Raw genomic sequence first — 57,310 nt, 5'->3', positions numbered from 1 at the left:
TTGATTCTTTATTAGGTAGGAAAAAAAATCGTTCGTATTCTAGTAGTGATTATCGTCATAGAGGTCGCTCTTATTCAAGTAGCGATTATAAACGACGTTCATCTGGTTATGGGCATCAGCATTATAAAAGAAAACGTAAAAGCCGTAGCTTCTTTTCAAGTAGCTGATGAAATGGCGTCGTATACTAGCTTTATTTGATAGACCACTGCGAAAAAATACAATCGTTGCAGAACGTTATAAAATTGAATCAGTAATTGGAATGGGCAGTTATGGGGTTACATATGTCGTTAATGATTTACAAATAAATAGAAATAAAGTCTTAAAACAATTAAGACAAAGTAAACAAAGGTATGAGTCTGGTAGAAAATCATTTGAACAAGAGAAAATGATTTTACAAACATTAAATCATCATGCAATTCCTAGTTTATATGATCATTTCGTATGGGAGAAAAAAAGCTTTTTCGTGATGGAATATATGCCTGGTAAAAATTTCGAAGATTATATTTTCTTAGATGGGCATGTATATACAGAACGTGAAGTTTTTAAAATTTTATATGAAATATTAGATATTGTATCTGTGTTTCATAGTGAAGGTATTATTCACCGAGATTTACGCATTCCCAATATATTAATTAAAGAAAACGAAATTAGTATTATTGATTTTGGATTGGCTAAATTGAAAGGTGAAGGTGATGAACGAGCTACAACTTATGAAGGTGAACAAGCTTTGATGCGAGAAGTACACTTTCGTAGTGATTTTTATGCACTCGGTCATTTCTCATTATTTTTATTATATGCAGGCTATGAATCTAATGAAAAACATGAAAAACCATGGTATGACGAATTAACTTTGGAAAATTATAACCGTGAAATGCTTATGCGCATGTTACAAATAAAAACGCCGTACTATGAGAATGTACAAGAATTAAAAAAAGATGTAGCTTTTGCTTTAGAAAGGATGGAGGATCCATGTTTCAAAAATTTTTAGCAAGCGTTGGTATTGGTAATGCAAAAGTAGATACAGTTCTTGAAAAAGATGAGTATATTGTTGGAGAAGAGATACTAGGGAAGGTTCATATAACTGGTGGTTCAGTTAGCCAACAAATTGAAAGCATTTACTTAACGTTATCAACTTCGTATGTACGAGAAGTTGATGATAAAAAAGTAACGGCAACGTATGATTTAGAGCGTGTTCGTTTAACAGAACCTTTTTCTGTTGAGCCGAATGAAAAAAAAGAAATTCCATTTTCATTTACAATGCCAGTTGAAACGCCGCTTACACTTGGAATGAAAACAGTTTGGGTACATACAGGCCTTGATATTAAACGCAGTATAGACCCAAGTGATCGTGATTACATTCAAGTGTTGCCAAATGCACTATTAAATAGTGTATTAGAGAGTGTAAATCATTTAGGTTTTAAAGCGCGTCATATAGAGTGTGAAGAATTACCGTATCGATTACGTAAACAAGTTCCATTTGCACAAGAATTTGAGTTTGTTCCTGTTTCCGGAGAGTATTATGGGAAATTAGATGAACTAGAATTGTTAATCTTACCAAGTGCTTATGATCGCCTAGAGATTGTTATGGAAGTAGACAGAAAATCTCGTGGATTAGCAGGTTTATTTGCAGAAGCGCTTGATCTTGACGAGAAAGTGATTCGCTTTACAGTAACGAATGAAGATATTCCAGTAATGAAGGAAAAAATTAACAATTATATTTTTTAATAAACTATGCATAAAAAAGAAATGGAGAGGAAAACTAAAACAACCGCTCCATTTTTTTGCATAGTGAGGTTATGTATGTGAAACGATATCGACATTTATACTTGTTAAGTTTTACGTTACTCATTTGTTTTGTCGTATTATCACTTTCGTATCATACCGCTTGTATTGAGAAATTTGACAATATAGTCGCGCATTTTATTCAAAGTTTTCGGAACGATTACTTGACAGCCTACTTTACTTGGATGTCTTTTATCGGTTCCAAAAGAATATATTTTCCGTTACTCATTATTCTTGTAATGTATTTTCTCGTTAGAAAAAAATTGCTTAGTGCATTACTTCTAACAATTAATTATTATGGATCTCGTTATTTAAACAGTATGCTTAAACTATGGTACGAACGAGCAAGACCTGATGTAACGCAGCTTGTTACTGCAACTGGATATAGTTTTCCGAGCGGTCATACGATGAATGCTACTGCTTTTTTAGGATTTATTGCATACGTCACAATTACAGAAGAACGTATTACATTGCATAAAAAATTGTTGATTATTTTTATAGCGAGCTTTGTTGTATTATCTATTTCAGTTAGCCGAATATATCTTGGCGTTCACTATCCATCTGACATATTAGCAGGATGGGCAGCTGGCGGTAGCTGGCTCGTTTTATGTGTTATATTTCATAAAGCTTTCATTAAAAAAGAACCTATGTCATAATAGGTTCTTTTTTAATTGGCTCAACATGAATGTGTGCATGGTAAATACCAAACTTTTTCCGAAGCATAGCCTCGATGTTGTCAGTAATACAATGACTTTCACCAACATCCATACGAGCATCTACTTCGATTGTAATATCAACGTACGTTTGATTCCCGTACATACGAGCACGAATATCTACGATATTTTCCACGCCACTAATATGTTCAATAGCATCAGCGTACTCTTCCATCTTATCTGGATCGATTCCATCCGTTAACATATGAGAAGCTTCTACGAAAATCTCCCATGCAGTTTTACAAATAATAAGGCCGACAATTAAAGCAGCAATAGGATCTAAAATAGGCATTTGGAACTGTGAACCGACAATACCTACTACTGTACCAATACTTACGAGAGCATCTGATAAATTATCCTTTGCAGCGGCTTCTAATGATTTACTTTTTGTGCGCGCTGCAATCTTTTTCGTATACAAATACACAAAGTACATAACGACAGCAGAAAATAAGGCTACCCATGCAGCAAGTACATTAGGCGCTGCGTGTTTCGGATTAAAAAAAGATTGAATGGCACTAATAACAACTTCTAATCCGACCGTTGCCATAATAAAAGAAGCAACAAGTGATGCAATTTGTTCTGCGCGCGAATGCCCATAAGGATGATCTGGGTCACGAGGTTTACGAGAGATTTTTAGACCAATTAATATCGCTAAAGAAGCACCGATATCCGTTAAGTTATTTAAACCGTCAGCACGTAATGCGCTAGAGAGGGTAATATAACTGATGATGATTTTCATAGAGGATAAAAATATGTAGGCCATAATGCTGACAATCGCACCTTTATCAGCTTCTTTATGAGAAAGAGTATCCATTTTAATCACTCACCTTTCTACAAGGAATTTCTTTCTATAAATAGAGTATCAAACGAAACTCGTGTGGGTCTATACAAACATTGTTGACGTTTTTTAGGTTTTTAAGAAGAGGATAACAAAGTTTCGTGAAGGAAAAATATGTTGTAAAGTGCAAAGTTAGGGTGTGAAATTAATTGGGGTTGATTTACAATTAAAGAATGGGAGGGTAAGAGGATGAAGAAACTAATACTATTCTTGCTATGTATTTTGCTTATAATGACTGGGTGTAATTCATCAAATATTGAAAATGGGAAAGAACATAATATTTCTAAAGTATCCATATCTACTTTTAATGGCTACGGTGGATTAAATGAAAATTATTTTCTAAACATAGAAGACAAACAAATAATCAATGGAATTAATAATATATTTAATGATATGAAAAAACAAAAGAGAAGAGGTGAAATACCACAATACGATATATTAATTACATATGAAAATAGTGATACGAAAGGTATACATTTATACCTCGGAGATGAAGGAGAAAGGAGTGTAATTATGTACATAGGTCATGAAAACACTGCATATTACACTTCTGAAGAAATGACGAAACAACTACGAAAGATAATTGTAAATAAAGATTAAAACCCTCTGAAAAATATTTTTCAGAGGGTTTTAATCTTAGTATGCTTCTAAAAACTCAGTAACTTGCTCTTCAGTTTTTGCGTTAGCACTATGTAAGTGGCCTAGCTTCTCGCCATTTTGATATACAAGTAAACTTGGAATACCCATTACTTGATATTCTTCAGCGATACTTGGAAACTCATCTTTATTAATAGAATACCATTCAAACTTATTGAACTCTTCCATTACATCTCCGATAAAGTTGTCCATACGTACGCAATCTGGGCACCATGTAGTAAAGAACTTAACAACTACTGGCTCCTCACTTGCGATGATGTCTTTGAATTCCTTGTCAGACTTGATTTCTCTCATGTTTTTGTCTCCTCTCAATGTCACACGGATAAGCTAGTATTTTTATGCAAAATCCGTAATTGCAAACATTTTGCAAACATTAGTGTTTTTGAAATAGATTATTTGCAAAATCTTCAACTGCTTTTTCTTGTAGGCCTGGTACAACATGTGAGTAGGTGTCCAATGTGATACCTACTTTTTTATGTCCTAATCGTTCACTTACGATTTTCGGGTGAATACCCTGTTTCAACATTAATGTTGCATTGGTATACCTTAAATCGTGGAACCGAATATCAGGAACCCCACATTTCTTTATAAGCTTTTTTCAGAGCTGTGTCAAACTTCTGAAATTACTTAGGAGAAATGTGGGATACAGCACATGATTATCCAGACAGTAAACTGCAATTAGCAGCTGACGTTGAAATAATTTTTAATTTGTTTATGGAATTAGGAACAAAACACCTCGGCTTTACTCATGAAGATATAGAACAAGCATACCTGGAAAAGAACGAAGTAAATCATCAACGCCAGGATGATGGATATTGATGATTACCTTTACAGTTTTTGGTGAACCAGTAGCACAAGGGAGACCACGAGCGAGCACTATTAATGGTCGAGTTCGTATGTATGATCCGAAAAAATTACGTGATTTTAAGCAATATGTAAAATTAGTTGCTTCAGAACATGCTCCAGCTAATTTGCTTGAGGGAGCACTCGTGATGAAAGTCAAAGTATATAAGCCATCACTTAAAAGTTTTTCGAAAAAGAAAGCACTACAAGCAGAACAAGGACTGTTACGCCCAACAGCAAAACCAGATGTCGATAATTACATAAAGGGCATAAAAGATGCGATGCAAAAAGAGTTACGTGAAGTATCGAAGCTGTATGAGGACCTCAAGAAAGCAAATGAGCTACTTGCAAAAGAACACATCGCAGAAACAAAATTACGCTTGGAAACGGAAGACGCACTAAAGTTATCACAAGATCAACTACAATCTCGTGAAGAAGATTACAGTACATTACTTAATGAATTTAATGCAATTACAGAAAAGAATCATGAACTAGAGCATGACTTACGAAAAATGCATATCAATGTACGTGCTGCGAAAGAACGTGAGCACCGTTTAGAACTACAAGGTAGATCACAAGCGCTTGGTATGGCGCTTAAGGCAGTTGTATAGGTGGATGGTATGAAACTGACAAAAGAAGAACGAAAAGAGCTCACATACCAGATTGGCGACATTATCGAACAGAAATGCAGACGTTGTTATTACAATCGTACATCAAACGAATGCTTTAGTATCAATGAATGTAAGGCATGCCAGACTGGTCAAGTATTACGCCAGTTGGGTAGATATTTTGATACACAATCTAAAAAGAATGGTGGACCTAGAAGGAAAGCGCCAAGTGGTTTAACACCTGAGGTTGTCAGGAATTTAAATATGCAAGGTATACCGGATAGAGATATTGGTATTATGTATGATCTTAGCCCCTCGTATGTCGGGAAAAAGAAAAACCAATGGAAACGAGCAGGTATTTGGAAAGGTCCAACTGATATGAGGGAAATAAAAAAGGCTAGGGTTTCTCCTAGCGTTCAAGCAACTTGTTATAAGAAAGGGGCTAACGCAGAACGCTTGCCACACCTTTAATATATAACTACTTTGGGACAAATAGTGCGAATGACAGCAATCTTTACAAGTGTTTTACGTAAGAGTTATATATTTAAAGTTTTTGATAGATAATCAAATTTGAATTTTGTTCCTAAATAGGTAGTGTATTCAATAGATTTTGATACCTGGGATAACTAAAGGTCCCCATACAAAATAAATTATAAGGAGACTTATTGTTTATGTTATTAGTTATTGATAGTTAAGGTATTTATTAAAATTATAAGTGAGCTAATAATGAAGGAATCATAGTTTATCGTTCTTTTTATTTAAGGATATTACTCTTTATTTTATATTATTATAATTTTACTTTAAATGTTTATTACTGTAGCGGTAAAATTTCTATCATTAATAGTTGGAGAACTTATGTTAGATCCAGTGATGGCTATTACCATATCGTATACGTAACTCCCAGGAAGAGGATTATCTATCCATATTCCTGAAATATTTTGTCTAAGATTAATTGTAACACCTTCTGGCTTAAAGTTTTGTTGGAAGTCACCTTGGCTAGAAAGTGGAACGGCAGTTCTTCTGAAAACAAGAGCTGCAGATACAATATAACTTATACCTGCAGCTGGAACACCAACAGAGGTACTAAAAGCTCCTTCTAACTTTACTATTTGATTAATTCCTACACTAACGGCTGGTAAAGATAAAGTAACGGGAGCACCTATACCACCAGTACTTTGACTGAAATTAAGTGAGTCAATCCCAGTACCAGTTGGTCCCGTTGGTCCAGTCGGTCCGGTGATGCCGGTAGGTCCTGTGTTTCCAGTAGGCCCAGTGATGCCGGTAGGTCCAGTGTTTCCGGTAGGCCCAGTGATGCCGGTAGGTCCTGTGTTTCCAGTAGGTCCCGTAGGTCCAGGTGGCCCATCAGGTGGTCCGGTAGGCCCAGTGTCGCCAGTCGGTCCAGTGACACCAGTAGGCCCAGTGTTGCCAGTCGGTCCAGTGACACCAGTCGGTCCAGTGTCGCCAGTAGGCCCGGTGTCGCCAGTCGGTCCAGTGTTTCCAGTAGGCCCAGTTGGTATTGTAAATGTTGGAGTAGGTGATAATGTAGGTCCAATCGAACTTGGATCTAATGCAGCTCCATGTAAGTATTCATGAGAGTCGAATTGATTCTCCTTTGACATAATTCACCTCCAGTATACTAACTCTTTACTAATAGATGCCCAGTGGAAGTGGAATATGAAAATTATTGGTTAATAAAGGATGGAGCACTGGTGTTAAAAAGAAAAATTAATAAAAGCGTTATTTTATTGCTAAATGTATTTAAAAGTTTTAAACAGGCTTTCTAAAATATAGAAAGGGAATTTTTGTTTATATAATTTATATTATTAAAAATTCCCCTTCATTTATGAGTATGGGTATAGGAACTGGTAAGAACTTAAGGTAATGGGAGTCTTGCTGCAGAAAAACTATACGATGCTGGTTCTGCGAAACTTGTAGTTTTGCCATCTATTGAAGCGACAAATGCTACACGTACGGTATCACCTGGATTTAAATGGTATATAGTGGATAAGCTAAAACCAGCATAACCAGTAGTTCTAATTACATCTTTACAAACGGAATCACTATTCACAAATATATCAAACATCGCAAAATAAGAAATACTGGAGTTTACAGTGTCAAATGCAAAATTTGCATTAATTTGGTATAAACCTTCCTGTTTGGCTGTAAAAGTATTTATACCATCATATTCATTATTAATATCAAAAAGTACATTTGGATAATTCACCGTATGATAATCAAAAGAAGTAAAAAATTGGGGGTCAACTGCTGAATTTGCCCTAAATGCAGATTCTATAGCTCCCGGCCCAGTAGGCCCAGTGATACCAGTAGGCCCGGTGATACCAGTAGGCCCAGTGATACCAGTAGGCCCGGTGATACCAGTAGGCCCGGTGATACCAGTAGGCCCGGTGATACCAGTAGGCCCAGTGATACCAGTAGGCCCGGTGATACCAGTAGGCCCGGTGATACCAGTAGGCCCAGTGATACCAGTAGACCCGGTAGCTCCGGTAGGCCCAGTAGTATAGTGAGATCGTTCTTTGCATGAGCGCCGTTTTTTATGTGAATCCAAAATATCACCTCATTTATATAAAATTTTAATAGCATAAATTATTTTATGAATTTTAAATTTTATCAGCTTGTATGCTTGTCCATTTGTACTGAGTTTTACAACAAAAATTTCATTTTGTCATAAATAAAAGAGCAGTTAGCCCAGTCTAACTGCTCCATAAGATATTAAAGAGAATTGGTTTGAAGATCATGTAGCCGAAATTCAAGGTGAAGAAGGGTTGCAGGTTATTTATTGGGGCAAGCCTTGAACAGGAATCTATCGCACTAAATTTGTCCTTTCTGGATACAACGTGTTTGTTTCTGGTGAAGCGGTGTATAACCTTACATGTCCAGCAACATTAGAAAATATTAAAGGATTCAATTTAGGATATTTCACTGGAAAGTGAACGGCATTTTGTGAGGGGCGTTGGAATTTCGATGAAGAAAAGGCTAAAAAGGAACTTGATGAATATTGGAAAGAATATGATATAAACGAAAGGGAGGACGGACAAGAAATATACGATGGAATTATTTCAGCCATTGGTGAGAGTACATCTATGGAAAGTTACCATTTTTGGTTAAATGATGTTTATCATAATAGCTCATTAGATTCGGAAACACTAGAAGATTTATTGGATTTTGGTAAAAGATTGCCGCGTCGTTTAATTGGCTACTGGTTGGGATTACAAATGGCCATTGAACAATTAGAAAAAAACAAACCTGCAGCAGAAGCAGTGACTTTATAGCAAAATCCTTATTTAAATAAAAGAAACCCCGATTGTCTGCGGGGCTCCTAAGGGTAATCGTCAAGTAATGACGTACTCGACTAATTAACGATATCATGAATTTTTTGGTAAAAGTACTGGTAAATGCGTCCAAATAAATAAGGTCATCATTTTGAACAAAAATGCTATTTTATAAAAAAGAGAAGCACTTGACCAGGGTGCTCCTCTTAATGCCAATACACAATACCTATTCAATTATAATGCATATGCGTTAGATATGTAACAATTACCAATGTGGTAAAAAATTCATTTTTTGTTAGTTTAAAACAAATAAGCACTTAATAAAGTGCTCTTGTGACGGGATTCATTTTGTAATGACTATTTCAATTTATAAAGAAAGGAACACAGAATATTATATGTATCTACTGCGAGTTTGGTACGTTTTCACAAAGTAAAAGAACAGCTAGCAAAAGCTAACTGCTCAAATCATTAGACGCTAGTAATATTAAAAGAAGTACTTAAAATTGGTTATGAATCTGAAAATAGCTTTTGAATATTGTTTGTTGCCACTAGGCTAGTTCATTTACCTATCTATTGAGTATAAATGTGTTATTAAGGATTAATTCCAAAACTATCACTCCGGTGGTGGCTTTTTTTATTTTTTTAGATGAGACCAGACAGTTTGAGTGTTGGATTTTTATCGTGGTATTCTAAATGTAACCTGGGGATATAAAAAAATATTAAGGAGAGATGGAGAAATGTCATACTACGATAATGAGGTTAGAAAAGAATTAGAAGTTGAAAAAGTTTATACGGAAAGAGAATTAGCTATTTTTATGGATAATGCTCGAGATAATATAATGGTTCTTTGTGATCAAAATCGTTCATTCGATATGAACAGTGAAGATAAATATAAAATTTTTAATAGATTAGATACATATTCGCATACACATTATGATTATAGCCATCAGGTTAACCGGAAAGTGGTATACATCGTAAAGAGAGTTTACTAAAAAAAGCATCCAAAACGGGTGCTTTTTTCTTTGTTATATCGAAATTACACATTAAACATGAAGATGGACAAAATGGACATTTGGATAGGAGGGTGAATGGTGGAGTATAGAAAGAAGCCAGTAGTAATAGAAGCATTTAAGTTTTATGTAGACTCTATACCAGATTGGTTTATGGATAAAGTATCATCTAATGCTATTGTTCTTCATAATTGCAATTACAAAAGATACGGAATTGACGAAGCTTATTGTGAAATCCAAACTTTAGAAGGTGTAATGATTGGTAAAGGTGGAGATTACATCATTAAAGGTGTTAATGGTGAGATTTATCCATGTAAAGCAGATATATTCAAAAAGACTTATGAAGCTGCAGATGATGTTGTGAGTATGGTAAGTAAGGAAATGGCTCAGTTAGCAAGAGTTAGATCATATCAAAATGATTAAACCAATAGCAATTATCGTAGGCGATACCGTGATCTTGGTGACGTCTTGTTTGTTGTTAAGGAAAGATAAGGGGAAAATAAAAAAGAGAGCTAATGCTCTCTTTTTTAGCGGTACGGTAATTAATCGCAGATTGGTATCCCGAGCACTCTTAAAGCTAATGCTACTTGAAGAGAAATCTCTAATCTAGCAATTTCAATACCAGCTACTGAAAGAACTAAAAAAGGTTGTCCATTTACAAACAAAACGCAACTATCCATGGTTACGCCTCCTTTCTAGCAATCTACTATAGTATATGGATTAAATTTTAATATGTAATAGTCGGATTAATTGATTTAAAAGAATTAATAGATTAGCCCATTTAAACAAAACAAACGAAAACAACTATTGAAAATAGAGGAGTGGGATAGACTTGCAAATTGAAATATTATTAGTCTAAAACATAAAACATAAAACATAAAACATAGAACATAAAACATAGACTACTAAACAAGCTATTTTCACCTTTTAATCATAGAATATGATGAATTCTATTTTTAGAGGAGGGAATCATATCTATGGGATGGAATAATAATTTTGGGCATTCTCGAGATTGTAATAGTTTTTGGGATGATTTGGTATTTTGTGGATGCGGTCGTAGACACAGAAGAAACGATTTTAACGAATGTCATTGTAGACGTAATCATGACTGCGATTGTGACAAGTGTCGTCGTAGACGTAATCATGACCGTGATCGTGACGAGTGTCGTTGTAGACGTAATCATGATCATGGTGAACATCGAGATTGGTAAAGTCTTTTGAAAGAGTGCTTATCTTAATAGCACTCTTTTTTTATTAGTACTTATTAACTAGAAGGATGCAGTTTCGATTTTATTTGTCATTTAACAAAACAAACGAAAACAATGTCCCGATTAGGTCTACCTTATATGGATATAATAGAGTAATCGGAATTTAATTAAATCAATGAAAGATACTTAGATTGATACGACTAGTGATAACCCATACAGTACTTTTCTGCTCAATGTCATTGCAGGTGCTAACCAGTTAGTTGGAAAGGGATCATAAGAACATCTTACGAATTACTTAGCGGTTAAGAAGTCAGGGGGCTAATGCAGATGTGGTAGAAAAAGATCATTATATTATTCTTTCAGAGGGGGATAATTAGGATGTTGAAATGGATAAAGAAACTGTATTCAAAAAAAGCCCACCCTACATTGTTTGTGAGAAACAAGAAGGTGAGCTTCACTTAAAAGAAACGAATTAGATTTGTGGAAATTGTGCCTTAATTACGCATGAACAAGGTATTGAAATAGATAACTATACTCTTTTACACCCTATTCCATAAATAAGAAAGTTGGTGGGCTTCTGATTCAAGAGCTATTAAATGATCATTATTAATAGAGTTATTCGTATACATTCTGTTCTTTTGGATGTTAAGGACTGTATAATTCACATCTTTATATTCATTTGAAAATGTTGATTCATTTAATAATGTCAGTGTTGAGTTGATGTTATATTTATCAATTCGCTCTTTTTTTCCTTTGAAAAACAGTTTAATAAGATGCGGCTCATCATTAATGAGCAAACCGAGTTCAGGTGACGAGCGGACGATTAAATTATTTGATAACCAATGTGATTTACCTGGATCAAACCAAGAGACGTCTTTGTTTTTAATAAATTTTTTGTACTGCCTTATAACATCAATGTAGTTTTGCTTTTTCTTCTGGTCAACAGTTTGTACTAATGTATCAAAACAGTCAAAAGGTAGTTCGTTTTTATGAAATTTAATAACAGTTTCTCGTAATTGTTTCCAGTAATCAAAAACCGGGTGATATTCAGGTTGAGATTTTATATTCTTTACAAAATTTGTTTTAGCTGCACTACTTTTCAATGTGAAGTCTAAAAATTGTGTAAGCCCCACTTTAATTTCCGCCATGTTACACCCCCTTTCCAAACATTACTAATTCGATATTGGAAAGGGAAATCCTGCATTTTTAAGGCGGTGAGTGAAGCGCGCTATCGTTAAAATGACGAATAACGTGCTTTTTTATTTTATTTATCCCGCATTAACGGGCAGTAAGACCCCCACCTCAAAATTCAGCGGAAGCAAAGAAGTTAGGTGGGGGATCAACTGCCCGTAAAAGCCCGATTGGTTCAACTAATAATCAGTGGGGATGAACAAAACCCCCACTGATTAAAGTTTCACTTTATAAAGCGCATGCATATTCATTGATTTACAGATGTGTGTTACGTGAGCATAGTGTTTTTGATAAATAATAAAATGGTTATAAGGCAGAAATAAAAACATGCAATTATACGAAAAAAGGTCCTGTTGTTTCCAACAGGACCTTTCCTAAAATGGCAAAGAGTAACTCTTACCTTACTCTTCTCGTATATAATACATGAAAAAGATAGATGTGTATACAACAAGAAATTCCAATACAATTATTCGAATATAGTGTTTAAAAATAAAGGGGTGGAATTTTAAATAAGGAATTAAATGGCAAACGCTGATTTATCAGGTGATTGAAATAGATCTCTATCAAATTGTAGTTAATAAAGTGATATTGAGATAATAAGATATGTAATTTTGCATACCGGTTGTAAAAAGTGAACAAGGGTATAAATTATCTAAATAATACGGAAGTTGTGGGAGAGTAATACTAAAATTTCATTTAGCTATTTACTGTATGAAATAAATTCATTTGAATAGAAACGAAAAATAGAGGTTTGCCTTAGTCATTTATGAAAGTCAAGAATATTTATAACAATAGGAGTAAATACACAGGTCCGATTTTTGTAATGATGGAGGAATTGATGTGGATATAACTCAAAGTATGGCACGAATAGTGGTTAATGGGAAAGATCTTCCGTTTAGTTCAGTTAGAACTTCTGTATGGAATCAAGGACCTGTAAATGATTTAATTGTTTCGACAAACCTGAGAGTCGAGGAGCTTTATCAGTTTATGTGGTCGCAAGTGCCAGTAATGCTTGCGATGTATTTTCTTCAAGGGGCGGATTTAATGCGGTTTGCAAGAATAACTGGGATTAATCAAAGTATAGCGGGGGAATATATATATCATTTCTCTTGGAGCTAAAATGAATGTAAAGTAGCATAACAGCTGCTTTTTTATTTTGCAAAGGAATTTAGAAGGTGATGAATAGGAGGTTAATAATGGAGGTGACATTAGAAGAATTAGAAAAGTGTTATAATAAAGCCTTTATTGAAGGAGCAGAGTACTTAGCTGTTCAGATTGAAATGGATGGATTTCATAGCGATGAAGTAATTATTAACGACAAATACAGTATAGATTCTAAATTAAAGTATTATAAGAAAACATACAATGAAAATTTAGAACATAGATGGATTCCAGGGATTCGTATTGTAGGTTTTGCATATGGCTATTCGTTCTCAGAAATTCTATATGAATTAGGGTTGCTAGTGAAGTAATGATTAAATAAATAGCAATTATTTTACGCGATGCCGTGATTTTAGTGGCGTCTTTTTTGTTGTGAAGGAAAGATATAAATAAAAAAGAGAGCCTAAGCTCTCTTTTGAATAGATACTTAACGTTTATGCACAGATTGGAATTCCCAATGCTATTAGGGTCAATGCTACTTGAAGAGAAAGTTCTAATCTAGCAATTTCGATTCCAGCGACTGAGACCACTAAAAGAGGTTGTCCATTAACGAACAAAACACAACTTTCCATACTTACGCCTCCTTTCGAGTAATCTAATTTAGTATACGAATAAAACTTTAATACGTAGTAGTCGGATTTTTGAATTTAATAGAATTGATAATTTAACCTATGGTATAAAAAATTTAAGTAGAGTAACAGCTGATTTATTAACACCATTTATGAATGGCAAGAATATATTAGGAGTATATAAAAACGTAGGAGTGGTAAATATGTTCTTTGCAAAGTTACGCGGTAGGAATGAAGTTCCACCAGTAGAAACAGATGCTCGAGGAGAGGCTTTCTTTAAATTAAGCCTGGACAAGCTTAGCCTAAAATTCAAATTAGATTTATTCGATATAGAGGATGTAGTAGTTGCTCATCTGCATCTTGGATCAACAGGAACGAACGGTCCTGTTGTAGCTTTTTTATTTGGACCTATAACAAATCCAGTTTCAATAGATTGTGCAACCCTCACAGGAATGATTACTCAAGATGATTTGATTGGGCCGTTAGCGGGTCAAACATTAGGTAACCTTGTAAATGAAATCATCTCTGGAAACATATATATTAATGTTCATACAGTACAACATCCTAATGGTGAAATTCGAGGACAATTGAATTATTGTTAATGAATTAAAGTAGTGAAAAATAAAACATCCGTTTAGGGTGTTTTTATTTTGTGGCGGGTGTATAGATAAGTAATCTACTTTTAGTAATCTTGAACATTCATTTCCATAATTTCGAAAGTAGTCGAATTTAAAAAGTAATTATCAGAAACTTGTTAATGAAATGCCCCTCCAAAATTTAAATTAGTATTAGTAGAGGAACCTTGTAAATGAAATATGAAAGTGTAACAGATAATAAAAATCTTTAAACCTAATCAAATCTAATAGATTAACTCTCGGCACCCACTGAAATAAAGAATCATAACATAAATTGTAATTACTTTTACGGAAGTGAGCTGAAAATAATGTTTTATTCATATTTTGCTTCTTCAGCAGGTATACGACCAGCGTATGGTACATCAATAACGTTTAGCGGAGCACAAAGTACAGTTCAAGCTGTTCAACAAGCGTTACAAATGCAACAACAAATGCAGCAACAAGGTATCCAGCCGTATTATTCATCTATGGAGTATTTTTACCCAGTGCATCAAATCACACCGTATGGAAGTTCTTTTCTTACTATCCCATATGGAACTGTATTTAATCTATAAATTGAAAGTTTAATTAGTAGGGGGCAGGTATCCCAAATTGATTATTAGTCCTCATCAATTGGACATATATGGGTAACCCGGCTCCTACCTAACTTTCTCGCATGTGCCGAATTATTTTGGATGGGTCTTATTACTCGTAAATGGCGAGGTGTATATGCAGGCGTCAAATAGTCCCCACCTACTAATTGGAAATAACCGATGTGATAATCTCCGTACATACTATAAGTGGAGTTTTTTGATGAGAAGATACCGATTAAAAAAGAATGTGAATTATTTTATCATGACAAATGATGGTTAATGGCTCTTTATGAAAGGATATATGAACATATACTTATGCGAATCAGGTCGAGACGCAACAACGAAGTATATCATGCAGTACGATTATCCTATGATTATTAAACTACAAGAACAGGCGAACATCAGAACTGTTTTTTTACTGATTTTGAAGGATATATAAAGTCATAACATCACATATTTTGTTTATAATTGTAAATAGTTATTGAAATGTATAAATGATGTTTCTTTTTTATAAATAAAAAGAAAAAAGGAAAAATAATGCAACTTTTTATTTTGCTTATTCGTGTTATATATGAAAGGAGGAGGGGGATGGAGATTGAAGAAATATATAAGGTTTATATAAACGATGTGTATCGGTATTTATTTTCCCTTTCTCGCAGTCATCACGTAGCGGAGGACTTGATGCAAGAGACTTTTTATCGAGCGTATCTTTATTTAGAAGACTATGAAAATCAAAAGGTAAAATCGTGGCTTTTTAAAGTGGCATATCATACGTTTATTGATTTTGTTAGGAAAGAGAAAAAAGTAACTTTTGTAGGAACAGAGGAATTAGAGACAATACAAGCGGGGGAATCTACAGAAGAGTACGTAGTCGCAAAAAATAGTTACGAAAAATTAATTCAGATTATTCATGCTTTTCCGGTGATGGAGGCACAAGCTATTTTATTATGTGACGTACATCAATTAACGTACGAAGAGGGTGCGTCTGTATTAGATTTAAAGTTAAACACGTATAAAAGTCACGTATTTCGTGGGAGAAAGAGATTAAAAGAATTGTTACAAGAAGCTCTTCATCAAAGACCGGCTTCACTTCCTGATGGAAAACAGGAGCAAGTGTCGAAAATAGGTAAAAAAAGAGCACGTATTACGAATGTTTTAATTGTATTTACTTTTTTATTACTTATTCAACCTATTTTATATATATCTACACTCTTATATTATACATTGGCACCTACAAACGCAATGGAGATACGGAATGTAGTAAATCAAACGTTAAGTGTAACAGAACCAAATGTATTTTTGAAAGATAGGGATATGGAGCAAACATTGTTACCTCTTAGTTTGCAATTGCATTTTGATTTGTATAAAAGAGTAGGCAAGAAAGATATTCGAATAGGGGAAGAGAAAACAGATTATGTATTTAGTAGAGCAACAAAAGTAAGTCGTGAATATACAACAGATGAAAAAATTCCAGAAATCCTATATGCAGATAATGAGGTGTTGTCTCACCCTAATAACTATAATACGTCGTACAATAGTAGCGATGAAGCGCAAGTATTAAAAGGCCTTCCGCAAGAATCTGTTGTAGAAGCATTTGTATCTTTTAGGGAATTATTAAGTGTACAAGAGGTAACAGATATGTTTTCTACTATTGATATTGTGTGGTATGCCGTTAATACAGGATTAGAGGAGAAGCAAATGAATAATGAGGGGATGTATGTAGCCCCGATTGGTTTTCCAGCAGATATAATTTCAATGCCAAGTGGTGCTTTTGCAAGTGATTCATCTCATGAGGAACAATTCATTGATGTTTTAAAGTCATTACAGAAGCATGAAAATTTAGCAGTGAAGCTATCTAGAGCGAAAGTATTAGAGTTGTCAAAGCGTATTTCTTTCCTTGAAAAAAATGGGGTAAAAACATACGGGGCAGTTGTAACTGGGCCTAAAGTAGAAATTGAAAAATTGATGAGCCATGAAAAAGTTAGAAACTTGAAAGTAGGTGAAGTGAGGTTATGGAATTGGCATTCTTAAAAAAAGAAAGAATTATATTTATAAACAGGAAACGTGGATGGGGACTATTTCATTAATTATTGCCTTTCTAGCGTTATTGTATTTGAACATTATATTGCTTATCCAAGAAACATTCATAGGTAAAGGTTTTCTGCAAATAGTTGGTATTGGAGTGGTGTGCTCAGTTGTAGGTATGATTACAAAAAGCAAAAGTCGAAAATATGCATTGTGGGCATGTAGTTTATTTGTTTTTATGCTGCTGTTTGCTGTATTTGGATTTATGTTAGGTTGGATGATAAGCTTTGGGCCATAAATATGTGGGGAAGAGCGAATGTAGATTCGCTCTTTTTGTATTGAAAGTAAAATAGATAAGAGAAGAATCCATTAAATTTGAATGGATTGCACTATACATCTAGGTTGTGTTTTTATTAATATGATTTCCTCTCAAGTGTATATAAATAGGCGACTAGTATAATGCTAAAACAATAGCTCGTCCAATCATCACGAATTCCTTTTACATAATATGTAGTAATAAGCATGAAGGGGGAACTAGTATGTATTGCTATTACTACTGTAAGTATTGTAAAGAGTATAAAAAGGAACAGCATGATTGTTGTAAGAACACGAGTAAGTGTAATGACAACAAGGATAAGCTTGTTAGGGCATCAGCATTTAGAGCTAGAAATACGGTTGATCAAACGGTTCCTGCTAATAATTTTGTAAAGGTATTGTTCCAAAATGAACAATTTGATTTGGCAAATGAGTATAATCCCGCAACTTCTATTTTTATTCCGAAGACTAGAGGGGTTTACTCTATTATTGGAACGATTGGTTTTTTTCCAAACGATCCTAGCTTAAATTATAGAGCTCGTGTAGAAATTCGTGTGAATGGAAACGCAGCAATAGCTATAGATAATGACTTTTTCGGTCCAATCAGTTTTGGAAATGTAGTAAGTGTTTCGACAATCATTCAATTGAATGAAGGAGATCAAGTTGAGGTTTATGCGCAAAGTAGCATAGACGGAGTTTTAAGTCCTTTAGAAGACGGTTCACATTTTGAAGCGGCAAGATTCCCTTCTCCAATTAAATAAAGAAGAGAATAAAATAATTTTCAGTAGGTTTAGTGAATCCCCTTTACCAAATGGTAGGGGATTATTATTGTTTTTCTAAAATATATAAGTAAATAGGTTAAATCTAGTTTATTTCAGCAGCATTTCGGATGATAGGAAGTAAGGGTGAAAGAGCTATCTTATTTTGAGTATTATATTTTCTATAGATAATAAAAAGAGTACAACGAAACTAGTAACATGATGGTGAAAGTTCTTTACCATTACATTTGCTAGTTATTTTACGTCTTTTTTCTTTACTATATAGAAATTACATATTTAACGTAGGTTTGTGTAGGTACTGTTATTGTATGGAAAGGAATAACAGTAAGGAAATTACACTATATAAAAATAAAATAAATCCTAAGATGAGTAGTATTGGATGCAACTTGAACATGTTTGACCTCCTTGAGTATATAAAGATTTTAATTCATCTATGGTCAATTTAGAAGGGAAATGTTTTAGATGAATCACGTTTGAATAAATATACTAATGTAACAGAGGAGTATTGCTCGGTACACCTTGATTAAATTGTTTATAAAGAGCAGGTGGATTTATCACACGTGAAATATAAAAGTAAACAGGTTGATATGCACAGGATGAGGGATAAATAAAAAAAGAGCATACATAAACAGTAAGCTCTAAAGAAAGATAGGTTTTATGAGTGGATAATCTCCATACGATAATATATGCTCGGTTAATTAAAATGTGTGAAAATCAATAGATTATCATGAAATGAGTAATTTTAGTCTTTTACTGAAGTCGTTAAGCTAACCAAATTGTGGATAGAATGGATTAACAATTGGATAATGAACGCACTTCAATTTCATATTTTTTGTAGTTTGGATATTGCGTAATAGTTTGACACTTAGGTGTGGAAAGTTGATTAATTATAGAAACATTTGTAATTACCTCGTTACAAGGGCCGAAGAATGTAATTTTTAGTTTGGAATTTGGTGGAACTTTGACCACAATCGGTTTTTTTTTCATGAAATCAGCTCCTAAGATGCAGTATTGTATACTGCATTTTTTTGTTTCAATTATAAAGTCTTATTAATATATAATATGAAATTTTAGTTGAGTTGATAATGATATGGAGCTTTATAGCGTGATCATTATGTAGCAAATTAGTAGAAGTATAACTGGTAAATTGTATATTTTGAAAAAAATATCGATCCCCTGTAATATTTGAACAAAAAGAACATGATACATAGTTTTTTCAAATGAAATGAATTACATGTGGAAAACACATTGTTAACACATGTACACTGTATAGTTATTCTTATATAATAATAAAAGTGAGGTATTTTGAATTGAAAAAGAAAAAGCTATTTTTAGGAACAATTATTTCATGTGTAGTACTGGCATTATCGGCATGTGGTTCCTCAGACAACGTAGTAACATCAAAAGTAGGAAATGTTACAGAGAAAGAGTTAAGTAAGGAATTAAGACAAAAATATGGGGAAAGTACTTTATACCAAATGGTGTTAAGTAAGGCGTTGCTAGATAAATATAAAGTTTCAGATGAGGAAGCAAAAAAACAAGTAGAAGAAGCAAAAGATAAAATGGGTGACAACTTCAAATCGACTTTAGAGCAAGTTGGATTGAAAAATGAAGATGAATTAAAAGAAAAAATGAAGCCAGAAATCGCATTTGAGAAAGCAATTAAAGCGACTGTTACAGAAAAAGATGTAAAAGATAACTATAAACCAGAGATGAAGGTAAGTCACATTTTAGTGAAAGATGAAAAGACTGCTAAAGAAGTGAAAGAAAAAGTAAGTAACGGTGAAGACTTTGCGGCTTTAGCGAAGCAATATTCAGAGGATACTGGTTCAAAAGAACAAGGCGGAGAAATAACTGGTTTTGCTCCAGGGCAAACGGTGAAAGAATTTGAGGAAGCTGCATATAAATTAGATGCAGGACAAGTAAGTGATCCGGTAAAGACAACTTACGGTTATCATATTATTAAAGTGACAGATAAAAAAGAATTGAAGCCATTTGATGAAGTAAAAGATCAAATTCGTAAAGATTTAGAACAGCAAAGACTACAAGATACAACAGGTAAATGGAAACAACAAGTAGTCAATGATTTATTGAAAGATGCTGATATTAAGGTGAATAATAAAGAATTTAAAAATACATTTGAATTTCTAGAAAAGAAATAATGACTGTAATTAGAAAAGGGAACCTTTATAGGTTCCCTTTTCTAATTAGTGTGTGAGTTATAAATAGATAGTAAGACAATACAATATTACATTTAAATATTAAGAATTACAATGGAAATTTATGTAATTCTTATAAAGGTGATTAATCATTACTTCATAGAATATTGATATTATAATGTTTTATTTATTTAATTTCATTAAATATAAAGTTAATTTATTAATTGTATTTCACTATTTGTAAGCAGTATGATTTGCGTGGGCTAATTATTAGCCGGAAATGAACAAAACTTGAATTGAATTAAGTTTTACTTTATTGGTGTTAATAAACATAATTTGCAGAATGAAACATACAATAATATTGATGTTATATGAAGGGGAAAGTAGAGCATTCTAATAAAATGGATGTTCTTTTTAGTATGGAATTTTCAGAGGAAGAATGAACATTTTTACATGGATTATTGAATAGATAAATATATTACGTAGGAGGAGAACATGTGAAAGTAATCTTCCAAAGAGAAGGCGGAGGGAAAATTTTTGAATCGTATGATGAAGATATAAGTAACTTATTAGCGATTTTATATGAAACGAAAGGGATTAAGATCGGGATGGTTGAGTATGAAGTATTAAAATACGAATTAGAGTATTTTCGTAATCCGAAAAAAGCAGTAACAGAGAGAGAGTTACATATAATAGTACAACCAAAATTTATTGAATAATAAGGGCCAATTATTTTTGAGTAGTTTTATACAGTATGTATGAAAAGAGAGTATTTAAATTGCTCTCTTTTCATAGAAATTTTGTGAGTTCGTTCTTTATAATATATGCTTTCGTTTATGGATGGTTAATAAACTTGAAAATTAAAACTTTTTAGTTTAGGCAGGAATTTTATATTTGAGTAGATAAATGTTCATATAAATTGTTTTTTATAAGAATATTGGAGGAGTAAAAATGAGTTTAGCAAGTTATATAGGTTGCAATGTAGAAATTCCGTTAACAGATCCAGATTCTAATGATGTAATTGTTTTTGGATCGTGCTTTTCAGATGAAAGTATGCGTGAAATTGTACAAGAGTTTCAATTTCAAACAAGTTACACGTATGAAGTTTCAACGAGTTGGGGCATTGAGCTCGTTGAGTGTCAAAGTGCAAGGGAGAAGAAAGAAGCTAAAAAAAAGCTATTAGCTTTATGCTCGATTATGGAAAGCTATTTAAATGATGGGGACTATTTTGAATTATTCAGTTGTTGGGTTGGTGATGAAGATAAAGAACGAGCGGGAGAGTTAAAATTAAAAATAAATCATTTCAATGTAGATGAAATTTGTATTCCGGAAAGAACTCTTGTCAGAATAGAAAAATAAATATAGAAATATACGTTATTAGAAAAAGCGACTTCACTTTGTATGAAGTCGCTTTTTTAGTTGATTTGTGAACGTCCTATTAAATAAGAAGTGAAAAGCTCATTTGATGAAGAAAAAATAAATGATTTAAATTATAAAAATATAAATATATCTCTTCTCAAAAGAACGTAGGTTCGTGTATAATTAGAACGAATGTTCTTGTGGTATGTATAATATAAGATTTAGAAAGAATGTGAAACATTATTTACGGACAGTTGATTTTCAATTTACTTTTCTCGCCTGTAGCGAATATTGAGGTATGAGCTTTACTGTCTGTTAATGTGGCATAAATATGAGCCAAGAAATTATGAAAGAATAATCGAAGAACAATATGTATGAAATAAAATGGATAAATGATTAAGGAGATTAAGAAATGAATAATATAAAGGTGCAAAAAGAAGAAAGAGAATGGGTTCCATTTACAGTAATGTCGGAACAGTTGTTAAGTATGCGAAAGGTTATTGGAGAGAAGTTTAAAGTACAAAAAACGCTTTTAACAAACGAAGCGAAAGAGAAAATTTCAGAAAAATTATTAACGTCGTTATTGTCTGAGAAAGAAATATTAGTGACATATTTTGAAGATGGATACATACTAACAAGCTATATGACAGTTGTACATATAAACCCACTAAAGTGCATTGTAATATGTACTGACGCTTTTTATAAAACATATGTATTTAATACTGCGGATATTATTGAAATAACGTAAAGGAAGCTGAAATTTAAATTTTAGCTTCCTTTACGTTATGTTAGATGAGGGATATATATAATGAAACGAAAAAGCAGCTAGCTCCATACTAGCTGCTAAGCCCCAGGGAAAGGGAGAAAAAGATAGGGTACTCCAAAAATCAACAATAGCTGTGTAACAGCCTGATTATAGTATAGACAAATTTAAAATTCTTAAACAGAACGATGAAAAAAATAGGACTAGGCTGTACCCACTTGGTTTTGATCTGCAAGGTCAGAATCAAACGTATTAGTCGCGCTCACGCCATTAAAAGTATTAACAACAAAACCAACGTTTGAAGCACCAGATCCATTATAAGCCTTCGTATTTTCTTTCGGAGAAACGTTGTAGAAATCACCTAAGTTAAATGAACCGTTACTATTTTGTACAACTAAATTCCCTACAACTGAGGGCATAGTTTTCACCCGCTTTACAATCATTTGTTAACAATACTATATGGTCTTATAGTCCAAATGGTTCATGTAACAAAAATTGTGGAATAGTAAAATGTTTGAAGTGTAGCTTAATACCGCAATAAAAGTATGTTAAAATTAATGTAAGGTTGAGTAATTAAAAATAACAATTGTATAATTAATATATACGAAATCAAAGGAGGCAAAATGTAATGAATAATGTTATAAAAAAAGTAGATTTAACAGATGCAAAATCAAGTAATCTTGTTGCGCTTATTTATAGCAATGAAGTTATTTTGGTTGAAGAAGCATTTTGTCCAAATGAAATAAAATTAAAGTTTAATGAAATTGCAATTTTATCGGCTATTAAAACAGCGCATATAATGAAAGTATCCATTAGAAAAGAACTGGAAGCAATTTTTCATGACACAGGTGTTTTATTTGTGAAGCATAGTGTTGATTATGGTAACAGTCAATCTATCACTATGCATTTTGAGCAATTTAAAAAGTTGCAAAATGAGATTGAGAATTTAAATAAAAGTAGGTAATCTAGGTGTAGCTTATATGTATCGGTGTGAGAAATGCGGGAGAGAGAAACTGAAATATAAGAACAATAACGAAATAAATAATGATTTTTTGAGATATAAGCAAGAGTAACTGTTATGGTTACTCTTTTTGTTTACATAAAAACTCCTTCTAAAGTATGAAATGAGTTGATACTTTAGTAAATGGCTGAACGAATAGGAAGGGTGTAAAATGTTGTAAAGGAGGAGAGGTACATGAAGCGAAACGAAATTGGAAAAATTGTAATGATTACAGGAGTGACGCAAGGATTAGGACGTGCAATGGTTGATCGATTTCATGAATTGGGATGGAATATATATGGATGTGGACGTTCAAAAGAAAAAATTGAAGAATTGAAAAAATATTACGGTAATATACATGATTTTCAAATAATTGATGTTTCAGACTCTCAGCAAGTAAGTAGTTGGGCAAATTATATACTTCATAGAAATAGAGCACCAGATTTGTTAATAAATAATGCGTCGATTGTTAATGAAAATGCACCACTGTGGAAAGTAACCGCTCAAGAATTCGAAAAGATAATGAATGTAAACGTAAATGGTGTAGTAAATGTAATTCGGGCATTTGTCCCAGCGATGGTAGCTAGGAAAGAAGGAATGATTATTAATATGAGTTCTAGTTGGGGCCGAGAAGGGGAAGCTGAGCTGGCGCCATATTGTGCCTCAAAGTTTGCAATTGAAGGTATCACGAAATCTATGGCACTTGAATTGCCTTATGGTATGGCTGTTGTTGCTTTAGATCCGGGCGGAAGTATCAGGACCCCAATGCTGTATTCATGTGCACCACAGTATGTAAATGAATCACCCACACCTGAAATGTGGTCACATAATGCGATTCAATATATATTGAGTATAACAATAGATAAAAATGGAGCTTCATTGACATGCCCAGAATGTATGTAAATATGTATTGAATTAGCATATTTTCGGTGATACACACTTTGTATAAAAAAGTACCTTAAAGGTGCTTTTTTTGTATTTTTAACACATTATAGAATGCACAAAATTACATGTGGAAAATAAATATGAGAAAGAGGATGCCATTTATGTATTTCGAAAGCAGTAGAAAATTTCTAAATAGGTGATAAGAATGAATCCAAGCGGTTTAAAAGTGACGGGAGCATGGTTTCAAGTAGGAGGAAATCTTACGGCGGCTATTGGGACGACAAGAGGGTTTATTGGAGAAAAGAAAGTTGAATCAGATCTTGTAATTGTAGGAAGCTCATTACAAGCCCTCGGGTATATATTACAAATTATATCGAGTAATGATACCGAAGATGAAGCTGAAAGAGAAAACCAAAATATGTGTTTGGAAAATAAAAGTGAAATGCTCGATAAAATGGGCATTGAGTTATTAGCATTAGGGAATATATCAAATGTAATAGGAACATATTTTAATATAAATGAACAATTGAAAGAGAATGATTATCTCATAATTGTCGGGAACAGTTTACAATCGATCGGTGCTTTTTTAGGAGTAGAAGCAGCTTTGCTTCAGATGAAAGCAATACAGAGAATTATAATACTAGGTAATTCTTTGCAAAGTTTAGGTGCTGGACTTCAAGCGTATCAAGGTATTATTAATGTATCGAAGAATGGAAAAGAAAAGGGAAACAGTATGATTGATAAAAAGAATGAGAAGATAATAGCACTCATTGGTGTTTGGATACAAGCGATAGGAACTGCTATTTCTGCGATTGGATTAACTATAATAGAAAAAGAAGAAAGTTTAGAAAAAATAAAAATATGAAAATACACATTTGATAAAGGAAGGGGAATTTCAATTTTACATACGTGGTAAGATTGAAGTAGTAGGTTTTTAGGCATTTGAATAGAATATATAAGAGTAGAAAAGTTTTTCATGCTTAATTGGAATGTATGAAATATAAAAATAATTGGTTTTGTTAGCGTATGAAAAGAAGAGAGATAAAAAAATACAAAACAAGGGGTTTTTAAGAGATGATGTATTTATTGGCAATTCTACTACCACCTGTAGCCGTATTAATTTGTGGAAAACCATTTCAAGCAATCATTAACTTCATATTAACATTAATTTTTTGGGTTCCAGGCGTTATACATGCGATATTAGTTGTACATGATAAAAAAGCAGACCGGAGATTAAAAAAACAAATTCAAGCATATGATCAAATGAATAATAGGGATAGAAGATAGCTAAGTCGTGAAATGATTGTAAAAAGAAAGGGGGGACTACCTCCTTTCTTTTTTTCATTCTGTTTAAGTTTAAATTTTAGTATAGCGGTAAGAATTTTTAATATAAGTATTGTGATAATTAGTTTTAGATTGTGCGCTTAATAAACCGGTGTAAATGTTTTCAGGTACGTTAAAGAAATCATACATTCCATTCTTTAATTGAATGCGTAAAATCATAGAAAAAGGATTATAGCCAACAGCAACTATATTTTTTGAAATCACGGGAGATAGCTCCATCATTACGCAACTCCTCACTTTTCATTTTTTAATATTTCTTGTAGATGTTGGGGTTGTGGTGTTGAAATCCATATAATTAAAGAGGTATTATACTTATATGCAATATATTAAATGTTCGTTATACGTAATTATAAGGAAGTTCACACGAAGTACATATCGTTGTGCTATTTTTATTTCACCTTTGATTTATAAATAAGAAAATATTGACCATTTGAAAAAAAGGTATATTATTTATACGAGGTATGAAAAATTCACTTTTTACATCCTATGCTTAAAGGGGCAGCATTATTAGGAAAAATAGAAGTGAAATAGTTTGTATAAGAAGTATTCTAAAATTTATAATCTGTGAATTAGGAAAATATTGAATGCTCCAGGTCAATATACTTTCTTAATTAAATTCAGTTTAGAAAGTGACCTCAATATTTTTAAGTAAATCAACGGGAGAATTGAAAGGCAGGAGAAAGTAACATGTCAGAAAATTATCGTTCTCGAGAGGAGCGACGACAAGTTAAAAAGAAAAAACAGCCAGCTTCTAAAACACAAAAACCAAAAGGGAAAACTTCATTCTTTCGTAAGTTTTTAATTACTTGTTTATTACTTGGTATTGTTGGTTTAGTGGCGGGGGTTGCTACCTTCTTCGTAATGATTAAGGACGCACCTAAACTTGAGAAAGCAAAACTTGTTAATCCGTTATCCTCAAAAATTTATGATAAAAATGGCGATTTGGTATATGAATATGGGAAAGAGAAACGGACGAATGTTACGTATGATCAAATTCCTAAATTAGTAGAAAATGCATTTTTAGCAACAGAAGATGCACGTTTTTATGAGCATAGCGGAGTAGACTTTAAAGGTACTGCCCGTGCAGTTTTGGTGAGTCTTAAAGGAGATTACGGTTCTCAAGGTGGAAGTACAATAACGCAGCAGGTTATTAAAAACTACTTCTTATCGATGGAAAAAACATCAAAACGTAAAGTTCAGGAAATATATTTAGCGTATAAGCTAGAACAACAATATTCTAAACATGAAATTTTAGAAATGTATTTAAATAAAATTAATTTAGGAAACCGTTCATATGGTATCGCAACAGCAGCACAAAACTACTACGGTAAAGAATTAAAAGAGTTAACATTACCAGAAGTTGCGATGCTTGCAGGTTTACCGAAAGCACCGAATAACTATGATCCAACGAAAACGGACAATATTCAAAGAGCAACAGAAAGAAGAGATGTTGTATTAAAATTAATGAATCGACATGGTTATATTACGAAGGCAGAAATGGAAGAAGCTTCGAAAGTTAAAGTAACAGATGGACTTAAGACAGCAACGGAACTTCAAGCAATGCCACATACTGCATTTATGGATGCAGTAGTGAAAGAAGTAGAAAAGGAAATACCAGATGTTAATATTGGGTCAGATGGTTTAGAGATCTATACAACATTAGACCCGAAAGCACAGGAATTTGCGGATAAGATTTTAAATGAAAATATTATTAATTATCCAAATGATAAATTCCAAGGGGCTTTCACATTTATGGATACGAAAACCGGTGAGGTTCGTGCTATAGGTAGTGGGCGCGGTGAAAATAAAGCAGTATTTAAAGGGCATAATATGGCAATTGAACTAGATCGTGCAGCTGGTTCAACGATGAAGCCAATCTTTGATTACGGTCCTGCAATTGAATACTTAAAATGGGCTACGTATCATCAAATTGATGATTCTCCATTTAAATATTCAACTGGACAAGAACTTCGAAATGCGGACAGAAGTCATTTAGGTCCAATTACTATGCGTGAAGCGTTAAAAATGTCGCGTAACGTTCCAGCAGTTAAAACTGCAAAAGAAGTAGGACTTAATAAATCGAAGGAATTCTCTGAGAAATTAGGTATTACATTTAATAAAACACCGATGGAATCTACAGCTATTGGTACAAACGAAGTATCACCAACTGAAATGGCGGGTGCTTATGCGACATTTGGTAATGGTGGAAAGTATGCAAAACCGCATTTTGTTAAGAAAGTAGTTTATCCAGACGGCAAGTCACAAAGTTTTGAGCAAAAACCAAAACAAGTTATAGCTGACTCAACAGCATATATGATTACTGATATGCTCCGTTCAGTAGTAACATCAGGTACTGGTACAGCAGCAAATATAAGTTCTTTAGATGTAGCTGGTAAAACAGGTACAACAAACTATGATTCAAAACAACTAGCGAAATATAACATTCCAGAAAGTGCAACCAGAGATAGCTGGTTTGCAGGTTATACGCCGCAATATACGATGGCGGTATGGACTGGATATATGAAAGATGGTAAAGACGAGTATATTAGTAGTAAAAATACGAAAATTGCACAGTTGATCTTTAAAGAAATGATGAGTCAGTTTGCAACTGACAAATCACGCTTTAAAATACCAAATAGTGTTGTCCAAGAAGGTAGTGAGCTACGTATAAAAGGGGAAAAACGTGATTCTTCTCCAAATACGAGCGTACAGGATACAACAGAACAACCGAAACAAGGTCAACAGCAAAAGACTGAAGAAGAGAAAAAGCAAGAAGAATTAAAGAAACAAGAAGAACTAAAAAAACAAGAAGAACAAAAGAAACAAGAGGAACTTAAGAAGCAAGAAGAACAAAAGAAACTAGAAGAGCAAAAGAAACAAGAAGAAGAAAAGAAACAAAATGAACAAAATAATGGGAATGGCCAAGGAACGACACCTCCAGCAAATAACGGAGGAGGCCAAGGAAATACAACACCTCCAGCAAATAACGGAGGAGGTCAAGGAAATACAACACCTCCAGCAAATAACGGAGGAGGCCAGGGAAATACAACACCTCCAGCGAATAATGGAGGAGGCCAAGGAACAACACCTCCAGCAAATAATGGAGGAGATCAAGGAAATACAACTCCACCAGCGACCACACAACCAGATGCTGGTGGAAATGCAGGAGAGGCCCCTGTTAATAATGGGCAATAAGAAGATTTTATAAAAAATATTATAAAGCACTTAAGGTTTGTAAAAAATTACAATCTTAAGTGCTTTTTTCGTTTAAATGTTGTAGCTAATAGGTGATGTATTTTAAATGTTAAAAGTACCGTAGAAATTTTGGAAGTAAATAGAAGGGAAATGATAAAAAACTTGAGCCTGAGGTAGTGGAGGATAACTTTGGCTATGAAAGGTGGTACTACTTGGATGTGAGCCATGATGCCAAAATGAGGGAGTAACTTGACCGGGAATTTGATATTGTTGCCAAGTTGCAGGGAGTTCAATGCCAACATCCGAACTTGCCGTATGGACCACTGGAACGTGTATGGATGGAACGGATGGAACCGCTGCAGTTATTCTTGGTAATACCCACATAGTAATGATCACTCCTAAGTTTCAATAATAAAATAGTATATTCTATTCACACATATAAAGGTACATATAGATAGGACTTTAGGCTAAAACACAAATATAAAGTCGTAAGACCAATTTAGATTGATGGTGGACCATTTATTATAAAAAGATACGTCTATTTACGGAGGGAAAAGGGGCCGAGAAAATGTAAAATGGAGGTGTTAATTGCAATAACTTACGTGTTTATCCCACTTTAATGGGCAGTAAGAACCCCACCTCAAAATTCAGCGAAAGCAAAGAATTTAGGTGGGGGATCAACTGCCCATAAAAGTCCGATTGGTTCAACTAATAATCAGTGGGGATGAAGAAAACCCCCACTGATTAAAGTTTCACTTTATGGAGGAATTTTAATGGAACGATTATGGACGAAATCATTTATTCAAATGACTTTCGCGATGTTATTTTTATTTACAGGATTTTATTTACTTGTACCAACGCTCCCTCTCTTTATTAAAGAGATAGGTGGTAATGAATCGCAAGTAGGACTCATGATGGGACTGTTTACAATAGCTGCAGTTGTAATACGACCGATTATCGGAGGAATGTTAGATCAATATGGTAGAAGATCCTTTATAATTTTCGGACTCATCTTTTTTGGGATAACGATGTATTCTTATAATTTAGCGTCGACTATTGTCCTTTTAGCTGTTTTGCGTGTTATTCATGGAGTAACATGGGCTGTTTCTACAACAGCCGTTGGAACAGCGATAACTGATATTATTCCAGATTCACGCCGTGGTGAAGGTATGGGATGGTACGGGATGGCTATGACAATTGCAATGGCGATCGGCCCGATGATTGGATTATCGGTTGTACAACATTATTCATTTCACGGCTTATTCTTGTTAGCAACCCTTTTATCCTTTATGGCAGTCTTATTATCGTTCATGACGAAAATGCCATTCACACCACAAAAAGAAAAAGGAAAAATACAACTGTTTGAAAAGTCCGTTCTATCCATTACGATTGTTGTGTTCTTTTTATCATTTGCATATGGAGGAATTACGACGTTTTTACCGCTATTTGCATCGTCAATTGATGTGAATCCTGGGACATTCTTTCTTGTATATGCAGTTGCTTTAACGATTGTAAGGCCAATTTCAGGAAAACTATTAGATAAGTATGGAGAAGTATTTATTATACTCCCGGCACTATGTATTACTATTATAGCGATAGTTGTATTAACGATTTCAAATAGTTTAATGGGTGTGGTTATCGCAGCTGCATTATACGGTGTTGGATTCGGTTCAGCACAACCTGCACTGCAAGCTGCGATGCTTACAATTGTTGATCCGAGTAAAAGAGGGGTTGCCAACGCCTCATTCTTTACCGCATTTGATTTAGGGATTGGGCTTGGTGCGATTTTACTTGGAGTTGTTTCGCAAATGTTTGGTTACCGTATTTTATTTGCAGGTAGTGCAATTTCAGGACTAATCGGTTTAATTATTTTTGTTGTTTTTGTAAAACAGCGATTAGGTAAAAAAGAATTTGCGTAAACGAGAGGAACAAAGATGGAAATTTCAATTGAACTTACCGATTTGCAATGGTTAAAGGATAACATATTAATAGTTCAATTCAGCCGGACTATTCTTTAGGGGTAGTTTTTGAGAAATCAGATTGGGAAATCGTATCGATTGAGAAAGAAGACATTCTATTTTCGGAGATGTTTATAATCTTTGGTACTTTAAAAACTATCATTTAGTTGAATGTTACTATGAGGAAACGGAAGAAATTCAATTGAATTATGTAAAATAATAATTTTTTGAAAATAAATAAGTTTTATATAAGAATTATATTGAAGAGATAGTGAAATATATATCATGTAGAAACGAGTTGTATATGTGTACAGCTCGTTTTTTTTATTCTCTTAAGAAAACTGGAAGAATGATATATTCAGCGGGATTTTATGAGTCATCCTTATATTTTGTTTTAATAAGACATGTAAAGAAGTCTGTCCTTTCTTTATAAAATATGAAAATTATTTTTGAAAAATTGTATTGTTACATCGGTAAAAGTGTAGGAAACTTATCATTATAAAATAAATTGAAATCTTCTAAAAACTCTGATACATTGAAATAGAAATGTAGTTTCACAATGTTGTAAAGGCTTACAGTTATGTGCACGAAGATCTATTAGGATTGGAGGAAATAATGATGAAAGCTGAAGAGAAATTTTCCCCGGGATTAGATGGTATAGTGGCAGCGGAGACGAAGATCTCGTTTCTTGATACAGTGAAAGGTGAAATTGTAATTCAAGGGTATGATTTAATCGAACTCTCAAAAACAAAAGAGTATTTAGACATTGTGCACCTTTTATTGGAAGAACATCTACCAAATGAGGATGAAAAAGAAAAACTAGAAAAGAAATTAAAAGAAGAATACGCGGTACCAGAAGGTGTATTCAACGTATTAAAGGCGTTACCGAAAGAAACGCACCCGATGGATGGATTGCGTACAGGTGTGTCCGCATTAGCTGGTTACGATAATGATATCGAAAACCGCTCGTTAGAAGTAAACAAAAGCCGTGGGTACAAATTATTGAGTAAAGTACCAAACATTGTAGCGAATAGCTATCATATTTTAAATAATGAAGACCCAATCGAACCTCTTAAGGAATTATCATATAGCGCGAATTTCTTTTATATGTTAACAGGTAAAAAACCAACTGAACTTGAGGAGAAGATCTTTGATCGTTCCCTTGTTTTATATAGTGAACATGAAATGCCAAACTCTACATTTACAGCCCGCGTTATTGCATCAACGCAATCCGACTTATTTGGTGCTTTAACAGGTGCAGTTGCATCTTTAAAAGGTAGCTTACACGGCGGTGCAAACGAAGCAGTTATGTACATGCTTTTAGAAGCTGGTAATGTTGAGAAGTTTGAAGAGTTGTTACAGAAGAAACTATATAACAAAGAAAAAATTATGGGCTTTGGACATCGTGTGTACATGAAGAAGATGGATCCAAGAGCACTGATGATGAAGGAAGCTTTAAAGCAGTTATGTGATGTAAAAGGTGATTATACACTATATGAAATGTGTGAAGCTGGAGAAAAAATTATGGAGAAGGAAAAAGGAATTTATCCGAACCTTGATTATTATGCAGCTCCAGTATATTGGATGCTTGGTATTCCAATTCAACTTTACACACCAATCTTCTTTAGCTCTAGAACAGTGGGACTATGTGCGCACGTAATTGAACAACATGCGAACAATCGATTGTTCCGTCCACGTGTAAATTATGTTGGCGAGCGACATGTACTTAGTAAATAAGAACAACTGGGGAGTTGTTAGCGCCGCCCGCCAGATGGGTGTTTGACCGACACCCATCATTAATAATAACGAATTTTCGACAGAAAGGGAAGAATAGTATGATTAAAACAAATGAAATTAAACAAAAAGATGCATTATTAGAAGAGATTGCGGATTATGTATTAAATAAAGAGGTAACTAGCGCAGAAGCATTCAGTACTGCTCGTTACGTATTACTTGATACACTTGGATGCGGAATTTTAGCACTACAATATCCAGAGTGTACGAAATTACTAGGACCAGTTGTACCAGGAACGGTTGTGCCGAATGGTACACGTGTACCAGGTACGTCATATGTGCTTGATCCAGTGAAAGGTGCATTTAATATCGGATGTATGATCCGTTGGTTAGACTATAACGATACTTGGCTTGCAGCAGAGTGGGGACATCCATCTGATAACTTAGGCGGAATTTTAGCGGTTGCTGATTATATTAGCCGTGTTCGTATTTCGGAAGGAAAAGAACCGCTAAAAGTACGTGAAGTATTAGAAATGATGATTAAAGCACATGAAATTCAAGGTGTACTTGCTTTAGAAAACAGCTTAAACCGTGTCGGTCTTGACCACGTATTATACGTAAAAGTAGCAACAACTGCTGTAGTTGCAAAAATGCTTGGCGGAACACGTGAAGAAATCTTTAATGCATTATCACATGCGTGGATTGATAATTCTAGTCTTCGTACATATCGTCATGCTCCAAATACAGGGTCGCGTAAATCATGGGCAGCAGGTGATGCAACAAGCCGCGGTGTTCATCTTGCAATGACTGCTCTAAAAGGTGAAATGGGCTATCCAACAGCTTTATCTGCACCAGGCTGGGGATTCCAAGATGTATTATTCAATAAACAAGAATTAAAATTAGCGAGACCACTTGAGTCTTATGTAATGGAAAATGTATTATTTAAAGTTTCATATCCAGCAGAATTCCATGCACAAACTGCTGCAGAATGTGCTGTGAAATTACATCCGGAAATTAAAGAAAGATTAGATGAAATTGACCGTATTACAATTACAACGCATGAATCAGCAATCCGTATTATTGATAAAGAAGGTCCATTAAATAATCCAGCTGATCGTGATCATTGCTTACAATACATTACGGCAATTGGTTTATTAAAGGGAGATATCGTTGCGGATGACTATGAGGATGCAGTAGCAAATGATCCACGTGTAGATGAATTACGTAATAAGATGGTTGTTGTTGAAAACAAACAGTACAGTTTAGATTACCTTGACCCGAACAAGCGCTCAATCGCCAACGCTGTTCAAGTTCATTTCAAGGATGGTACTGTAACAGAAAGCGTGGAATGTGAATATCCACTTGGTCACCGTTTCCGTAGAGACGAAGCGATTCCAAAAGTTGTTCAAAAATTCACTGCGAATATGGCAGGTCATTATTCTAATAAGCAACAAGAACAAATTCATGAAGTTTGTTTAAATGAAGAAAAATTAGAAAATATGAATGTAAACGAATTTGTAGATCTATTCTTAATTTAATAATAGGGGGAATTTAGAATGGCTTGGGTTGTGGATAAACAGTCAACACAAGAAGAGCTTGCGAATCGCTTCCGAGCTTTAGTAGAAGCGAATGAAATTTTGCAAATTCCAGGTGCTCATGACGCAATGGCAGCTTTAGTTGCCAGAAATACAGGATTCTCAGCTCTTTATTTATCAGGAGCTGCTTATACTGCAAGTAAAGGGCTACCTGATTTAGGAATCGTGACGTCTACTGAAGTAGCAGAGAGAGCAAGGGATCTAGTAAGAGCTACAGATTTACCAGTTCTTGTTGACATTGATACAGGATTTGGCGGTGTTTTAAACGTAGCGAGAACAGCGGTAGAAATGGTGGAAGCAAAAGTAGCAGCTGTTCAAATTGAAGATCAGCAATTACCAAAAAAATGTGGACATTTAAATGGTAAGAAACTCGTTACGACAGAAGAATTAGTTCAAAAGATTAAAGCGATTAAAGAAGTTGCACCAAGCTTATATATTGTGGCACGTACAGATGCTCGTGGTGTAGAAGGCTTAGATGAAGCGATCGAAAGAGCGAACGCTTATGTAAAAGCAGGTGCAGATGCGATATTCCCTGAAGCACTTCAATCAGAAGAAGAGTTCCGTTTATTTAATAGTAAAGTAAATGCACCATTACTTGCGAATATGACTGAGTTTGGGAAAACTCCTTATTATAGTGCAGAGGAATTTGCGAATATGGGCTTCCAAATGGTTATTTATCCTGTAACTTCACTTCGCGTTGCAGCGAAAGCATATGAGAATGTGTTTACTTTAATTAAGGAAACAGGTTCTCAAAAAGATGCACTTTCAAGTATGCAAACGAGAAGTGAGTTATATGAAACAATTTCATATCATGACTTTGAAGAATTAGATACTGGAATTGCAAAAACAGTATTATCAGAGGATCAATAGATAAAGTGAAACTTTAATCAGTGGGGGTTTTCTTCATCCCCCACTGATTATTAGTTGAACCAATCGGACTTTAATGGGCAGCCCGATCCCCACCTAACTTCTTTGCTTTCACTGAATTTTGAGGCGGGGGTCTTACTGCCCATTAAAGCGGGATAAAACAACTAAGGCGATGAGAATACATCTTTGGCAAAACGAACTGCTTGATGTGAAAATTCATCGCCTTCTGTTTTCAAAAGTAAGAAATTCCACTCATCGTAGACGAGCATACGTAGTAGCAAGTAAGGCCGAAATGATAGGGGGATTCAGATGGAGAAAACGAAGTTACCGTGGGATGAATTTTTTTCACTTAATAAAGATGTGAATCATACTTTCTTTACGCCAGAAGATTTTTCTGGTGATGAAGATTTAATCGCAAAAACGACAGAACAATTCGTTAAACAAGAAATTGTTCCACAAATGGAGAATATTGAACAACATAACTATAAAATTTCTCGTCAATTATTTGAGAAAGCTGGAGAACTTGGATTATTAAGTATCGAGGTTCCAGAAGATTACGGTGGATTTGAGTTAGGAAAGGCAGTTTCAGGACTTGTAGCAGAAAAAATGGGATACGCTGGTGCATTTAGCGTTTCATTTAATATACACGCAGGTGTAGGTACATTGCCTTACATATATTACGGAACGAAAGAACAAAAAGAAAAATATTTGCCGAAAATTGCGTCTGGAGAATGGATTGGGGCTTATGCTTTAACTGAGCCAAATGCTGGTTCTGATGCTTTAAGTGCAAAAACGAGTGCAGTATTAAATGAAGATGGTACTGCTTGGAAGTTAAATGGTGAGAAGCAGTGGATTACAAATGCTCATATGGCAGATGTATACGTTGTTTTTGCGAAGACAAATAAAGGAATGACAGCGTTTATTGTCGAAAGAACATGTGAAGGTGTATCTATTGGACTAGAAGAAAAGAAAATGGGGATTAAAGGTTCTTCAACGGCTACCCTTATTTTAGAAGATGTTGTCATCCCTGCTGAAAATATTTTAGGAGAAGTTGGCAAAGGGCATCACGTAGCTCTTAATATTCTAAATTTTGCTAGACTAAAGCTTGCTTTTGGAAATATTGGAACAGCAAAACAAGCAATTGGTTTGTCGGTTCAATATGGAAAAGAGAGAAAACAGTTCCAAACGGAATTAGTAGACTTTACGATGATTCAAGAGAAAATTGCAAATATGACCATTGCTACATATGGAGCAGAAAGTGCAGCCTACCGTACAGCAGGTGTAATTGATGAAGCAATTCATGAGAGTGATGAAGATCTTATGAAGAAAATGTCTCAATTTGCAATTGAATGTGCACTTAATAAAGTAAATGCTTCTGAAACACTTGGTCATATTGTAGATGAAGCTGTGCAAATTCATGGTGGTTACGGTTATATGCAAGAGTACGAGGTAGAACGATTATATCGTGACGCTAGAATTAGTCGTATTTTTGAAGGAACGAACGAAATTAATAGATTAACAGTTGCTAAAATGTTAATGAAGCAAATGGAACAAATTGAAGATACAGAAGTAGAGATCGATGTAGCAAATGTCGAGAGAAACCATCGTTACATTTTATTAGCGAAAAAATTGTTGAAACAATCTTTGAAAACGCTCTCTAAAACTCCAGGGTTAAAAATTGATCAAGAGCAAGAATATTCACGTGTACTATCAAATATGTTAACTGACGTGTACGTCATGGAATCAGCATTTTTACGTACGAGTAAAGCAATTAGTAAAAATGGTGAAGAGAAAGAGCGTACGAAACAAATGATAACTGACGTTATTTGTGAAGAAGGCTACCGCAAAGTAGAAGAAGCAGCGATTTCTATACTTTCAGCGGCTGTCACAGAAGAACAAGATAGACACGTGATTTTAACTGAAATTCGTCAATTATTAGTGCCTTTATACACGAACGTATTTACAAAAAAGAGAGAAATTGCGAAAGTTATTATAAATCGCGGAAAGTATATTGTGTAAATAGGAGGAAAGCGATATGAAAAAGATTGGTTTTATCGGTTTAGGTAACATGGGTCTTCCAATGTCTAAAAATTTAGTTAAATCGAATTACACAGTGTATGGCGTGGATTTAAATAAAGAGGCTGAAGCTTCCTTTGAAAGTGAAGGAGGAATTATTGGCTTATCAATTTCAAAACTAGCAGAAACATGCGATGTGATTTTCACAAGTTTACCTTCACCTCGAGCTGTTGAAGCGGTGTATTTTGGGGAAGAAGGATTATTTGAAAATAGTCACTCGAATGTAGTTTTAATTGATACAAGTACTGTATCTCCACAATTAAACAAACAGTTAGAGGAAGCTGCAAAGGAAAAGATAGTAGACTTTTTAGCAGCACCTGTTAGTGGTGGGGTAATTGGAGCCGAAAACCGTACATTAACGTTTATGGTTGGTGGATCGAAAGAAGTATATGAGAAAACGGAATCTATCATGGGCGTACTAGGCGCGAATGTTTTCCATGTTAGTGAGCAGATTGATAGTGGTACAACAGTTAAATTAATTAATAACCTATTAATTGGTTTTTATACAGCTGGTGTGAGTGAAGCTTTAACATTAGCGAAAAAGAATAATATGGATTTAGATAAAATGTTTGATATTTTAAATGTAAGTTACGGTCAAAGTAGAATTTATGAGCGTAATTATAAAAGTTTCATTGCAACTGAAAACTACGATCCAGGCTTTACTGTGAATTTATTAAAGAAAGATTTAGGATTTGCAGTAGATTTAGCGAAAGAAAGCGAACTTCACTTACCAGTAAGCGAAATGCTATTAAACGTATATGAAGAAGCAAGTGAAGCTGGATATGGTGAAAACGATATGGCTGCTTTATATAAGAAAGTTAGTGAACAATTAATTTCTAATCAAAAATAATAGACTTATATACATCATAAAAAAGGAGAGAATATAATGATTACAACTGAAATTAAACGAGTAAAAAATCATATTAATGGTGAGTGGGTAGAATCTACTGGTACAGAAGTAGAAGCAGTTCCGAATCCGGCGACTGGAAAAATTATCGCTTACGTTCCGCTATCTCCGAAAGAAGATGTTGAAAAAGCTGTTGAAGCGGCAAAAGCAGCATTTGAAACATGGTCTAAAGTACCAGTTCCGAACCGTTCAAGACAATTGTATAAATATTTACAGCTTTTACAAGAAAACAAAGAAGAGCTTGCAAAAATCATTACGCTCGAAAATGGTAAAACATTAACGGATGCAACTGGTGAGGTGCAGCGCGGGATTGAAGCGGTAGAACTTGCAACATCAGCACCAAATTTAATGATGGGACAAGCTCTTCCGAATATTGCTAGCGGCATTGATGGATCGATTTGGCGTTATCCAATTGGAGTTGTTGCTGGTATTACACCGTTTAACTTCCCAATGATGATTCCATTATGGATGTTCCCACTTGCAATTGCTTGCGGTAATACGTTCGTATTAAAAACATCTGAAAGAACGCCACTTTTAGCAGAGCGACTTGTAGAGTTATTCTATGAAGCTGGTTTTCCAAAAGGGGTATTAAATTTAGTTCAAGGTGGAAAAGATGTTGTAAATAGCATTTTAGAAAGTAAAGATATTCAAGCTGTGTCGTTCGTTGGCTCTGAGCCAGTAGCTCGTTACGTGTATGAAACAGGTACGAAACACGGGAAACGTGTACAAGCGTTAGCTGGTGCAAAAAACCATGCGATTGTAATGCCAGATTGTAATCTTGAGAAAACAGTGCAAGGTGTAATTGGATCTGCATTCGCAAGTAGTGGAGAGCGCTGCATGGCATGTTCAGTAGTAGCAGTAGTTGATGACATTGCTGATGAATTCATCGACGTACTAGTAGCAGAGACGAAGAAGTTAAAAGTAGGTGACGGTTTCCACGAAGATAACTATGTTGGACCATTAATTCGTGAATCTCATAAAGAGCGCGTATTAGGCTATATTAATAGCGGTGTAGCAGATGGAGCATCTTTATTAGTAGATGGCCGCAAAATTAAGGAAGAAGTTGGAGAAGGTTACTTTGTAGGTGCGACAATCTTTGATGGTGTAAATCAAGAAATGAAAATTTGGCAAGATGAAATTTTTGCTCCAGTATTAAGTATTGTACGTGTTAAAGATTTAGAAGAAGGTATTAAACTAACAAATCAATCAAAATTTGCAAATGGTGCGGTTATTTATACGTCAAATGGTAAGCATGCACAAACGTTCCGTGATAATATCGATGCTGGTATGATCGGTGTAAACGTAAACGTTCCAGCTCCAATGGCATTCTTCGCATTTGCAGGAAATAAAGCTTCATTCTTTGGTGATTTAGGTACAAATGGTACAGATGGCGTTCAATTCTATACACGCAAAAAAGTTGTAACTGAGCGCTGGTTTTAATAAAGAGTAGACAGCCAAACCAATTATTAAATGAAAACCACCTCTAGGAATAGTGGTGGTTTTTGTCTTGTTAATTATTTTTTTCAAAAGCAAGTTTAATGCCAAAACCAATTAAAACGATTCCTGTTAACCCTTGAATATAACGTTGCGTCTTCGGTTTTTTCATAAAAGCGCTAATTTTATCAATTAAAAATATATAAAAAGCGAACCAAATGACTGTTAAAACGAGGTAAGTAAGACCCATTACGAGAAGTTGGATAAACGTATTATGATTTGGATTTAAAAATTGCGGTAAAAAGGTTAAAAAGAAGACTGCAACCTTAGGGTTTAATAAATTCGTAAGAAACCCTTGGCGAAAGCAAGAAGTATGTTCATCTTCATTATTTAAAGATATATCGTTCGTATCAACGCCTTCTTTGTTTCTTATCGCTAAAAGGGCTTTAATGCCAATATAAATTAAATACAGAGCTCCAACGTACTTGAAAATAGAAAATAAAAGCGCTGACTTTACAATAATTGCGGAAAGTCCAATTACTGCTGCTAAAGTATGAATCAAAAGTGCAACACATGTACCGAACACTGTTTTTACTCCGCCCACCTTACCGGCAACTAATGTATTTTTCGTCGCCATTGCAGTATCAGGACCGGGTAAAATAATAAGACAAATAGACATAATGATGAAAAGAAAAAAATTTTCAATCATAGTCGCTCCTCCTTTTTTATTTTTAGAATATTTGATTAAAAATAGTGTAGCACATATTTTGATTTAATAAAATTAAATTTTATTAAAAATTATTAAATGATAAAGAGGCTATATAGTCGTGACATTACACGACTATATAGCCTCAGGTTTATCCCGTATAAAAGGGCGATTGGAGAGCGGAAACCCACCACTTATGAAAGTTTCACTTTATGCATTAAGTAGGTTAAAGAATCGATTTACATCTTCTTCTGAAACATCACTTAACTGCTTATATTTATAATTCGGATTTTGATCTTTATCAACGACAACAGAACGTACTCCTTCGAAGAAATCTGCATGTCTCATGAAATTTTTAGCAAGTACAAGGTCGGTAGCGAAACATTCTTCAACGGATTTATCTTGTCCATCAATAAATTGTTTTAATGTTACTTTTAATGAAATAGGGGATTTTGATAATAGCGTTTCTTTTGTTTTTAAAGCAAAGGAACTTTGAGCTTTCTCCAATGAATGGGTGATCTCTTCAATTGTATCGAATGCAAAATGTGAATTAATTTCTTCTAATAAAGGAGCAAGCTCGCTTTCTAAGTTTGGAGCAGTTGCAAATGTACGAATGACTTCTTTTAAATTAGTATGTACATCATCTTCTTTATGCCAATTTACATTTTCAAGCTCAGTGAGGAAATTTGGTAATGAATCAGATGTCATAAAGTAATCAGCAGCGTTTATAAATAATACGTCAGAAGCTTTTAAAATAGATGCCGTTAAAGCAACATATCGGCCAGTAAACCCTGGAGCTTTATTTAAGAAATAAGCAGCACCGACGTCTGGGAAGAAGCCAATATTCATCTCTGGCATTGCCCATTTCGTACGCTCAGTTACAATTCGATATTTCGCACCATTTGTAAGACCGACACCACCGCCCATTACAATTCCATCTAAACAAGCGATGAGCGGTTTTTTATATTGATAAATATATGTATCAATTTCATACTCTTCTTCAAAAAAACGTTCCGCATGCTGTAATGCAGTCTCATTTGAACGTGCTTCATAAAGAGTTTTAATGTCGCCACCTGCACAAAAACCTTTTGTGCCAGCGCCTTTTAATACGATAAGCGCAATTCGCTCATCATCTTCCCACTCTTTCAGTTTTTGCCCAATTGGTTGTAACATGTCATAAGATAAAGAATTAAGTGCTTTTGGGCGGTTTAAAGTAATTGATGCAACGCCGTTTTCACTAACAGAAAATAAAACGTGTTCAGTCATAATTCATCCTCCCTTACATATCTTCTTATTCTTAATTCTTGATACGTATTGAAATGTCCTTTATAAATTTTGTCTAAAGTTGACGGTACATGTTAATTTGTACACCGCATATTTTGACGAGATATATTTGCAGGATTTCTGAGGTTGAAAATGAATATTACAACATTACTGTAATTGTAATTATTTGAAATTATCATGGTAAACACGCTATTATATATGTGTAAATTGTGCATAATCACTTCAAAAAGAGTATTTGAAGTGATTATGATGAAAGAAAAATTGCATTTCATTAGAAATAGAGAAAGGAGAAATCGGGATGCCAGGACCTTTACTATTGTCGGTGATTATTTTGTCTTCTTTAATGATAGGGATAACGCAGTATTTTCATCATACAGATACGACAGAGGAAGTGAAGGATAAAGTACGGCTTGTATTTCCGATTTTTATCATATCTATTTCTTTTTGCATTCTATTAAATAAGGATGGGTACATCGTCGCTGTATTTTCATTCTTTGTAGCGATCGTTTTAATTACAGTTTTATATTATGTAATGAAAGACTTTATACAAAAATAAAGATGTCACATGAGACATTTTTATTTTTAAAACAAATAAAATTTCACATACCGTATTATATGTAAAAATAGAAAACATATAGCAATAGAAAAGTAAGCACTTCACCGTGTATTTACTTGTCAATCTTGCATAGCCAATATACTATTAATAATGTAGAGATTAGAAAAAGGGGTTGTATCTGTCATGAAATTTGAGATGCACACAAAAATTATTTCAAATGAAAAAGAAGTAAGATTACATATAGAAGAAAACATATTTCAATTAAAATTGGATGGTTATCACTTATTTACAGTTCAAGAAATATTACCTTTATATAAATCAAATGAAGGAAGAATTGGTAGTGCAATGATACAAAAGTTAGAGTGGGAGAACGGAGAAACTATAATAAACTATCAACTCGTATCACTTAAATCAGTAAATTAAAAGGAGCAGGAAAATATGAAGTTATTTCATACAGCGGATTGGCATTTAGGAAAACTCGTTCATGGCGTGTATATGACTGAAGATCAAAAGATTGTATTAGATCAGTTTGTACAAGCTGTTGAGGAAGAAAAACCAGATGCCGTAATTATTGCAGGGGATTTATACGACCGAGCAATTCCACCTACAGAAGCAGTAGACTTATTAAATGATGTTTTACAAAAAATAGTGATTGATTTACAAACACCAGTTATTGCGGTTGCAGGAAACCATGATAGTCCAGATCGTATTCATTTTGGAAGTAGTTTAATGAAGAAACAAGGATTATTTATTGTGGGACAATTTCAATTTCCATATGAGCCAATTATATTAAATGATGAATATGGCGAGGTTCACTTCCATCTCGTTCCATATGCGGATCCAAACATAGTTAGACATGTATTGAAAAACGAAGATGTACGTTCTCATGATGATGCGATGCGTATTTTTATGAATGAGCTTTCTGAAACGATGGATAAAGAAGCAAGACACGTATTTGTTGGTCATGCATTTGTAACTTCTGCGGGAGAAGCAGAAGAGAATACAAGTGATGCAGAACGACCACTTTCAATTGGTGGTGCTGAATATGTAAATAGTCATTATTTTGATAAGTTTCATTACACAGCGCTCGGACATTTACATCAAGCGCATTTTGTACGTAATGAGACAATTCGATATTCAGGTTCGCCACTTGCATATTCTATTTCTGAAGAAAAACATAAAAAAGGATATTATATTGTGGAACTGGACGAACAAGGTGAAGTAACAATTGAAAAAAGGTTACTTACACCACGTCGTAAAATGCGAACAGTAGAAGCGAAAATAGATGAATTGTTACAACATCCAGTAAGTGAAGATTACGTGTTTGTAAAATTATTAGATGAAAATCCTGTCTTGCAGCCAATGGAAAAAATACGTTCTGTATATCCAAATGCAATGCATGTTGAAAGATCGATTCAAAGACGAGCGCTCACAGAGTCAAATGAAGTAACTGTTTCAAGACATAAAACGGATGATTTATCTCTATTAAAGGCTTTTTATAAAGAAATGAAAGGCTTAGATTTATCAGAAGAGAAAGAACGTCTATTTGTAGAGGTACTACAAACAGTGCAAGAACGGGAAGGTGAACGAGGATGAGACCGATTCAGCTTATTATGACAGCATTTGGACCATATAAACAGAAAGAAGTAATCGATTTTGATGATCTTGGAGATCATCGTATCTTCGCCATTTCTGGGAATACAGGAGCTGGAAAGACAACGATTTTTGATGCGATTTGTTATGTGTTATATGGTGAGGCAAGTGGAGAAGAACGTAGTGATACGAGCATGCTTCGCAGTCAATTTGCTGATGATAATATGTATACAAGTGTAGAACTAACCTTTCAACTAAAAGGGAAGCGTTATGAAATAAAACGCCAACTTGGACATAAAAAACAAGGGAACAAGACGATTACGGGACATGCAGTGGAGTTATATGAAGTGCTGGATGAAGAGAATGTTCCAGCTGTGGATCGTTTCCATGTAACGGATGTAAATAAAAAAGTGGAAGATTTAATTGGTTTAAGTAAACACCAATTTAGCCAAATTGTTATGTTACCACAAGGAGAATTCCGAAAACTATTAACATCTGAGACAGAAAACAAAGAAGAAATTTTGCGTCGTATTTTTAAAACAGATCGTTACAAGTTAATGCGTGAGTTACTTGATCAAAAACGAAAACAATGGAAAGATGTCTTACAAGAAAAACAGAAAGAGCGAGAGTTATACTTCCGTAATGTTTTTAAATTACCAATCCGTGATGGATCATTATTAGAGACATTAGTGGAACAAGAACATGTAAATACGCATCAAGTAGTAGAAGCATTAGAACAAGAAACAGATACCTATAAGGCAGAGGTTGAGCAATTACAAGTAGAACAAGATGTTCAAACGAAGCAATTAAAGGATGCTGAAACACGTTTTCATGCAGCAAAATCTGTAAATGAGAAATTTATAGATTTACAACAAAAGAATGAGAAATATAATGCTTTAGAAGAAAACCGTACAGTTATTGAAATGAAAGAAAAATCTTTTAAACGTGCGGAACAAGCGAAGCGCTTATTACCATTTGAACAATGGTACGAGGAAGCAATGCAAAATGAGCAAAAGGTTGAAAGTTTGTTAAAACAAATAATCGCCAAAAAAGAAAATGTAACGAATAGCTTTGAACTTGCTCAGGAGAAATATGAAGCAGTAAAGAATAAAGAACCTGAGAGAGAAGAGGCAAAAAAACTCGTTCGAAGATTAGAAGAGTTACAACCGATTATTGCATCATTAGCTGAGAAACAGTTGAATTTACAAAATGCAGAAATTCAAGTAGGGAAATTAAAGGAAAGTATGCAAAACTTAGATCGACAATTAGACGAGCATACAAATCAAAAACAGCTAATGTCTGGTGAATTGCAGCAATTAGAACGAGCACTTGAGCAATATGTAGATAAAGTAGAAGAACTAACGAATATGCGAGAAGATGCAAAAGTTTTAAAGCAAGCATTTGATGTTTGGCAAGAAAAGCAAAAATTCGAGAAAGAAAAAGAAGCGGCATATAATAAGATGCAATTGGCAGTTAATGCATATGAAAATATGGAACGCCGCTGGTTAAGTGAACAAGCTGGTATATTAGCTCTTCATTTACATGATGGTGAATCTTGTCCAGTATGTGGTAGTACGGACCATCCGAAAAAAGCTACAGAGCAAAGTGATGCGATTGATGAAAAAGAGTTAAATGATTTAAGAGACAAGAAGAATGCCGCTGAAAAATTACATGTTCAATTAGAGGAGAAATGGAATTTCTATCATCTTCAATATGAGCAAGTAATAGAAGAGGTTAAGAAGCGAGGCTATCGCTCGGAAGAATTAGCTGAAACATATAGTGCGCTTGTTCAAAAAGGAAAACAATTAGCAACTGAAGTAAATACGTTAAAAGCAAGCGAAGAAACGCGTAAGCAAACTGCTGTGAATATAAAAAGCGTAGAAGAAAAAGTAGATGCACTTCAGAAACAAAAGCGTGAGGTAGAAACAGAGCAGCACCGTACAGAAATGGAGTGTATGCAGCTTCGTACGTCATATGAACATGATAAGAAAAATATTCCTGAAAACTTACAAACAGTACAAGCTTGGAAAGTCCAGTTTGACCAAGCTATGCACGAACTCAGATTGATGGAGGACGAATGGAAGAAAGTACAGGAAGCGTATCAACATTGGCAAAATGAAAATATACGTATTCAAGCAGAACAGGAAGGTGCTTCTAATCAATTTGAAAGTGCAAAATTGAAGAAAGAAGAGACTTTCATGCGCTTTATGAAAGAGCTTGAACAGAGCGGATTTACAGATCAAATCACGTATAAAGAAGCTAAATTAAGTGATATCGAGATGGAGCTGTTACAAAAAGAAATTCAAAGCTATTATTCATCTCTTGAAGTACTTGCAAAACAAATTGAAGAATTACATGCTGAATTAAAAGATAAAGAGTATATGGATATTACGGCGTTAGGTGAACACATAACAGAATTACAAATTAATCTCGATATAATTAAAGAAAAACGTCAACGTGCGCAAAATGCGGTAACATATATTTCTGAATTACATGAAAATATTAGACGTATTGATGAGCAAATTCATGAGGAAGAAAAAGCTTTCCAAGAACTTGTTGATTTATATGAAGTAATGAAAGGTGATAACGAAAGCCGTATATCATTTGAACGTTACATCTTAATTGAGTATTTAGAACAAATTGTTCAAATTGCAAACGAACGATTACGTAAATTATCAAATGGACAATTTTATTTAAAACGAAGTGAACGAGTTGAAAAGAGAAATCGTCAGAGTGGATTAGGCTTAGATGTATACGACGCATACACTGGCCAAACACGCGATGTAAAAACATTATCTGGCGGCGAGAAATTTAATGCATCGCTTTGCTTAGCGCTTGGAATGGCAGACGTCATTCAAGCGTATGAAGGTGGGATTTCCATCGAAACGATGTTTATCGACGAAGGTTTTGGTTCACTAGATGAAGAGTCATTAACAAAAGCAGTTGACGCTTTAATTGACTTACAAAAATCAGGCCGATTTATCGGTGTCATTTCACACGTTCAAGAGCTGAAAAACGCAATGCCAGCTGTATTAGAAGTAACGAAACAGAAGGATGGGTGTAGTCAGACGAGGTTTGTGGTGAAGTAAGTACAATTGTAATTCATAATCAAAGTATTGTTTACGTTCTTCTAGTATGGAGTTTATGATAAAACAAATGCCATCTCTTTTTAGAGGTGGCATTTGTTTGTTTTTCAGAATTAGACAATGTATTTATGAGTTATCTGTAGAAGGCGGTGTATTTTTCAAACGATTATACGTTCTAAAGGCCGAAATTGCCGAGATAACGCCACCTACTAAAAATAAAGCCGATCCACAGACTAATATGATACGGCTGACATAATCAACATTTATTTTGTAGATAATATATACAAACGCCTAAAATATGTTAAAATCACTGGACAGTGTTATGAGTAAGTGGATAGTTACATGTGAATTATTTGAAAAATCTTCATTATAAATTTATGCTAACTTCACATAGAGCACATATTAACATTGTATTATGTATATGTACCAAATAAATAAAGTGAATTGTATTTCATTCTGTTTTTAAAAATTTAAAATTCTATTATTTTTATATAAAGGTTTCACATCGGAGTTTTAAATATTTTGGAAATAGATCTAAATAAGAGAAATTCACATAAAAGGGGAATGTCTTATGACAACATATACGAGTGAAATGAGAAAAGGTGTAGTTTCAGAAGAAGATGTAGATATTTTAAAAATTATGGCGCACCCAATCCGATTACAAATTGTAAATGAATTAAGTACGAGAAAAACTTGCAATGTAACACAATTAACAGAATTACTGAATATTCCACAATCTACTGTTTCGCAACATTTATCAAAAATGAAAGGTAAAGTGTTACGAGCTGAGAGAAGGGGCTTAGAAATTTATTATCACATTAATAATTTAAAGGCGAGTAAGATTGTAAGTGTTTTAGGATATATTAACTAATGAAGTATTTTCATATAAAATAGCCGCTGCTGGTGAGCAGGGGCTATTTTGTGTTGTTTGTTTCACTTTATGTATTCGTATTTAAAATTTTATAGTTTTTATGATTTACAATTGTTCGATCGAATTCAAAAGTACCACCGCTTACATCTGTAACTTCAACTAAGACCGATTCAGTATAAAGTTTTAGTACAGACCCTGTAATCTTTAAATTATTTCGTTGAAAAAGTATAGTATCCCCTACGTTTGCTTTCATAGTACCTCCTCATTAAAGACAGAAATATTTTTTATTATATATATTAAACCACGTATAGATATATTAGTGAATATTTAGTTTTGTTTATCAATAAAATATTTTTTTATTTTATAAAAAATAAAGTGCATCTTAGTGTAAACAGGTTATTTTCTGTTTGTATAGGAAAATTAAAATCTTGCAATTATATAACATGAGTCATAATTTTTATAAAAAAGATGATAAAACAGCTGTAAGTCTTATGGAAACAAAACATTATAAAAGCTGCTTTCGTATTTAATAAGTAGTTTTTTGTATTTCGTCCTTCGTTTTCTGTAACTGATTCCATATTTTTGACGCTCTATATTGTAAGTGCTTACATAACGGGGAACATCTTATACAATGAAGGTGTTAAATCAAAAGAGGTGGTCAATATGAACATAAAAAAAGAAAACTTAGCGAAAAGCATTGAAATAGAAAGAGGAGGCGGAAAGGTATGAAAAAATCAAATGTTAATCCATGGCTTGTTGTCCTTGGTACAGTCATAGTTCAAATGGGACTTGGAACGATATATACATGGAGTTTATTTAATCAGCCTTTAGTTAGTAAATACGGTTGGAGTCTTAACGCAGTTGCTATAACCTTCTCAATTACGAGTCTTTCCTTAGCATTTTCAACTTTATTTGCGAGTAAATTGCAAGAAAAATGGGGACTTCGTAAGCTTATTATGATAGCTGGGTTAGCATTAGGACTAGGATTAGTACTTAGTTCACAAGCGTCTTCGTTAATATTGCTTTATGTACTAGCAGGGGTTGTTGTAGGTTATGCAGATGGTACAGCATATATCACTTCACTATCCAATTTAATAAAGTGGTTTCCAAAGCGTAAAGGTTTAATTGCTGGAATTTCTGTCTCTGCATATGGTTCGGGTAGCTTAATCTTTAAATACGTTAACGCACAGTTAATTGAATCAGTTGGTGTATCACAAGCATTTATATACTGGGGTTTAATTGTTACAGCTATGATTGTCCTTGGAGCTTGTTTAATCCATCAAGCTGCTGATCAAGGTGCAGTTCATGAAACAAAAACTTATGAATATACAACGAAAGAAATGTTAGGTACAAAACAAGTATACTTATTATTTATAATGTTATTTACATCATGTATGAGTGGCTTATACTTAATTGGTATGGTAAAAGACATTGGTGTTCAACTTGTAGGGCTTAGCGCAGCGACAGCAGCTAATGCGGTGGCTATGGTTGCAATCTTCAATACATTAGGTCGTATTATTCTAGGACCGTTATCAGATAAAATCGGTCGTTTAAAAATCGTTACTGGTACTTTTGTTGTTATGGCTAGTTCAGTCTTAGTTCTAAGTTTCGTAGATTTAAATTATGGTATCTACTTCGTATGTGTAGCAAGTGTAGCGTTTTGCTTTGGTGGAAATATCACTATTTTCCCAGCTATCGTTGGTGATTTCTACGGTATGAAAAACCATAGTAAAAACTACGGAATGGTGTATCAAGGATTTGGATTTGGAGCGCTTGCAGGTTCCTTTATCGGTGCACTTCTAGGTGGATTCAAACCAACCTTTATGGTGATCGGCGTATTATGTGTCGTATCATTTATTATCGCAATTGTAATTCAAGCACCTAAACAGAAAAAAGAACAAGAAGAAGAGTATCGCAGCGTAGCATAAGTATATAAATCTTCTATAACACTATGGTTACGAAAAGCATCCTGTTAAATAGGGTGCTTTTTTTATGAATTATTGTAACGAGGTTATATAATCTTTGGAACCATTTGAGACAAAAAAAGTGAGTGAAACAATCATTTGGATTATATTGGAATATTAAAAGTGATACATTATATTCGAAATACGTATTAAATCTTAAATTATAAACAAGACATACATCAGTAATTGCAAGATATATTTTCTCGATATTTTCAGAAAAATGTTGAGAAAATATATACTTGAGTTTTTGATAAGGCTTTGTAAATGAAGGTATCTACAGTTTATCTTCTTCAATTTTACAAAAAAGGAGTTTAAATGTGTAATGTAGGCACTTATTATTGCTTTTAGGTGTAATTGTATTGAGAATCACTAAAATATTTTGTCTGAAAAATAAAAATAGGTTGACAAGTTTATTGAGAAAGATTATCATTTCGATGTAAGAATATTAAATGAAAAACATTATCAATGAATAATATTTTAATGAAAAGTACACTTGACCAATTAGTTTAGTAAGTGTATTATTTTTTACATCGATAATGATAATCATTATCATTATTTGTTTAATTAGATTAATTTTCAAATGAAAGGATAGAGGAAATGAACTTAGGGGAATTTGATGGGAAAACGGTTTTAGTAACAGGTGCAGCCCAAGGTATAGGTAGTGTTGTTGCCAAAATGTTTTTAGAAAGAGGAGCTACAGTTATTGCGGTGGATCAAAATGAAGAGGAGTTAAAAGTACTCTTAAATCAAAATGAATTAAATGAAACACGTATGAAAACGTTTCATTTAGATGTGAGTAATAGCACATCTGTTGAAGATATAGTAAACCGTATCGAAAATGATATAGCACCAATAGATGTATTAGTAAATGTTGCTGGGGTTTTACGTATGGGAGCGATTCACTCTTTAAGTGATGAAGATTGGAATAAAACATTCTCTGTAAATTCTACAGGAGTTTTCTATATGTCCCGAGCAGTAAGTAAACATATGATGCAAAGAAAGTCTGGGGCAATTGTTACAGTTGGTTCAAATGCAGCAAATACTCCGAGAATGGAGATGGCAGCGTACGCCGCATCAAAAGCTGCAACGACGATGTTTATGAAGTGTTTAGGTTTAGAACTTGCAGCGTACAACATTCGCTGTAACTTAGTTTCTCCAGGTTCTACTGAAACTGAAATGCAAAGGTTACTATGGGCTGATGAGAATGGAGCAAAAAATATTATTGCTGGTTCTCAAAGTACATATAGACTCGGTATACCGTTACAAAAAATTGCACAGCCTTCAGAAGTTGCTGAAGCAGTATTGTTTTTAGCTTCAAATAAAGCAAGTCATATTACAATGCACAATTTATGTGTCGATGGCGGAGCTACATTAGGAGTTTAATAAAAAAATTAGGGGGCTACTATACTATGAATGAATTTACGGCTGTAAAGGAACTGTCAGAAAAATTATTAGAAGAATATAAGACTGAATCTTCTTTCTTTTTCGCTTCACCAACTCGAACAATATTGACAGAAGGGGAGTTTACTACAGTAAAGCATCGTGAAATTGAAAGTTTCCCAGAGCTTGTAAATGCGGTATTAAGTAATGCGAAACAAGCTGGAAATCCGAATCCTATCGTTGTTGGTGCTTTGCCATTTGATCGTAGAAAAGAAGTTCAACTTATCGTCCCAGAATATAGCAGAATTTCTGATCGTTTACAATTGGATACAACAAATCAGCTTGAAACACATGAGAACTTAACATTTGAAATGACGCCTGTACCAGATCCTAAAGTTTATATGGATGGTGTAAAGCAAGGGATTAAAAAAATACAGGACGGCGATTTAAAGAAAATCGTTCTATCCAGATCGTTAGATGTTGAATCTTCCGAAAAGATTGATAAGCAAAAACTTCTTCGAGAATTAGCAGAGCATAATAAGCACGGTTATACATTTGCTGTTAATTTACCAAAAGATGAAAACGAAAATAGTAAGACATTAATTGGAGCAAGTCCTGAATTACTCGTTTCCCGTAATGGTATGCAAGTTATTTCTAATCCGTTAGCTGGTTCAAGACCACGTAGTGATGATCCAGTAGAAGATAAAAGAAGAGCAGAGGAATTACTTTCTTCTCCAAAAGATTTACATGAACATGCGGTAGTAGTTGAAGCGGTTGCCGCTGCACTACGTCCATATTGTCATACACTACATGTTCCAGAAAAACCATCCGTTATTCATAGTGAAGCGATGTGGCATTTGTCCACTGAAGTGAAAGGTGAACTAAAGGATCCAAATACTTCTTCTTTGGAATTAGCAATTGCTCTTCATCCTACGCCAGCAGTTTGCGGAACACCGATGGAAGAAGCAAGAGAGGCGATTCAACAAATTGAACCATTTGACCGTGAATTCTTTACAGGAATGCTAGGATGGAGCGATTTAAATGGAGATGGTGAATGGATTGTTACAATTCGCTGTGCTGAAGTGCAAGAAAATACACTTCGTTTATATGCAGGGGCGGGAGTTGTTGCTGAGTCAAAACCAGAAGATGAGTTAGCAGAAACATCAGCTAAGTTCCAAACAATGCTGAAGGCTCTAGGGTTAAGAAATAATTCGCTGAATGAAAAATAGGGGGGAAGAAAGAATGGTAACAGGTTATACGGAATGGCCAAAAGAATTCACTGATCGCTATCGAGAAGAAGGGTGTTGGCTTGGTGAAACATTTGGCGAGATGTTAAGAGAACGTGCTGAAAAATATGGAGATCAAATTGCAGTTGTAAGTGGTAATTCGCATATGACATATAGTGAGCTTGATAAAAAAGTAGATCGCTTAGCATCAGGTTTACTGAATTTAGGAATAAAGCAAGAAGATCGAGTTGTAATCCAATTACCTAACATTATCGAGTTTTTCGAAATATGTTTTGCGCTATTTCGAATTGGAGCACTTCCTGTTTTTGCACTACCTCCACATCGAAGCAGTGAAATTAGTTATTTTTGTGAGTTTGGTGAGGCGAGTGCTTACGTTATTTCAGATAAGGCTCTCGGCTTTGATTATCGAAAACTAGCAAGAGAAGTGAAAGAGAAAGTACCAACTTTACAACATGTAATTGTAGTGGGAGAAGAAGAAGAGTTTGTGAACATAAGTGATCTGTATATAGATCCCGTTCCATTACCAGAAGTTCAGCCAAGTGATGTTGCGTTTCTTCAATTATCAGGAGGGACAACAGGACTTTCTAAATTAATTCCTAGAACACATGATGACTATATTTATAGTTTACGTGTTAGCGCTGAAATTTGTAATTTGAATACGGATAGCGTCTATATGGCAGTTCTTCCAGTAGCACACAATTACCCGATGAGTTCTCCAGGGACATTTGGAACTTTCTATGCGGGTGGAAAAGTAGTGTTAGCAACTGGAGGGAGTCCAGATGAGGCATTTGCTCTTATAGAAAAAGAAAAAGTAACGATTACAGCGCTCGTTCCACCATTAGCAATGATTTGGCTTGATGCTGCCTCTTCCCGTAATAACGATTTATCGAGCTTGCAAGTGATTCAAGTAGGTGGTGCGAAATTTAGTGCCGAAGTTGCGAAGCGTATTCGCCCTACATTTGGATGTACGTTACAGCAAGTGTTTGGTATGGCAGAAGGGTTAGTAAATTACACGAGATTAAATGATCCGGAAGAAATCATTATTCATACACAAGGGAGACCGATGTCTACATTCGATGAAGTACGGGTTGTTGATGAAAATGATAACGATGTAAAACCTGGTGAAGTGGGTAGTTTATTAACAAGAGGGCCCTATACAATTCGTGGCTATTATAAAGCAGAAGAGCATAATGCACGATCATTTACAAAGGATGGATTTTATCGCACTGGTGATCTTGTAAAAGTAAATGAACAAGGTTACATCATTGTAGAAGGTAGAGATAAAGATCAAATTAACCGTGGTGGTGAGAAAGTTGCTGCGGAAGAAGTTGAAAATCATCTATTAGCACATGATGCAGTACATGATGTAGCCATTGTATCAATGCCTGATGATTATTTAGGAGAACGTACTTGTGCCTTTGTTATAGCTCGAGGACAAGCTCCAACAATAAGCGAATTAAAAATGTTTTTAAGAGAACGCGGTATAGCAGCTTATAAGATTCCAGATCGAATTGAATTTATTGAATCATTCCCGCAAACAGGTGTTGGAAAGGTAAGCAAAAAAGAGTTACGTAAAGTCATTACTGAAAAACTTATTACGGTAAAACAATAAAAAATATAAAAATTGGAAGGAAGTGATTAGATGGCTATCCCATCTATTTCAGTATACAAAATGCCAGTTGAATCAGAACTACCAAAAAATAAAGTGAACTGGACACCAGATCCGAAACGTGCGGTTCTTCTAATCCATGACATGCAAGAATATTTTCTTGATGCATATAGCGATAAAGAATCACCAAAAGTAGAACTTATTTCAAATATTAAGGTGATAAGAGAAAAATGTAAGGAACTTGGTATACCAGTTGTTTATACAGCACAACCAGGTGGACAAACGTTAGAACAACGAGGGTTATTACAAGATTTCTGGGGGGACGGTATTCCTGCTGGACCAGATAAAAAGAAAATTGTCGGTGAACTTACTCCTGATGAGGATGATATATTCTTAACAAAATGGAGATATAGTGCATTTAAAAAGACAAATCTATTAGAAATTTTAAATGAACAGGGAAGAGATCAACTTATTATTTGCGGTATTTATGCGCATATCGGCTGCCTTTTAACAGCTTGCGAAGCATTTATGGATGGTATAGAGCCGTTCTTTGTAGCAGATGCAGTTGCTGATTTTTCATTAGAGCATCATAAACAAGCATTAGAGTATGCATCTAATAGATGTGCAGTAACGACATCAACAAACATACTGTTAAAAGATTTACAAAGTGTAAAAAATGATGAGATTGAAGGAATCACTATACAGGAAGTGCATGAACTAGTTGCACAACTACTTCGTGAGCCAGTAGAGAGTATTGATATTGATGAGGACTTATTAAATAGAGGACTTGATTCGGTCAGAATTATGAGTTTAGTAGAGAAGTGGCGTCGCGAAGGGAAAGAAATAACTTTTGCAGATTTAGCAGAACGTCCAACTGTTTCCGATTGGTACAGTTTACTATCTTCACAGACAGCACAGGTGCTGTAACAAATAGACTACATAATAAAGGGGTAGTAAAGAATGCCTAATAGTCAAAAGGTTCGTCATTCGTTATCATCTGCGCAGACTGGTATGTGGTTTGCACAGCAATTAGATCCGCTAAATCCGATTTATAATACTGGAGAATATGTTGAAATAAACGGAAATATTAATCAAGAAATTTTCGAATTAGCAGTACGTAAAGCTGTAACAGAAGCAGAAGTACTACATGTTCGTTTCGAAGAGGATGAAATTGGCCCATGGCAAGTTATTGAGAAATCGTCAAATTTTCATATGCATTTTATTGATGTTCGTAAAGAAGAAAATCCTGAAGAAGCTGCTAAAGTATGGATGAAAAATGATTTATCTATGCCAGTTGATTTGAAAAAAGATACATTATTTACTGAAGCACTTATTCAAGTTGAAAATAATCGTTTCTTTTGGTATCAGCGTATCCATCACATTGTGATGGATGGCTATGGATTTTCACTTCTTAGCCAAAAGGTAGCGAAAGAGTATACATCACATATTGAAGAGACAAAAAAGAATGAAAAGTCATTTGGTTCTCTTGCAAAAATTATACAAGAAGATATTGAGTATCGTGAGTCTAAACAAATTCAGGAAGATCGTACTTTTTGGTTAGAAAAATTTACGGATGAACCAGAAGTTGTAAGTTTGGCAGAACGAGCACCGAGAACATCAAATGGATTTTTACGAGAAACAGCTTATTTATCCAGTTCTAGCACGAAAACTTTACTAGAAGATATTAATATTTCATTAGCAAGTTGGCCAGAATTTATTGTCGCTGTAACAAGTATTTATATGCATAAACTAACAGGTGCAAATGATATTGTTTTAGGTTTACCAATGATGGGGCGACTAGGTTCTGCATCTATAAATACACCGAGTATGGTAATGAATTTAGTACCACTTCGTCTCACTGTAACTCCAAATATAACTGTTGCGGAATTATTACAGCAAGTTTCTAAAGAAATCAGGGACGTACGTCGTCATCATAAATACCGTCATGAGGAATTAAGAAGAGACTTAAAATTACTAGGTGAAAACCAAAGATTATTTGGACCGTTAGTGAATGTTATGCCTTTTGATTATGGGCTTAATTTTGCTAGGAATCGTGGTATTACACATAATTTATCAGCAGGACCTGTCGATGATTTATCGATAAATGTTTATAAACGTTTTGATGAAAATGAACTAATGATTCATTTTGATGCGAACCCGGAAGTATATAATAGTGCGGAACTAGCATTACATAAAGAAAGATTTATGAATGTATTTGAATTAGTGATAAATGATTATGAAAAAGACGTGTCGATTGGAAGTATAAACATTACTCTTCCTGAAGAAAATCATAAAGTTTTATTCGAATGGAATGAAACTAAGGAAGCTGAGGAGTTAATTTCTCTACCTATCTTATTTGCAAAACAAGTACAAAAAAATCCAAATAAAATAGCAGTTACTTGTAACGGAATAAATCTTACGTATAAAGAGCTAAATGAACGAGCGAATGAATTAGCGCACTATTTAGTAGAAGAAGGAATTGGGCCAAATCAGTTTGTAGCTTTAGTATTTCCAAGATCAACAGAAATGGTAATTAGTATGCTAGCAGTTTTAAAGGCTGGTGCAGCGTATTTACCGATAGATCCAGAATATCCAGCTGAGCGAATAAATTATATAGTAAATGATGCAAAACCAGTTTGTATCATCACACATTCATCTGTTTCATTAACTTTAGTTATAGAAAATGATATAAAAAAAATCGAATTAGATAGTGCAGAAACAGAACTAGCGTTAAAAGCATATTCTCATATAAATCTACCATTTAGAAATGATGAGTCACTTTTAAAGCCTGCGTATACAATTTACACTTCAGGCTCAACCGGCAATCCAAAAGGTGTAATTGTTCCTATGAGAGCTTTAAGTAACTTTTTATTGGCTATGGACGATATGTTTTCACTAAATGAAAACGATCATTTAATAGCAGTTACAACGTTTGCGTTTGATATTTCAGCTCTAGAAATTTATTTACCTCTTATTAGTGGTGCAAGTTTAACAATCGCACAAAAAGAAGTAATTCAAGAACCTTCTGCGTTAACTGCATTGTTACAAGAAGAAAGAGTAACAATTATGCAAGCTACACCAACGCTTTGGCAGGCGTTAGTAACGGAATATCCAGAGAGGCTACAAGGGCTAAAAGCGCTCGTTGGTGGTGAAGCACTTCCAGCTCATTTAGCAAATACATTAAAAGAATTAGGTTGCTCTATTACAAACTTATATGGACCTACTGAAACGACTATTTGGTCTACTGTCATGAACATTGATGAAAATGAAATTGGTATACCTCCTATTGGAAAACCGATTTGGAGTACAGATGTGTATGTATTAGATGCAGGTTTACAACCAGTACCACCTGGAGTAATTGGTGAATTATATATTGCGGGGGAAGGGCTTGCGAACGGATATTTAGGAAAACCAGAGTTAACGGCTGAACGGTCTGTTGCAAATCCTTATGGAGAACGAGGGGAGCGCATGTACCGTACTGGTGATCTAGTAAAATGGCGCAATGATGGTGTGCTAGAATATGTGAGCCGCGCAGATCATCA

57 protein-coding genes and 7 pseudogenes (2 of these 64 cut by a window edge) are annotated in these 57,310 nt (G+C 34.3%); 49 read left to right on the top strand and 15 right to left on the bottom strand.

Annotation, left to right across the window (positions count from 1 at the left end; translation table 11 throughout):
- The 4 genes from ACTFOB_RS03000 to ACTFOB_RS02985 form a co-directional block, all read left to right on the top strand.
- Window positions 1-167, top strand: the 3' portion of a protein-coding gene (locus ACTFOB_RS03000; RefSeq protein WP_000473373.1) for a hypothetical protein. Its footprint begins 16 nt before the window's first position; 167 of the gene's 183 nt are visible here — the last part of the coding sequence; the start codon falls outside the window, past its left edge; its stop codon occupies window positions 165-167.
- Window positions 167-988, top strand: a complete 822-nt coding sequence (locus tag ACTFOB_RS02995; RefSeq protein WP_151630529.1) for a serine/threonine protein kinase — start codon at window positions 167-169, stop codon at window positions 986-988. The genes ACTFOB_RS03000 and ACTFOB_RS02995 overlap by 1 nt, the downstream gene beginning before the upstream one ends.
- On the top strand, window positions 970-1,725 hold the full coding sequence (locus tag ACTFOB_RS02990) for a sporulation protein (RefSeq protein ID WP_440024419.1): 756 nt from the start codon (window positions 970-972) through the stop codon (window positions 1,723-1,725). The genes ACTFOB_RS02995 and ACTFOB_RS02990 overlap by 19 nt, the downstream gene beginning before the upstream one ends.
- A gap of 77 nt (window positions 1,726-1,802) precedes the next feature.
- Window positions 1,803-2,438: a phosphatase PAP2 family protein gene (locus ACTFOB_RS02985; protein ID WP_064477325.1), complete on the top strand. Its 636-nt coding sequence runs from the start codon at window positions 1,803-1,805 to the stop codon at window positions 2,436-2,438.
- Here ACTFOB_RS02985 and ACTFOB_RS02980 read toward each other — a convergent pair.
- Window positions 2,428-3,309 carry a cation diffusion facilitator family transporter gene (locus ACTFOB_RS02980; RefSeq protein ID WP_440024417.1) on the bottom strand — a complete coding sequence of 294 codons (882 nt, stop codon included), beginning with the start codon at window positions 3,307-3,309 and terminating at the stop codon, window positions 2,428-2,430. The genes ACTFOB_RS02985 and ACTFOB_RS02980 overlap by 11 nt on opposite strands.
- A 213-nt stretch (window positions 3,310-3,522) precedes the next feature.
- Here ACTFOB_RS02980 and ACTFOB_RS02975 point away from each other — a divergent pair, with 213 nt between their 5' ends.
- The gene (locus ACTFOB_RS02975; protein ID WP_440024416.1) at window positions 3,523-3,933 is read left to right on the top strand and encodes a hypothetical protein; all 411 of its coding nucleotides are present in this window, start codon (window positions 3,523-3,525) and stop codon (window positions 3,931-3,933) included.
- 36 nt (window positions 3,934-3,969) lie between these two features.
- Here the strand turns inward: ACTFOB_RS02975 and ACTFOB_RS02970 are convergent, their stop codons facing one another.
- Both ACTFOB_RS02970 and ACTFOB_RS02965 read right to left on the bottom strand, forming a co-directional pair.
- Complete coding sequence (locus ACTFOB_RS02970) at window positions 3,970-4,284, bottom strand: thioredoxin family protein (RefSeq protein WP_001206934.1); 315 nt, start codon at window positions 4,282-4,284, stop codon at window positions 3,970-3,972.
- Between the two features lie 79 nt (window positions 4,285-4,363).
- Window positions 4,364-4,615, bottom strand: a pseudogene (locus ACTFOB_RS02965) (tyrosine-type recombinase/integrase); the annotation flags it as partial.
- Window positions 4,616-4,701: 86 nt separating this feature from the next.
- Here ACTFOB_RS02965 and ACTFOB_RS02960 point away from each other — a divergent pair.
- The 3 genes and pseudogenes from ACTFOB_RS02960 to ACTFOB_RS02950 all read left to right on the top strand — a co-directional run.
- Window positions 4,702-4,809: pseudogene (locus ACTFOB_RS02960) on the top strand (dUTP diphosphatase); the annotation flags it as partial.
- Window positions 4,809-5,123, top strand: a pseudogene (locus ACTFOB_RS02955) (RusA family crossover junction endodeoxyribonuclease); the annotation flags it as partial. The pseudogenes ACTFOB_RS02960 and ACTFOB_RS02955, both read left to right, overlap by 1 nt.
- Before the next feature lie 330 nt (window positions 5,124-5,453).
- The gene (locus ACTFOB_RS02950) at window positions 5,454-5,912 is read left to right on the top strand and encodes a hypothetical protein (RefSeq protein ID WP_440024415.1); all 459 of its coding nucleotides are present in this window, start codon (window positions 5,454-5,456) and stop codon (window positions 5,910-5,912) included.
- Between the two features lie 329 nt (window positions 5,913-6,241).
- On the opposite strand, the gene ACTFOB_RS02945 is transcribed toward ACTFOB_RS02950, so the two are convergent.
- Both ACTFOB_RS02945 and ACTFOB_RS02940 read right to left on the bottom strand, forming a co-directional pair.
- Window positions 6,242-7,060: an exosporium leader peptide-containing protein gene (locus ACTFOB_RS02945; protein ID WP_440024414.1), complete on the bottom strand. Its 819-nt coding sequence runs from the start codon at window positions 7,058-7,060 to the stop codon at window positions 6,242-6,244.
- 254 nt (window positions 7,061-7,314) lie between these two features.
- Window positions 7,315-8,007 carry a hypothetical protein gene (locus ACTFOB_RS02940; protein ID WP_440024412.1) on the bottom strand — a complete coding sequence of 231 codons (693 nt, stop codon included), beginning with the start codon at window positions 8,005-8,007 and terminating at the stop codon, window positions 7,315-7,317.
- A gap of 163 nt (window positions 8,008-8,170) precedes the next feature.
- On the opposite strand from ACTFOB_RS02940, the pseudogene ACTFOB_RS02935 reads away from it, so the two are divergent.
- The 3 genes and pseudogenes from ACTFOB_RS02935 (at window position 8,171) to ACTFOB_RS02925 (ending at window position 10,164) form a co-directional block, all read left to right on the top strand.
- Window positions 8,171-8,731: pseudogene (locus tag ACTFOB_RS02935) on the top strand (hypothetical protein).
- Window positions 8,732-9,468: 737 nt separating this feature from the next.
- Window positions 9,469-9,723 (top strand): hypothetical protein, encoded by a 255-nt coding sequence (locus ACTFOB_RS02930; protein WP_440024411.1) that lies wholly within the window; start codon window positions 9,469-9,471, stop codon window positions 9,721-9,723.
- Between the two features lie 99 nt (window positions 9,724-9,822).
- The gene (locus ACTFOB_RS02925; protein ID WP_440024410.1) at window positions 9,823-10,164 is read left to right on the top strand and encodes a hypothetical protein; all 342 of its coding nucleotides are present in this window, start codon (window positions 9,823-9,825) and stop codon (window positions 10,162-10,164) included.
- A gap of 119 nt (window positions 10,165-10,283) precedes the next feature.
- Here ACTFOB_RS02925 and ACTFOB_RS02920 read toward each other — a convergent pair whose 3' ends face one another.
- Window positions 10,284-10,421 (bottom strand): DUF3956 domain-containing protein, encoded by a 138-nt coding sequence (locus ACTFOB_RS02920; protein WP_080377444.1) that lies wholly within the window; start codon window positions 10,419-10,421, stop codon window positions 10,284-10,286.
- 297 nt (window positions 10,422-10,718) lie between these two features.
- Here ACTFOB_RS02920 and ACTFOB_RS02915 point away from each other — a divergent pair, with 297 nt between their 5' ends.
- On the top strand, window positions 10,719-10,952 hold the full coding sequence (locus tag ACTFOB_RS02915) for a hypothetical protein (RefSeq protein WP_440024409.1): 234 nt from the start codon (window positions 10,719-10,721) through the stop codon (window positions 10,950-10,952).
- A gap of 163 nt (window positions 10,953-11,115) precedes the next feature.
- Window positions 11,116-11,208, top strand: a pseudogene (locus ACTFOB_RS02910) (recombinase family protein); the annotation flags it as partial.
- A gap of 280 nt (window positions 11,209-11,488) precedes the next feature.
- Here ACTFOB_RS02910 and ACTFOB_RS02905 read toward each other — a convergent pair.
- Window positions 11,489-12,097, bottom strand: coding sequence for a hypothetical protein (locus ACTFOB_RS02905; protein ID WP_440024408.1), 609 nt, complete (start codon window positions 12,095-12,097; stop codon window positions 11,489-11,491).
- 901 nt (window positions 12,098-12,998) lie between these two features.
- Here ACTFOB_RS02905 and ACTFOB_RS02900 point away from each other — a divergent pair.
- Window positions 12,999-13,259 (top strand): hypothetical protein, encoded by a 261-nt coding sequence (locus tag ACTFOB_RS02900; RefSeq protein ID WP_440024407.1) that lies wholly within the window; start codon window positions 12,999-13,001, stop codon window positions 13,257-13,259.
- Window positions 13,260-13,336: 77 nt separating this feature from the next.
- The gene (locus ACTFOB_RS02895; protein WP_440024406.1) at window positions 13,337-13,612 is read left to right on the top strand and encodes a hypothetical protein; all 276 of its coding nucleotides are present in this window, start codon (window positions 13,337-13,339) and stop codon (window positions 13,610-13,612) included.
- A 123-nt stretch (window positions 13,613-13,735) separates the two neighbouring features.
- Here the strand turns inward: ACTFOB_RS02895 and ACTFOB_RS02890 are convergent, their stop codons facing one another.
- Window positions 13,736-13,873 (bottom strand): DUF3956 family protein, encoded by a 138-nt coding sequence (locus tag ACTFOB_RS02890; RefSeq protein WP_000443219.1) that lies wholly within the window; start codon window positions 13,871-13,873, stop codon window positions 13,736-13,738.
- 200 nt (window positions 13,874-14,073) lie between these two features.
- On the opposite strand from ACTFOB_RS02890, the gene ACTFOB_RS02885 reads away from it, so the two are divergent.
- From ACTFOB_RS02885 to ACTFOB_RS02860, 6 genes and pseudogenes are all read left to right on the top strand, one after another.
- On the top strand, window positions 14,074-14,472 hold the full coding sequence (locus ACTFOB_RS02885) for a CHRD domain-containing protein (RefSeq protein ID WP_440024404.1): 399 nt from the start codon (window positions 14,074-14,076) through the stop codon (window positions 14,470-14,472).
- Between the two features lie 341 nt (window positions 14,473-14,813).
- Complete coding sequence (locus ACTFOB_RS02880; RefSeq protein WP_440024403.1) at window positions 14,814-15,059, top strand: DUF3947 family protein; 246 nt, start codon at window positions 14,814-14,816, stop codon at window positions 15,057-15,059.
- A gap of 606 nt (window positions 15,060-15,665) precedes the next feature.
- A pseudogene (locus ACTFOB_RS02875) lies at window positions 15,666-16,154 on the top strand (sigma-70 family RNA polymerase sigma factor); the annotation flags it as partial.
- Window positions 16,131-17,108: an anti-sigma factor gene (locus ACTFOB_RS02870; protein ID WP_440024789.1), complete on the top strand. Its 978-nt coding sequence runs from the start codon at window positions 16,131-16,133 to the stop codon at window positions 17,106-17,108. The pseudogene ACTFOB_RS02875 and the gene ACTFOB_RS02870, both read left to right, overlap by 24 nt.
- Before the next feature lie 37 nt (window positions 17,109-17,145).
- On the top strand, window positions 17,146-17,400 hold the full coding sequence (locus ACTFOB_RS02865; protein WP_440024402.1) for a hypothetical protein: 255 nt from the start codon (window positions 17,146-17,148) through the stop codon (window positions 17,398-17,400).
- A gap of 241 nt (window positions 17,401-17,641) precedes the next feature.
- Window positions 17,642-18,178, top strand: coding sequence for a C1q-like domain-containing protein (locus ACTFOB_RS02860; RefSeq protein ID WP_440024401.1), 537 nt, complete (start codon window positions 17,642-17,644; stop codon window positions 18,176-18,178).
- Window positions 18,179-18,988: 810 nt separating this feature from the next.
- Here the strand turns inward: ACTFOB_RS02860 and ACTFOB_RS02855 are convergent.
- The gene (locus tag ACTFOB_RS02855) at window positions 18,989-19,183 is read right to left on the bottom strand and encodes a hypothetical protein (RefSeq protein WP_440024400.1); all 195 of its coding nucleotides are present in this window, start codon (window positions 19,181-19,183) and stop codon (window positions 18,989-18,991) included.
- 323 nt (window positions 19,184-19,506) lie between these two features.
- On the opposite strand from ACTFOB_RS02855, the gene ACTFOB_RS02850 reads away from it, so the two are divergent.
- The 4 genes from ACTFOB_RS02850 (at window position 19,507) to ACTFOB_RS02835 (ending at window position 22,462) form a co-directional block, all read left to right on the top strand.
- The gene (locus ACTFOB_RS02850; protein ID WP_440024399.1) at window positions 19,507-20,358 is read left to right on the top strand and encodes a peptidylprolyl isomerase PrsA; all 852 of its coding nucleotides are present in this window, start codon (window positions 19,507-19,509) and stop codon (window positions 20,356-20,358) included.
- 494 nt (window positions 20,359-20,852) lie between these two features.
- Window positions 20,853-21,074 (top strand): hypothetical protein, encoded by a 222-nt coding sequence (locus ACTFOB_RS02845; protein ID WP_151630289.1) that lies wholly within the window; start codon window positions 20,853-20,855, stop codon window positions 21,072-21,074.
- A gap of 232 nt (window positions 21,075-21,306) precedes the next feature.
- Window positions 21,307-21,714 (top strand): hypothetical protein, encoded by a 408-nt coding sequence (locus ACTFOB_RS02840; RefSeq protein ID WP_440024397.1) that lies wholly within the window; start codon window positions 21,307-21,309, stop codon window positions 21,712-21,714.
- 412 nt (window positions 21,715-22,126) lie between these two features.
- A complete protein-coding gene (locus ACTFOB_RS02835; protein ID WP_440024396.1) occupies window positions 22,127-22,462 on the top strand; it encodes a YolD-like family protein in 336 nt (111 codons plus the stop codon).
- 218 nt (window positions 22,463-22,680) lie between these two features.
- Here ACTFOB_RS02835 and gerPF read toward each other — a convergent pair whose 3' ends face one another.
- Complete coding sequence (gene gerPF / locus ACTFOB_RS02830; protein ID WP_001141565.1) at window positions 22,681-22,896, bottom strand: spore germination protein GerPF; 216 nt, start codon at window positions 22,894-22,896, stop codon at window positions 22,681-22,683.
- A 209-nt stretch (window positions 22,897-23,105) separates the two neighbouring features.
- Here gerPF and ACTFOB_RS02825 point away from each other — a divergent pair, with 209 nt between their 5' ends.
- The 4 genes from ACTFOB_RS02825 to ACTFOB_RS02810 all read left to right on the top strand — a co-directional run bounded on the left by ACTFOB_RS02825 (window position 23,106) and on the right by ACTFOB_RS02810 (window position 25,649).
- Window positions 23,106-23,441 carry a hypothetical protein gene (locus ACTFOB_RS02825; RefSeq protein ID WP_073518359.1) on the top strand — a complete coding sequence of 112 codons (336 nt, stop codon included), beginning with the start codon at window positions 23,106-23,108 and terminating at the stop codon, window positions 23,439-23,441.
- Between the two features lie 231 nt (window positions 23,442-23,672).
- Window positions 23,673-24,380, top strand: coding sequence for an SDR family oxidoreductase (locus ACTFOB_RS02820; RefSeq protein ID WP_440024395.1), 708 nt, complete (start codon window positions 23,673-23,675; stop codon window positions 24,378-24,380).
- Between the two features lie 187 nt (window positions 24,381-24,567).
- Window positions 24,568-25,227, top strand: coding sequence for a DUF6944 family repetitive protein (locus ACTFOB_RS02815; protein ID WP_440024394.1), 660 nt, complete (start codon window positions 24,568-24,570; stop codon window positions 25,225-25,227).
- Window positions 25,228-25,436: 209 nt separating this feature from the next.
- On the top strand, window positions 25,437-25,649 hold the full coding sequence (locus ACTFOB_RS02810) for a YqaE/Pmp3 family membrane protein (RefSeq protein WP_440024393.1): 213 nt from the start codon (window positions 25,437-25,439) through the stop codon (window positions 25,647-25,649).
- A 69-nt stretch (window positions 25,650-25,718) separates the two neighbouring features.
- Here the strand turns inward: ACTFOB_RS02810 and ACTFOB_RS02805 are convergent, their stop codons facing one another.
- Window positions 25,719-25,928, bottom strand: coding sequence for a KTSC domain-containing protein (locus ACTFOB_RS02805; protein WP_151630294.1), 210 nt, complete (start codon window positions 25,926-25,928; stop codon window positions 25,719-25,721).
- A 465-nt stretch (window positions 25,929-26,393) separates the two neighbouring features.
- On the opposite strand from ACTFOB_RS02805, the gene ACTFOB_RS02800 reads away from it, so the two are divergent.
- Window positions 26,394-28,901, top strand: coding sequence for a PBP1A family penicillin-binding protein (locus ACTFOB_RS02800; RefSeq protein ID WP_440024392.1), 2,508 nt, complete (start codon window positions 26,394-26,396; stop codon window positions 28,899-28,901).
- A gap of 102 nt (window positions 28,902-29,003) precedes the next feature.
- On the opposite strand, the gene ACTFOB_RS02795 is transcribed toward ACTFOB_RS02800, so the two are convergent.
- A complete protein-coding gene (locus tag ACTFOB_RS02795; RefSeq protein ID WP_440024788.1) occupies window positions 29,004-29,225 on the bottom strand; it encodes a hypothetical protein in 222 nt (73 codons plus the stop codon).
- 449 nt (window positions 29,226-29,674) lie between these two features.
- On the opposite strand from ACTFOB_RS02795, the gene ACTFOB_RS02790 reads away from it, so the two are divergent.
- From ACTFOB_RS02790 to ACTFOB_RS02755, 8 genes and pseudogenes are all read left to right on the top strand, one after another.
- Window positions 29,675-30,820 carry an MFS transporter gene (locus ACTFOB_RS02790; protein ID WP_440024391.1) on the top strand — a complete coding sequence of 382 codons (1,146 nt, stop codon included), beginning with the start codon at window positions 29,675-29,677 and terminating at the stop codon, window positions 30,818-30,820.
- 68 nt (window positions 30,821-30,888) lie between these two features.
- Window positions 30,889-31,079 (top strand): annotated as a pseudogene (locus ACTFOB_RS02785) (hypothetical protein); the annotation flags it as partial.
- A 395-nt stretch (window positions 31,080-31,474) separates the two neighbouring features.
- Window positions 31,475-32,596, top strand: a complete 1,122-nt coding sequence (gene mmgD / locus ACTFOB_RS02780) for a citrate synthase (RefSeq protein ID WP_440024390.1) — start codon at window positions 31,475-31,477, stop codon at window positions 32,594-32,596.
- Between the two features lie 98 nt (window positions 32,597-32,694).
- Entirely contained in the window at window positions 32,695-34,131 is a 1,437-nt protein-coding gene (prpD, locus tag ACTFOB_RS02775) for a 2-methylcitrate dehydratase (protein ID WP_151630299.1), read from the top strand.
- An 18-nt stretch (window positions 34,132-34,149) separates the two neighbouring features.
- Window positions 34,150-35,058, top strand: a complete 909-nt coding sequence (prpB, locus tag ACTFOB_RS02770; protein WP_440024389.1) for a methylisocitrate lyase — start codon at window positions 34,150-34,152, stop codon at window positions 35,056-35,058.
- Window positions 35,059-35,364: 306 nt separating this feature from the next.
- On the top strand, window positions 35,365-37,074 hold the full coding sequence (locus tag ACTFOB_RS02765; RefSeq protein WP_440024387.1) for an acyl-CoA dehydrogenase family protein: 1,710 nt from the start codon (window positions 35,365-35,367) through the stop codon (window positions 37,072-37,074).
- 16 nt (window positions 37,075-37,090) lie between these two features.
- Window positions 37,091-37,981, top strand: a complete 891-nt coding sequence (locus tag ACTFOB_RS02760) for an NAD(P)-dependent oxidoreductase (RefSeq protein ID WP_440024386.1) — start codon at window positions 37,091-37,093, stop codon at window positions 37,979-37,981.
- Between the two features lie 36 nt (window positions 37,982-38,017).
- Window positions 38,018-39,478 carry a CoA-acylating methylmalonate-semialdehyde dehydrogenase gene (locus ACTFOB_RS02755; protein ID WP_440024385.1) on the top strand — a complete coding sequence of 487 codons (1,461 nt, stop codon included), beginning with the start codon at window positions 38,018-38,020 and terminating at the stop codon, window positions 39,476-39,478.
- Between the two features lie 70 nt (window positions 39,479-39,548).
- Here the strand turns inward: ACTFOB_RS02755 and ACTFOB_RS02750 are convergent, their stop codons facing one another.
- Both ACTFOB_RS02750 and ACTFOB_RS02745 read right to left on the bottom strand, forming a co-directional pair.
- Window positions 39,549-40,181: a LysE family translocator gene (locus tag ACTFOB_RS02750; RefSeq protein WP_440024384.1), complete on the bottom strand. Its 633-nt coding sequence runs from the start codon at window positions 40,179-40,181 to the stop codon at window positions 39,549-39,551.
- Between the two features lie 207 nt (window positions 40,182-40,388).
- Window positions 40,389-41,444: an enoyl-CoA hydratase/isomerase family protein gene (locus ACTFOB_RS02745; protein ID WP_440024383.1), complete on the bottom strand. Its 1,056-nt coding sequence runs from the start codon at window positions 41,442-41,444 to the stop codon at window positions 40,389-40,391.
- 316 nt (window positions 41,445-41,760) lie between these two features.
- Between ACTFOB_RS02745 and ACTFOB_RS02740 the strand changes: the two genes are divergently transcribed.
- The 5 genes from ACTFOB_RS02740 (at window position 41,761) to ACTFOB_RS02720 (ending at window position 47,568) form a co-directional block, all read left to right on the top strand.
- Window positions 41,761-42,018 carry a hypothetical protein gene (locus tag ACTFOB_RS02740; RefSeq protein WP_001119409.1) on the top strand — a complete coding sequence of 86 codons (258 nt, stop codon included), beginning with the start codon at window positions 41,761-41,763 and terminating at the stop codon, window positions 42,016-42,018.
- A gap of 183 nt (window positions 42,019-42,201) precedes the next feature.
- Window positions 42,202-42,441 (top strand): DUF2584 family protein, encoded by a 240-nt coding sequence (locus ACTFOB_RS02735; RefSeq protein WP_440024382.1) that lies wholly within the window; start codon window positions 42,202-42,204, stop codon window positions 42,439-42,441.
- A 15-nt stretch (window positions 42,442-42,456) separates the two neighbouring features.
- Window positions 42,457-43,614 carry an exonuclease SbcCD subunit D gene (locus tag ACTFOB_RS02730; RefSeq protein WP_440024381.1) on the top strand — a complete coding sequence of 386 codons (1,158 nt, stop codon included), beginning with the start codon at window positions 42,457-42,459 and terminating at the stop codon, window positions 43,612-43,614.
- Complete coding sequence (locus ACTFOB_RS02725; protein WP_440024380.1) at window positions 43,611-46,700, top strand: AAA family ATPase; 3,090 nt, start codon at window positions 43,611-43,613, stop codon at window positions 46,698-46,700. Before ACTFOB_RS02730 ends, ACTFOB_RS02725 begins: the two co-directional genes overlap by 4 nt.
- A gap of 568 nt (window positions 46,701-47,268) precedes the next feature.
- Window positions 47,269-47,568, top strand: coding sequence for an ArsR/SmtB family transcription factor (locus tag ACTFOB_RS02720; RefSeq protein WP_151630307.1), 300 nt, complete (start codon window positions 47,269-47,271; stop codon window positions 47,566-47,568).
- Window positions 47,569-47,635: 67 nt separating this feature from the next.
- On the opposite strand, the gene ACTFOB_RS02715 is transcribed toward ACTFOB_RS02720, so the two are convergent.
- A complete protein-coding gene (locus ACTFOB_RS02715; protein WP_151630308.1) occupies window positions 47,636-47,821 on the bottom strand; it encodes a YkvS family protein in 186 nt (61 codons plus the stop codon).
- Window positions 47,822-48,293: 472 nt separating this feature from the next.
- On the opposite strand from ACTFOB_RS02715, the gene ACTFOB_RS02710 reads away from it, so the two are divergent.
- The 6 genes from ACTFOB_RS02710 to ACTFOB_RS02685 form a co-directional block, all read left to right on the top strand.
- Window positions 48,294-49,496, top strand: coding sequence for an L-lactate MFS transporter (locus tag ACTFOB_RS02710; protein WP_151630309.1), 1,203 nt, complete (start codon window positions 48,294-48,296; stop codon window positions 49,494-49,496).
- A 633-nt stretch (window positions 49,497-50,129) separates the two neighbouring features.
- On the top strand, window positions 50,130-50,915 hold the full coding sequence (dhbA, locus tag ACTFOB_RS02705; RefSeq protein ID WP_151630310.1) for a 2,3-dihydro-2,3-dihydroxybenzoate dehydrogenase: 786 nt from the start codon (window positions 50,130-50,132) through the stop codon (window positions 50,913-50,915).
- A gap of 26 nt (window positions 50,916-50,941) precedes the next feature.
- On the top strand, window positions 50,942-52,141 hold the full coding sequence (dhbC, locus tag ACTFOB_RS02700; RefSeq protein ID WP_440024377.1) for an isochorismate synthase DhbC: 1,200 nt from the start codon (window positions 50,942-50,944) through the stop codon (window positions 52,139-52,141).
- 13 nt (window positions 52,142-52,154) lie between these two features.
- Window positions 52,155-53,771: a (2,3-dihydroxybenzoyl)adenylate synthase gene (locus ACTFOB_RS02695; protein ID WP_440024376.1), complete on the top strand. Its 1,617-nt coding sequence runs from the start codon at window positions 52,155-52,157 to the stop codon at window positions 53,769-53,771.
- A gap of 30 nt (window positions 53,772-53,801) precedes the next feature.
- On the top strand, window positions 53,802-54,695 hold the full coding sequence (locus ACTFOB_RS02690) for an isochorismatase family protein (protein ID WP_440024374.1): 894 nt from the start codon (window positions 53,802-53,804) through the stop codon (window positions 54,693-54,695).
- 33 nt (window positions 54,696-54,728) lie between these two features.
- Window positions 54,729-57,310 carry the 5' end (the start) of an amino acid adenylation domain-containing protein gene (locus ACTFOB_RS02685; RefSeq protein ID WP_440024372.1) on the top strand. The gene runs 4,579 nt beyond the window's last position, so the window shows 2,582 of its 7,161 coding nt (coding positions 1-2,582); its start codon is at window positions 54,729-54,731; its stop codon lies beyond the right edge, outside the window.

The sequence above is a fragment of the Bacillus cereus group sp. MYBK79-1 genome (assembly GCF_051915365.1).
GTDB lineage: Bacteria > Bacillota > Bacilli > Bacillales > Bacillaceae_G > Bacillus_A.
The sequence above is the reverse complement of the archived record's forward strand: the minus strand, read 5'-3'. Positions and strand labels throughout refer to the sequence as shown.

Bases quoted from the DNA above. Each gene is read 5' to 3' on its own strand.
- ACTFOB_RS02920 (WP_080377444.1), bottom strand. From the start codon at position 10,421: ATGGATAGTTGCGTTTTGTTTGTAAATGGACAACCTTTTTTAGTTCTT.
- ACTFOB_RS02815 (WP_440024394.1), top strand. From the start codon at position 24,568: ATGAATCCAAGCGGTTTAAAAGTGACGGGAGCATGGTTTCAAGTAGGA.
- ACTFOB_RS02730 (WP_440024381.1), top strand. From the start codon at position 42,457: ATGAAGTTATTTCATACAGCGGATTGGCATTTAGGAAAACTCGTTCAT.
- ACTFOB_RS02995 (WP_151630529.1), top strand. From the start codon at position 167: ATGAAATGGCGTCGTATACTAGCTTTATTTGATAGACCACTGCGAAAA.
- ACTFOB_RS02755 (WP_440024385.1), top strand. From the start codon at position 38,018: ATGATTACAACTGAAATTAAACGAGTAAAAAATCATATTAATGGTGAG.
- ACTFOB_RS02980 (WP_440024417.1), bottom strand. From the start codon at position 3,309: ATGGATACTCTTTCTCATAAAGAAGCTGATAAAGGTGCGATTGTCAGC.
- gerPF (WP_001141565.1), bottom strand. From the start codon at position 22,896: ATGCCCTCAGTTGTAGGGAATTTAGTTGTACAAAATAGTAACGGTTCA.
- ACTFOB_RS02690 (WP_440024374.1), top strand. From the start codon at position 53,802: ATGGCTATCCCATCTATTTCAGTATACAAAATGCCAGTTGAATCAGAA.
- ACTFOB_RS02865 (WP_440024402.1), top strand. From the start codon at position 17,146: ATGGGGACTATTTCATTAATTATTGCCTTTCTAGCGTTATTGTATTTG.
- ACTFOB_RS02840 (WP_440024397.1), top strand. From the start codon at position 21,307: ATGAGTTTAGCAAGTTATATAGGTTGCAATGTAGAAATTCCGTTAACA.
- ACTFOB_RS02835 (WP_440024396.1), top strand. From the start codon at position 22,127: ATGAATAATATAAAGGTGCAAAAAGAAGAAAGAGAATGGGTTCCATTT.
- ACTFOB_RS02805 (WP_151630294.1), bottom strand. From the start codon at position 25,928: ATGATGGAGCTATCTCCCGTGATTTCAAAAAATATAGTTGCTGTTGGC.
- prpB (WP_440024389.1), top strand. From the start codon at position 34,150: ATGGCTTGGGTTGTGGATAAACAGTCAACACAAGAAGAGCTTGCGAAT.
- ACTFOB_RS02765 (WP_440024387.1), top strand. From the start codon at position 35,365: ATGGAGAAAACGAAGTTACCGTGGGATGAATTTTTTTCACTTAATAAA.
- ACTFOB_RS02890 (WP_000443219.1), bottom strand. From the start codon at position 13,873: ATGGAAAGTTGTGTTTTGTTCGTTAATGGACAACCTCTTTTAGTGGTC.
- mmgD (WP_440024390.1), top strand. From the start codon at position 31,475: ATGATGAAAGCTGAAGAGAAATTTTCCCCGGGATTAGATGGTATAGTG.
- ACTFOB_RS02900 (WP_440024407.1), top strand. From the start codon at position 12,999: ATGGCACGAATAGTGGTTAATGGGAAAGATCTTCCGTTTAGTTCAGTT.
- ACTFOB_RS02790 (WP_440024391.1), top strand. From the start codon at position 29,675: ATGGAACGATTATGGACGAAATCATTTATTCAAATGACTTTCGCGATG.
- ACTFOB_RS02720 (WP_151630307.1), top strand. From the start codon at position 47,269: ATGACAACATATACGAGTGAAATGAGAAAAGGTGTAGTTTCAGAAGAA.
- ACTFOB_RS02750 (WP_440024384.1), bottom strand. From the start codon at position 40,181: ATGATTGAAAATTTTTTTCTTTTCATCATTATGTCTATTTGTCTTATT.
- ACTFOB_RS02745 (WP_440024383.1), bottom strand. From the start codon at position 41,444: ATGACTGAACACGTTTTATTTTCTGTTAGTGAAAACGGCGTTGCATCA.
- ACTFOB_RS02820 (WP_440024395.1), top strand. From the start codon at position 23,673: ATGAAGCGAAACGAAATTGGAAAAATTGTAATGATTACAGGAGTGACG.
- ACTFOB_RS02915 (WP_440024409.1), top strand. From the start codon at position 10,719: ATGGGATGGAATAATAATTTTGGGCATTCTCGAGATTGTAATAGTTTT.
- ACTFOB_RS02695 (WP_440024376.1), top strand. From the start codon at position 52,155: ATGGTAACAGGTTATACGGAATGGCCAAAAGAATTCACTGATCGCTAT.
- ACTFOB_RS02950 (WP_440024415.1), top strand. From the start codon at position 5,454: ATGAAACTGACAAAAGAAGAACGAAAAGAGCTCACATACCAGATTGGC.
- ACTFOB_RS02990 (WP_440024419.1), top strand. From the start codon at position 970: ATGTTTCAAAAATTTTTAGCAAGCGTTGGTATTGGTAATGCAAAAGTA.
- ACTFOB_RS02710 (WP_151630309.1), top strand. From the start codon at position 48,294: ATGAAAAAATCAAATGTTAATCCATGGCTTGTTGTCCTTGGTACAGTC.
- ACTFOB_RS02905 (WP_440024408.1), bottom strand. From the start codon at position 12,097: ATGGCGGAAATTAAAGTGGGGCTTACACAATTTTTAGACTTCACATTG.
- ACTFOB_RS02715 (WP_151630308.1), bottom strand. From the start codon at position 47,821: ATGAAAGCAAACGTAGGGGATACTATACTTTTTCAACGAAATAATTTA.
- ACTFOB_RS02825 (WP_073518359.1), top strand. From the start codon at position 23,106: ATGAATAATGTTATAAAAAAAGTAGATTTAACAGATGCAAAATCAAGT.
- ACTFOB_RS02860 (WP_440024401.1), top strand. From the start codon at position 17,642: ATGTATTGCTATTACTACTGTAAGTATTGTAAAGAGTATAAAAAGGAA.
- dhbA (WP_151630310.1), top strand. From the start codon at position 50,130: ATGAACTTAGGGGAATTTGATGGGAAAACGGTTTTAGTAACAGGTGCA.
- ACTFOB_RS02810 (WP_440024393.1), top strand. From the start codon at position 25,437: ATGATGTATTTATTGGCAATTCTACTACCACCTGTAGCCGTATTAATT.
- ACTFOB_RS02895 (WP_440024406.1), top strand. From the start codon at position 13,337: ATGGAGGTGACATTAGAAGAATTAGAAAAGTGTTATAATAAAGCCTTT.
- ACTFOB_RS02945 (WP_440024414.1), bottom strand. From the start codon at position 7,060: ATGTCAAAGGAGAATCAATTCGACTCTCATGAATACTTACATGGAGCT.
- ACTFOB_RS02855 (WP_440024400.1), bottom strand. From the start codon at position 19,183: ATGAAAAAAAAACCGATTGTGGTCAAAGTTCCACCAAATTCCAAACTA.
- ACTFOB_RS02880 (WP_440024403.1), top strand. From the start codon at position 14,814: ATGTTTTATTCATATTTTGCTTCTTCAGCAGGTATACGACCAGCGTAT.
- ACTFOB_RS02930 (WP_440024411.1), top strand. From the start codon at position 9,469: ATGTCATACTACGATAATGAGGTTAGAAAAGAATTAGAAGTTGAAAAA.
- ACTFOB_RS02975 (WP_440024416.1), top strand. From the start codon at position 3,523: ATGAAGAAACTAATACTATTCTTGCTATGTATTTTGCTTATAATGACT.
- ACTFOB_RS02760 (WP_440024386.1), top strand. From the start codon at position 37,091: ATGAAAAAGATTGGTTTTATCGGTTTAGGTAACATGGGTCTTCCAATG.
- ACTFOB_RS02800 (WP_440024392.1), top strand. From the start codon at position 26,394: ATGTCAGAAAATTATCGTTCTCGAGAGGAGCGACGACAAGTTAAAAAG.
- ACTFOB_RS02885 (WP_440024404.1), top strand. From the start codon at position 14,074: ATGTTCTTTGCAAAGTTACGCGGTAGGAATGAAGTTCCACCAGTAGAA.
- prpD (WP_151630299.1), top strand. From the start codon at position 32,695: ATGATTAAAACAAATGAAATTAAACAAAAAGATGCATTATTAGAAGAG.
- ACTFOB_RS02735 (WP_440024382.1), top strand. From the start codon at position 42,202: ATGAAATTTGAGATGCACACAAAAATTATTTCAAATGAAAAAGAAGTA.
- ACTFOB_RS02740 (WP_001119409.1), top strand. From the start codon at position 41,761: ATGCCAGGACCTTTACTATTGTCGGTGATTATTTTGTCTTCTTTAATG.
- dhbC (WP_440024377.1), top strand. From the start codon at position 50,942: ATGAATGAATTTACGGCTGTAAAGGAACTGTCAGAAAAATTATTAGAA.
- ACTFOB_RS02725 (WP_440024380.1), top strand. From the start codon at position 43,611: ATGAGACCGATTCAGCTTATTATGACAGCATTTGGACCATATAAACAG.
- ACTFOB_RS02970 (WP_001206934.1), bottom strand. From the start codon at position 4,284: ATGAGAGAAATCAAGTCTGACAAGGAATTCAAAGACATCATCGCAAGT.